Below are 56,643 nucleotides of genomic sequence, written 5' to 3' on the forward strand. Positions count from 1 at the left end.
CCCGGCCCACCGCCTTTTCTGCCTGTCTCGGGGGCTCGCAGAGGTGTATAAGACACTGGACGATGACGGCCGTCGCCACCGGACGCCGGCCGGCCGCCGAGCCAGACGACCGGCCCGCCGGCCCGGACCCGCTGGGCGCCTCGCCGACCGCGCTGTATGAGGCGGCGCTGCGCTCGACCGACGGACGGTTGTGGGTACGCCACCCCGACGGCCAGCGCGACCCGCTACCGGTGCTCGCCTGGCGCGGCGGGCTGGCGCCCGGCGATGCCTCCCTGCTGCGGCGCTGCGCGGGGCCGACTCTCGACATCGGATGCGGCCCGGGCCGGCTGACCGCAGCGCTCGCCGCCCGTGGCGTCCCCACGCTCGGCATCGACGTCGCACCGTTCGCGGTACAGCTGGCCCGCCGGGCCGGCGGGCCCGCGCTGTGCCGCGACGTGTTCGACCGGCTGCCGGGACAGGGACGCTGGGCGAGGCTGCTGCTGGCCGACGGCAACCTCGGTATCGGCGGCGACCCGGGCCGGCTGCTCGCCCGTGCCGCCGAGCTCCTCGGCCCAGCCGGTCAGGTGCTCGTCGAGCTGCACCCGCCCACGGTGACGGCCGGTCGACGGCTCGTCCGCCTGGAAAGGCCCGATGGGCGGGTGTCGCGATCCTTCCCCTGGGCATTCGTCGGTGCCGGGGAGATCCGCTACCACGCCTCGGCCGCCGGGCTGCGCGTCGTGGAGACCTGGTGCCGCGAGGACCGGTACTTCGCTGCCCTGGGCCGGCCGTGAACGTGCCGGGTGTCCTGACCAGCGCCGGAAGCCGGCGCACGGCCACGCCGGCGACCGGGCGGACGGGCCGGCCGAGCGGCCGGCGCCTGGGGGCGCTGATCGGGGCCGGCATCGGGCTCGGCGGTGTGATCACCATCCAGGTGGCGGTGCTCGACCAGCCGGGCTACCTGGTCAGCCGTCCCGCCCTGCTTTACCTGACCATGGCGTGGTGGGCGCTCGGCCTGACGACGGCCGGCCTGCTCGTTCTGGCCGCTCCCCGCCGGCTGGCCCTCGCGCTGCTGCTCGGGGCCACGGTCGCCGTCCAGGCCCTGGCTCTCAGCCATGGCCCTCGGCTGTCCGACGATCTCTACCGCTACGCCTGGGACGGCCGGGTGCAGGCCGCCGGCATCGACCCCTACCGTTATGGCCCGCTCGCCCCCGAGCTGCGCGGGGAGCGCGACACCTGGCTGTTCCCCGACTCGGCCGGCTGCACCGGCGACCATCCGCGCCCGCACTGCACCCGGCTGAACTATCCGCTGGCACACACCATCTACCCGCCGGTGGCCCAGGCCTACTTCACGGCTGTGCACCTCCTGCCAGGACCGCCTCGTGAGCACAAGCTGCAGCTCTACGCGTCGATCGGCTCGCTGGGCCTGGTCGCGCTGCTCATGCGCATGCTGGCCAGGCGCGGCCGGGATCCACGCCTCGCCGCGTTCTACGCGCTGACTCCGCTCGCCGGTATCGACGCCGGTTCCGACGCCCACGTGGACGTTCTCGGCGTGCTGCTCGCGCTCGGCGCCATCGCCGTGCTGGCGCCCGCTGTTCCCGCGCCCGCTGTTACGGCGGCCGGCGGCCTGAGAGCCGGCGAGCGACCGACGGGGACCGACGGCCCGTCCCGCGGCAGGATGTGGCTGGTCGGCGCGCTGCTCGGGGGCGCGGTGGCGGTCAAGCTCTACCCGGTGCTGCTCATCCCGGCGATCGCCGGTCGGGGACGCCGCTCCCGACCCCTCAGCGTGCTGGGCGGGGCCGCCACCGTGATCGGCCTGTCCTACCTGCCGCATCTGCTGGCGGTGGGCACCGGCGTTCTCGGCTTCCTCCCGCAGTACCTGAACGTCGAGGGCTACGACCAGGGCAGCAGGTTCCTGCTGCTCGCCGGCCTCGGCCTGCGCGGAACCGTCGCCAAGGCCGTCGCCGTCGCCGTGCTCGCGACGGTCACGGTCGCCGTGCTGCGCTCCGATCCCGATCGGGTGCCCCCCGAACGAGCCGCGCTGTGGCTCGTCGGCGCCGCGTTCCTGACGGCCACTCCCGCCCAGCCCTGGTACGGCATCCTGCTGGCGGCGCTCGCGATACTCGCCGGCAGGCTGGAATGGCTCGCCGTGACCGCGGCCGCGTACCCGCTGTACATCTCACTGTTCGTCAACTTGCCCGGCGACGCCTGGACGCTGCGCGTCAGCTCCTACGCCGTCGCCGCCACCGTCGTGCTCGCCGCCTCCCTCGTCCGTTCCGCCCGCTGCCGGAACCAGCCCGGCCGAGTTCCCGGTCTAGTCGAGGGTTCGAGGCAGGCCGAAGTAGGGGGCGATCGCGCTCTCGAAGCGGGCGACCTCCCGGACCTGGTCGCCGGCGGTGTCGATCACGAGGATCCCCGCGAGGTGCAGCCGGCCGGTGACCGGGTCGCGCAGGTACTCGCCCCACGCGGGCTGGCCGTTGGCGCGCACGGGCACCAGGCGGTCGATCCGCCGGCGCCGGGCCCGGATGGCGCTGAAGAACTCGTGGATCGCCGGGCGGCCGCGGTACTCGAACGGCAGTGGAGGCATCCGCACCCACGCGTCGTCGGTCATGAGCGCTACGAGCGCGTCGACGTCCAGGTCGGTGAAGGCCGCGACGAAACGGTCGAGTAGCGCGCGTTCCTCGGGACTCCGGGGCGGGTGCGGCGGCGGCCCGGGTGAGCGGGCCGTGTCCATCGTCGCCCGGGCTCGCCGCAGGGCGCTGGTCACCGCGTCCTCGGTGAGCCCGAGCATGTCAGCGGTCTCGCTCGCCCGGTAGCCGAGCACGTCCCGCAGGATCAGGACGGCCCGCTGGTTCGGCGGCAGCAGCTGGACTGCGGTGACGAACGCGAGCGAGATCGCCTCCCGGGACTCATACCGAGCCTCTGGCCCCGGCGCCTCGTCGGGCAGGCCTTCGAGAAGGTCGTCCGGGTACGGCTGCAGCCACGGCACCTCGCCGAGGTGCGTCGGCTCCGGCGGCGGCGCGGGCAACGGCGCCGTCGTCACCGGGCGCCGCGCGGACGAACGCAACAGGTTGAGGCACCGGTTGGTGGCGATCCGGTACAGCCAGGTCCGCACCGACGAGCGTCCCTCGAAGCCCGCGAGCCCCAGCCACGCGGACAGCATCGTCTCCTGCACCGCGTCCTGCGCGTCCTGCAGCGAGCCGAGCATCCGGTAGCAGTGCAGCGTCAGTTCACCGCGGCAGGGCTCGACGAGTCCCGCGAACGCGTCGCGGTCGCCGTCACGGGCGCGCTGGAGCAGTTCCGCCGACATCTGCCACCTCCACCTGGTCGTCTCTGCTCGTACTGACACCAGGCGTGCGCGGAACTGGTCGCCATCAGACCGCCCAGTTTCCGCCGGGCGGCGGTTCCTTTCCTTCGAACGCATCCGTACAGGCCAGGCCCGCTACGAGGCCTCGCGGCCTGCGCGCGACGACGCGTCCACGCCCGCTAGGGCGCAACTGAGGGGAAGACGACGCGACATGTCCGTGTCACCAACGACAACCCCGACCGGTGCCGCACCGGCCACGGATCCCGCCTGGAGTGACCCGGCCCCGACCACCCAGGCTGCCGGGCCTGGCGCCGAACCGCCCCGACGAGCCTGGACGCTGGTCCTCGCCTCGCTCGGGGTGTTCATGACCGCGCTCGACACGCTGGTCGTGGCCAACGCCCTGCCCGCGCTGCGGGCGAGCCTGCACGCCGACCTCGGCGATCTCGAATGGACGGTGAACGCCTACAACCTGGCGTTCGCCGTCGCGCTCCTGACCGGGGCCGCGCTCGGCGACCGGTTCGGACGCAAGCGGATCTACTGGATCGGCCTGCTCGGGTTCACGGTCGCCTCCGCCGCGGCGGCGCTCTCACCCAGCGTCGGCGTGCTCATCGCGGCCCGCGGCGTGCAGGGCATGGCGGCGGCTGCCGTCATGCCGATGACGCTGACCCTGATCAGCGAGGCCTTCCCGGCCGACCGGCGGGGCGCCGCGATCGGTCTGTGGGGCGGCATCACCGGGCTGGCGGTCGCGCTCGGGCCGGTCGTCGGCGGTGCCATCGTCGGTGGGATCAGCTGGCACTGGATCTTCTGGCTGAACGTCCCCGTCGGCCTGGCCCTGGTACCGCTGTCCATCGCCCGTCTCCGCGAGAGTTTCGGCGCCCGGTCTCAACTCGACATCGTCGGGCTGCTGCTGGCCGCCGCCGGCTTCTTCGGCATCACCTGGGGTCTGATCCGCACCAACCGGGTTGGCTGGGCCAGCGGGCAGACCATCGGCGCGCTGGCGGTAGGCATCGCCCTGGTCGGGGCTTTCCTGGTGTGGGAGCGACGCACCGCGACGCCGATGCTGTCGGTCGAGATGTTCCGATCGCGGGCCTTCAACGCCGCCAACGGGGTCAGCTTCTTCATGTACGCGTCGCTGTTCGGCGTGCTGTTCCTGATGATGCAGTTCCTGCAGACCGGGCTCGGCTACTCGCCCCTCGCGGCCGGCCTCCGGACCCTGCCGTGGACGGGCGCCCCGATGGTGGTCGCTCCCATCGCCGGAGCCCTGGCCGACCGGTTCGGCAACCGTCCCTTCCTGATCACCGGCCTGGCCCTGCAGGCTGTCGGGCTAGGCTGGATCGCCGCGATCGCCGAGCCGGGGATGAGCTACCGGTGGCTGGCGGTGGCGCTCGCCGTCGCCGGGGTCGGGATCTCGCTGTGCTTCCCGACCGTCGCCAACGCGGTCGTCGGTTCGGTCCCACCCACCGAGATGGGCATCGCGTCGGGCACCAACAGCGCGGTGCGCGAGATCGGTGGCGTGTTCGGCGTCGCGATCCTGGCCTCTGTCTTCGCGGGCTCCGGCGTCTACACCTCCACCCGGACGTTCGTCGACCACTTCGCCACGGCCCTGTGGATCGGGGCGGCGTTCTCCGCTGTCGGGATCCTCGCCGCCGCGGCCGTCCCCGGTCGCCACGGCCACACCACGACCAAGCCCGCCTCGACCGGAGGACAGCTCGGATGACAACACCACCACCTGCAGCCCAGCCCGACCCGGCGAACGCGAGAGGAACCACCCCGATGAATGACCGGACCGCCCTCATAGTCGGCGCGAGTCGTGGGCTCGGGCGCGGGATCGCCGAGGCCTTCGCGGGGGCCGGCACGCCTGTCGTGGCCGTCGCCCGTAACGAGGCGGCGCTCGCGCAGCTCGCCGCCACCGACCCGCGCCTGCGCACGGAGGTCGCCGACGCGACCGACGCCGCCACGGCCGGACGGCTCTTCGACCGGTACGAACCATCGATCGTCGTCCTGGTCGCCGGCGCCAGCCCGCTGATGCGTCCGCTGCACCACCAGACCTGGGAGACGTTCTCGGCCAACTGGCACACCGACGTCCGGATCGCGTTTCACTGGCTGCGGGAGGCTCTATTGCGGCCGTTGCGGCCCGGCGCTTTGGTGATCGTGGTCAGCAGCGGCGCGGCCCTGGCCGGGTCCCCGCTCAGCGGCGGCTATGCCGGCGCCAAGGCCACCCAACGCCTGATCAGCGGCTACGCCCGCGACGAGGCCGAACGCGCCGGCCTGGGCATCACCTTCACCACGGTGCTTCCCCGGCTGACCCCGCTGACAGCTCTCGGCGCGCCCGCGGTCCGGGCGTACGCGGCGCGTAGCGGCCAGACCGAGGAGGCCTACCTGCGTCAGCTCGGCGAGCCCCTCACGCCAGAGCTCGCCGGAACGGCGCTGGTCGACCTGGCCCGAACCGACCCGACCAGCATCCCGCCTGGCTACCTGCTGACCAGCGCCGGACTGCAGGAGCTACCGCAGTAGTGCCGCATCTGGCCAGATTCGCCTCGTCCCGGGGCCAGCAAGATCGCTGTTTTCGCCCTCGCGTGGCTGTAACCGTGGCGTTTTTATGACCATGCGAGGGCCGAAACGGCGATCAAGCCAGCGGGAGGACCTCGCCGGACACGGCACTAGGTCACGTGTAGTAGAGGACAAAGCCGGCGGCAAGAACGACGGCTGGACCGATCAGCACGCGTGGACCCGGGACGAACAGGCCGCGCTCGACCCGGGCCTCGGCGGGCTCACGTCCCCGCCCGGCCTCCCGCAGCTCGTCCAGCTCCCCAGCGGAGCGGTCGTTCGCCGTCCGCTTCCTCAGTAGGCTGATATTGGCGATCTCCGTGCCATAGGACACGTAAGGGCGGTCCGCGGTCACGACTTCCAGGTATCTCCCCCGGCTGTCGAACCTGAGCACCGCCGCCCAGGGAATCTTCGTCTGGACCAGGGGATTCCGAATGATGATGTGCCGTTCCGTCGCCACGAGCTCCGGCGGGATGAAAAAGAGCCAGAACACGCCAATGCCCTACCAGGCCGCCTCAAATCGTAGCCAGCGGGCCCTCTGACGTCCAGCGCGACCCAGGTCTTGTTAATCTTCCCATTGGTTTTGTTGTCGCCGACAGACCGGCCGCGATCAGCCCGACGCCGGCGCAGGCACCCGAGGATGCGACGACGTAGACCCCGAACGAGGCGATGCCCGCCGCCAACGCCACCCTCTTCCAGATAATGTGCTTACGCCACTTCCACTGGCCGCCGTGGCGACGACGCCGCCGTGCAGGTGGCGAGTTGCAGGGTGACGGCGCCGCCGCTGTCCTGACTGGCCACCAGGCTGCCGTCGATGCCAACGATGCTTCGGGTCCAGGCAGTACCGGTCACGATCGAGGCAGGACTGTCTCCAGACGAGGACGTGAAGTGGTTGATCGAGGTCGAGCTGCCATCGGTCCACGACCGGATTCGCCGGGCGGGGTCGAGCGCAATAAGTGCTCCGCAGCAGAGAGCCTGACCGGCCAGCGAGGTCATGAACTCTTTCCGCTAATTTTCACCAGGCCCTCAAACACCGACCAGGCCGCTACCGACGAGCAGCAGTCCGCCGGCTAGGAAGAGGCTGTCAGCGAAGCGCATGAAAGCTGGCTTCGTTCGCCCCTCATAGGCCTCATATCTGCCCGAGAGGCCCGCGTTTCGCAGCCACTCTGGGCCTACAGTGGCGTTCCATCGAGCACATTTCGCAGGGAAGATAACGATTGCAGTTCCAGCGATAGTCAGAGGCAGTCCCACTGCTCTCGCAATTAGATCCGACCAATCCATCGGCAGCACCTTTTCCAAGCGATGCGGGGTCGCTATTTACGCAGCATTGCCGCAGCCCTGCCCCACTGGCAGTCACGAAAGCTGGCGGCCAGCCGTCGAGACCCACCCAGCGCCTCCCACGCCCGCTACGAACCGTGAGAATCGCTCCGCCGGTGCCGACTCACCCCGCCAGGACCGGCCACAGCCTCAGGCCCTCCGCACACCACCGCCTACCTGCGTGAACAGACTTTGCGGGCCGCCCTGCCTCCATCCGCCGCGACAGGCGTGCATCGAACTCCGAACCACCGTCCTCCGAACCTCGCGATTCATGCGATAGCTGCTACGACGGAATACACAAAAACCACCAGCGCAATCACCGGGAGAATGATGACCCACCGCCGCAAGCGCGCGTCCCAAGCGGGCGTGGATCCGATGCGCTGCTTCGTCCGCTTCACGTAGACGGCGATGGCCGTGAACAGCGTCAATATGTAGAAGCTTACGATCACGTCCATTGAGCGTCTCCAGCCGACGGCGTCACCACAGTCGCCACGAATGCGTCGATTGGGCAGAGACCCCGTACGCGAAGCCGAAACCGGCGTCGCCAGTCACCGTCAATGTCGGGTGGCGTTTACCCGTTCCTCGGGTTCCTATGGCAGTTGTCCGTGTCGACGCCAGGATCGACGGTCCTCATCGTTAATAGGTCGAATCCCCACTGCACAGTGATAGCACAGACACACGTTATCATCGTGGTTGTACCACTCGTGCTCGCCACAATCCTTCGGGCCTTTAGGAAACATCCATCCGAGCCAAGAGGGCAGAAGAGCTCGCATTCTGGTTCGCAGCCCATATTTCGGCCTAATCGCGATCAGACTCCAAGAGGACATCACGCTCCACCGTGTGCGGTGGCCCACTCGAGGGCACGTCAGGAGGGCGAATTCGACACTCTCCGGTCCCGCCAGCGAGTGATCGCGTCTGGAGCAGCGATCTCGGACCAGCCATTTCGTCATCAACTCCCTCCAGATTCGTCGTCGCCCTTAGGAGGCCAAAAAGACCCCGACGAGGGCAACCGCGAGACCCAGAATGGCCAGGTGCCATCTTACCGGCCGGATCGAGCCATCAGGACGAACTGTCTTATTACCTAGGACCATAAGCGAAATGCCAGCGGCAGTAACCAGTACTCCCGCTAAGAGCCTCACGATCGGCATCCTATCCTCCAACTTAGGTCGAGTTCATTGGCTCCCACCCGATCCTACGTCGGTCATTCCGTAACTACAGGAGCAGGTCCAACTCGGCCAGAAATAGGCCCGGGGAATTTGGACGAAACCCTACGACTCGTAGAGGAATGTCGCCGCACACAGGGGCCGGCTAACGCGATTACCGGCGACCAGCCGGCGACCTTGGGCCGGCGACTGTCGACAACGGCCAAGCCGAGGGAGGCCAGCCAGACCCCGAGAACACTGACAGGCGGACTGAGCAGTCCTGGCACATCGCTATGAGCTGCCATCGCGATGATTGCGAAGACGAGGCCAATTAATGGTGTCGAAGCGATGGCCCAGGCAACCGCCGAGCGTGCCGGAACATGTGCCGGCAGCACCTGGCCGGAATTTCCGCGCGCGTGATTTCCCAGCGACGGCGGGCCGCGGTCGGCCACCCGCGCTCCTTGGACCGCGCCCCAAGCCCTGCCGTCCCACCAGCGGTTCGCGGCGGGGTTGCGTGAGTCCGCGTACCAGCCGGCCGGCGGGGTGGATTCCGATTTATCACGACGGTTTCCGCCCGGGACGACTAGTTCGAACCTCCGGCCGCGAAGTCCCACGGGTTCGACTCGAACAGGCCAGCCATCCTCTACGAGGGCGTCAATAACTCGCCTGGGTCGCAGCGCGACGAATGCGAGACCGAGCCTGTTTCCATATCTGTCAAGAAAGGTCACCGTCTTCCGCTTACCGAGGATCAGGTTACGTCTCTCGCAGAGAACCATGGCGACGCCGGTACGATCGATTTTCGTGGTTCCAAGAAATGCGCGCTCCTGCTCACAGGATTCTGGAGCCACCCTCAGCCGACACCAGTAGGCTGGCGTTCTCTCGAACCAGAGGCGGACATAGGCACCTCGGAAACTGGTAGCGCTCATCTTGCGCAACACTTTCCTAGTGGGACGATGGGACTGAGCCCGCACAGAACGGCGACCAAGATCCTCTGCCCGCTACGGGTCCAACTGCCGGACCGCCACGATCGGCCCGGTTCGCGGGCGCACACCAGAAGATCAGTGCAGATTGTACGCGACTATTCCTGTCACTACTACCACCGTCGGTGCAATGAGCGCTCGGGGCCCGGGCAGAAAAAACCTTCGGACGACTGTCGTGCCACCGGCATTTCCCGCTGCCCGCCGATCATTCAGCATCTTGGTCAGGGCGACCTCGGCGCGGTCATTCGCGGTGCGAGCTCTCCCGAGCAGCCTGAAATTGGCGACCTCGGTGGCCGAACTCAGATACTCGGCTCCATATACCGTCTGAATTCGCAGATACTTGCCACTCCCATCAAACCCCCGTACCGCGCCCCAGGGAATATCGGTCTGGAAGAGCGGGTTTCGCACTGTGATCCCGGACTCCGTCGCCACGAGCTCCGGACGGACAAAAATCACCCAGAAGCCAAGCGCGATCGGGGAGAACACAAAGAACGGCAGCACCAAGCCCGCCGAGTCCTGCTTTGCCGGAAAGAAGGCAAACACAAGAAACATGGCCCCGGAGCCGACCATTATCAGGTATCCCCAGAACCGGTTGGATCTGTTGTACCAGACCTGTCTCATCGCGACCTCAGCTCAGCTCAGCCTCCACGGCGGAGAAGCGGCCTAACACCAGCTTTCTACCAGAGTGTCCCCGACAGTGGCCAGCCAGGCCTTCCGACGTCCAGCGTTGCTGCGCGACAGTTCGGTCAAGTGAGGTCCCAGTCGACAGCGGTGCCCGAGGCGCCGCGATCCGCAAATCAATCGAGAAGCCACCTCTGCACGTATCGCGCTTCCAAGAACTCACTACGGCACGGCTGCCGGCCGCCCGAGGACGGCCGGCAGCTCAGACAGTGCCTTCCGTTTGCCGCGACGGGCCGGACGTGGGACGTGCCTAGTGCAGCGCCTCAGTAATTCCTTCGACACCGCCGCCCTCGTCCACCCCACCGACTATCAGAAGTAATGATCAACCCGGGCACCCACAGCAAGAAACTACTGAGGCGCTGCATTAGAGGGTGCCCAGCGTCGGGGTCCACGGGGTCAACCGTCGTGCCGCCTCCGAGTCCAGCGCTCCGTCTTCCAGCCACACCGAGGACAGGGCCTGACGGAACAGCGGGCACCGTCGCGCCAGCTCGTCGATCCGGAGCGAGATTTCGTTCCCGTGCTCGGCGATGAGGTCTTCCAGAGGGCCTGCCCCCACCGTCACGGCCCCGGCCTCGTCCGGCATCGACCGCAACAGAGCCACGACAAGCTCCAACGCGTTCTCACCGCCCCGATCTATGAGCTCCCGAGCCGCCTGCCAGCCTCTCTCCACTTCGGGCGGTTCTCCCAGGCTCCAGAGCTTTCGCTCCTCTCGGGTGCCGTTCGCCAACCGCTGGCCCTCCCACCAACCGCGGGCCAGCCTGTCGACATTCTCAATCACGGCCGTGATCTTACTTGTCAGAATGCCCAGTAGAGGGCGGGTGGCGCGCTGCCTCAGCCGAGGACGCGACGTGCGGCGTCAGCATGGCCGCCGTCAATCAGGGTCTGACGTAGCTTTTCCCGCTGCGGCTTGCCCAACAGGGCAACCGCGTCGATGATCTTCCGCGATGTCCACGGTCGGCGGGCGGCGATGATCTGCCAGTAGAGCGCGACTTCCGGGATCAGGAATCTGACCGGGTCCGCGCCGGGCTGGCCCAGATCGGCGAGGCGGATGGACGACTGGGCGTCCCAACGAGGCTTCCAAGCATCCTCGTCGACGTCGGCGAGCAGGACGCGCAGTCGCCACGGCTGCCGGTCGGCCTGCCGGACCCACAGCTCGTCAGTCCCTGTACGGCTGAGGTCGTCGGTTGGCCGGTACCGGCGCGGCCAGCTGCCATAGGACCAGATCTCCCAGCCTGGCAGTAGTGTCTGTAACGTCCCTGCCTTGGGCACGGTCACGGCGATGGTCATGTCCTGCCCGGCAGCGGCGCGGGCAAGTCCGCGGTCGACAGCGCGGTCACCCGCGATCCACCACGGTCCCGGCCACCTTGTGAACAGCTCCGTGGCTTCGGCGAGGGACATCGGGCTCCAGCCGGGGAACCGCCGGCGCCGTCGCGCGAACGTCCCGACGAAGAAGGCCCCGATCCCGAGCGCGGCAGCACCGGTTGCCGCGGGCCCAATGTAGTAAGGAACGTTGTTCCCGCCGTGCGCCGAATAGGGGTTGCCTCGGTTGTACACGATCCGTAGCCGACCGCCGACCGGAACGTTCGTCGGCGCATCGAGCTCCGTCACGATCACTCGACCGTCATCCGTCGTGAAACGAACAGTGCTCGGACCACGCCCCACGCCGGGTTTGACGACCTCAGCGATCGCCGAAACGCCTCTGTGCGCGAAGACGTAGTCGGATCGCAGCCACCCCAGCGCCAGCCCAAGACCTCCCACGGCCACGAGCACCCCGAGCAGGAGGCGCCTGCCATCGGACAGGTTCGTGGCGCGAACAGGCGAATTGATCACCGACCCCCTCCGATCACGGTCGCACAAAACGGGGAGCAGCGGCTGGGGTATCAATTGGCATTTAGGAGATCCTCGTCGCGACGGCTGTAATTGGGGTTTGCTGGACTAAATCTTCTTCATGCATCGCAGGAACCCTTGGTCACCAATACGGATTCCACGAGGCACGGCTTCCACTGACGTAGGTCGCCGTTATATTGGCCGATGAGACGCCCGCCACGTACTTCGGATACGACCACGGCCTGCCCTTGGTCCGCCGGTAGGTAGCCACCGCAAACCTTTCTACACGACTGAGCCTGGGAGCTCGGACGCTCCGAGGTCGAACTACCCGACGCGCGAGGACAGCCATTCCATATCGATCGATGGCCGCGCCGACCCCCGCTCCAACCGCCATTCCCAATCCGATGCCAGCAGCGTTCCTAAACTGACCGTTAAGTGAATAGCCGATGACCTGCGTCAATCCGCACGCCATGCCAAGCTGCCCTGGGGCAAAGTTCGTGCAGAGCGTGATCAGCTTATTGTTCGCAAGATTCAGGCCGGCCTTTTGAAGCTTCTTCCACATCTTCCGAAGGTGGGGCCATTGTCCGTCTACGTCGGTGCAGTTAATGGGGTCGGCGTTGCAGTAGTCGTAGGCGCTCGCCGAGCCGCCAGGGACCGGGTCGGTCTGGAGGAAGCGGCCGAGGTCGGGGTCGTAGAGGCGGACGCCCATGAGGGTGAGGCCGGAGAGGGTGTTGCGGGAGCGCTGTTTGCCGCCGAGCCAGCCGTAGGTGGGGTAGGCCGCGGAGGTGAAGTACGGCAGCCCGAACTCGGTGTTGTCCGAATAGCTGGCCAGTGATGTCGCGCTGGTCGAGTCGGCCACCGTGGCGACGATGTCGCCGTGCAGGTTGGCGAGCTGCAGGGTGACTGTGCCGGCGTTGTCCTGGATGGCGGCCAGGCTGCTGTCGATGCCGACGATGTTGCGGGTCCAGGCGGTACCGGTCCCGATCCAGGCGGGATCGTCTCCGGACGCGGATGTGTAGTGATTGATCGAGGTCGTGCTGCCGTCGGTCCAGGAGCGGATGCGCCGGGCTGGGTCGAGCGCGTACGTGCGGGTCGTGGAGCCCACGGTCTCGGACGCGACCAGGTCGTCGACGTAGTACCCGATCGCGGCCGACGTGCCGTTGGGTGGGTAGGGGTCGGTGGTGGTCCGTCCGAACAGGTCGTAGGTGTAGCCGCTATTGGTGAGGCGATCGGCCTGGTCGTAGCCGAAGCCGAAACCGGTGGGTGACGTGCTGGTCGAGCAGGTGCCGGTGTCACTGCCGCCCGCGTCGGGGTAGCTCGTCAGCGAGGCGCGGTTGGAGTCGGCGTCGTAGGCATAGACACGGGTGTTACACAGGGCCGTCCCGCTGCCGAAGCTGGCGGTATCCGCGACCGAGGTCAGCCGTCCAGACAGGTCATAGCCAAGAGTTCTGCCACCCTGTGGCGTGCTGTCGAGCCGAACCTGGCCGTAGATCGAGTTGGCCTGCGCGAACGTCATCCAAGGAGTGGTGCCCATGGTGTAGGTCAGTGCGTTGGCATCGCCGGAGTTGTCGTACCGGGTCTTCGCGACCAGACCGCTTGGATAGGTCTCCGTCGTCATGCTTCCGTCGCCGTTGTAGGTGGCGGAGAAGGTGGACGGGGCGGAGCCGGCGCCGACGTTGAGGGAGGTGACCAGGCCGCGGTGTTCTCCCGCGACTCCGTCATACGTGTAAGTGTAGGTACCCTTCCCGTCGGACGAGGTCGCCACCCGACCGTCGATGTCATAGCTACTCGAGGCCGAGTTGCCATCGGCATCCGTCTGCGACGTGACCCGACCCCAGGAGTCATAGCCCGTGGTCAGCGTGATTCCGCTGGTGGTGGTGGTCGTTGCCAGGCCAGTCGCGGGGTCGAAGCCAAAGGTGGCGGTCGGAAGGGCCGTACCGCCGTTGGCCGCGGGGCTCGCGGCGATCGCCTCGGAAGTCTTTCGGCCGGCGCTGTCGTAGGTGTCGGTCGTCGTCCGAGTGGTCGTCGTGCCGGAGACGGTCACGCTGTCGGTCGACGTCAGGGGCTCGGCGAGGTCGTTGTAGGTGTCGGTGGTGACAGGCAACGGGTTGCCGGTGCTGGGCTGGGCGGCGGGGCCGGAGGTGCAGGCCAGGCCGGTCCAGGAGGCGTTGACGCAGCTACCTGTCCCTGTCGCGGTGTAGTACGTGGTGAGGGTGGTGTAGGCGTCGGTGCCGGTGCTGTTCGCCTTGGGCTGGCGACTCTCGACGACGTTGCCGGCGGCGTTGTAGTAGGTCGTCCTCACGATGTCGGGGGTGGTGCCGCCACCCATCCAGGTCGTGACCGTCGTGGGCTTGCGCAGGTTCCAGCCGGAGGTCGACGGGTCGGCGCCGGTCTTGGCCTCGTAGCCGTTCACCGTCTTGCGGGGGTCGACGTCAGTTCCGGAGAGCGTGCGGGCTGTCGTCGTGACCGTGGTGGGCAGGCGGTAGGGGTCGGGTGCGGACGGGGCGCCCTGGTCGTAGTCGGTGTGGACGTGTTCGCGGGCGGAGTACCGGCCACCGCTGTTGTCGATGATCGGGTGCGTCGGGCCGTAGGTGTCGGTGACGAGGACGCCGTCCGACGAGTAGACGGTCTGGTCGTCCAGCAGCTGCGAGCGGGCAGCCGAGGTCGTCAGCGCCGCGACCGACGGGTCGGTGTCGGCGGTCGGCGTCAGCGCCTGGTTGCGGTTCTCCGCGGACAGTGAGCGGACGACGTTGCCGTTGGCGTCGTGCTCCGTCGTGCTGATCTGCCAGGCGTTGTTGCCATAGCTCGCCGCGTTGACCGCTCGGCCGTCCGTGTCCAGGTAGGTCAGGGACGCGTACGGCCAGTCTGTGGCGGTGGGCGGCGAGGCTGGCACGTGGTCGGCCGCGAAGACGCCCGCGCCGTAGATCGGCAGGTCGGTCTGGGCCCAGTTCGCGGCCTGGCCGGAGGACAGGTCGATGGGCGCGCCGGTGCCGGTGATGGGGATGTCGTAGGCGACGGTCTGGGTCGCGGTCGCCCCGGCCGGGGTCGGCCGGGCGGCGGTCAGCAACCGGCCGCTGCCGTCGTAGGCCATGGTCCAGGTCGCCTGGCCGGGCGGTGTGACCGTCGTCAGGCGGTTCAGGCTGTCGTAGCCGTACGTGGTGGCGAGCCCGGTACGCGGGTCCTTGGCGGAGCGAAGCAGGCCGTTCGAGTCATAGGCGTACTGGGCGACCGTGACCGCCGGGTTGCCGTTGAGCGACATCGCTATCGCCGTCAGCCGGCCGAGGTAGTCGCCCCAGGTCGCCGGGGTGGTGCCGGTCGCGGTCGTCGAGGACGCGTAGGTCAGCGTCAGCGCGCGGCACCCGGCGACCAGGGTGGTGCACGTGATGCCGGCCGGGATCGGCGCGAGGATGCGGGTGGTCCGGCCGGAGGAGTCCGTGGTGAAGGACGAGGTGGTACCCGACCCGGGCTCGATCACGCTGGCGACCGGCCAGGTGGTGGCGCCGTTGACGGTCACCGCCTGGTAGACCGTCTGGGTGCCGTCGTCGTCGGTCGCGGTGAACTGGGTCGCCGAGTTCTTGACCAGCTTCGACCCGTCCGTCCCGGAGTCACCGACACCGGTGTAGGCGTACGGGTAGGCGCCGGTGCCGGAGCGGACGTAGACGTCCTGGACCCCGGTCTCGTCGGTCAGGGTGACGTAGCCCTGGGAGTCGGTGAAGTCGGCGAGTGTCTCGTCGGCGCGGCCGGCGTCCGGGCCCGGCATGGACGCCGTCCAGCCGGGGCCGAACACCCCGGTCGCGCCGGGCGTGGTCGTGGCGACGGCGGGCCGGACCTCGAACATGACCCACGAGTTGGTCGCCGTCGTCGGCGCCGTGGTGGAGATCGTCATCGTCTGGCCGAACGTCGTCGACGGGGCCGTGCGGTACAGGGCCGCGCCGGTCGCGTCGAACTGGGAGTAGCTACCGGCCAGCGTGACTCCGGTGCCAGGTGTCGGGGTGCCGGCGGCGTTCCAGTCGGCCACGGCCGCGAACGCCATGGACCCGGCCGTCGTCGACGTGACGGACTGGTTGAGCACACCCTCCGCCGTCGTCGCGGGGCCGATGTTCGTCGCGGCGATCGGGTTGATCAGGTTGGCCCCGGTCAGCACGATGACCTTGAGCGACTTCGTGCACACGTTGTTCGACGCGTGCAGCGTCACCGTGCGCGCGGAGGACCCGGTCGTCTTCGCCCACCAGGCGACGGCCTCGTCCTTGGACGCGCTCGCGCCGGAGCTGCCGATCTGGGTCCAGGTCAGGGCGCCGGAGTCCGAGATCGACGGGCCGTTGCTCGTGCCCGAGGAGTTGGACGCGGTGTCACCGAACGCGAGCAGCAGCGCGTTCGCCGGTGCGGTGAACGACGCCGTGACCGCGTTGCCGGCCGCAGTGCAGCCGTTGCCGGCCCAGCCGACCGCCGCCGGCGACGACGGGTCGACGACCAGCCCGCCGGCGCTCGACAGGGTCGTGTCGGTACGGCCCACGGTCAGGCTGCCGGTGTAGGTGGGCATGGACACGTCGGTGGCGGAGACCGCGAAGTCACCGGTCAGCAACGCCACCGTCCCGGGGCCGGCCGGTGAGGTCGCGTCCGCGTCGGCGAAGGCACGGCGGGAGTACTGCACCGTGCGGGCCGGGGTGCAGGACACCGTCGACGACGAGTCCGTGAAGCAGGCGCGGATCTGGTCCGCGCCGTCCGGGACCGAGTAGTTCGCCATCGTGGTGCCGAGGTCCCACGTCAGCTTGTCGAACAGGGCCGAGCCGTTGCGGGCCACCGGCCAGGCCGTGGGGTGCGTCGAGGTCCCCGCGATGACGACGTCGGAGGTCGGGACGTCGACCCAGGTCGTCGCGGTGTTGGAGCCCCAGTGGTACTGGTAGCGCACCGACACCTGGCTCGACGGCGCCTGGCCCTCGAGCGTGGTGTACCGCTGGATCCGCGCGCCTTCGTCCGGCTGGGCCAGCGCTCCGGTGCCCACGCCGAAGCTGTACGAGACGACCGACGACAGGTTGCCGGAGGTGTCCTTGGTGCGCACGTAGAACTTGTGCAGACCGGGTGTCGGTCCGAGGGTGGGCGTCGTGGTCGCGGTCGTCTCGGTGGCCGGCGACGGCTGGTCCAGGCCATACAGGAACGACTTGGTGTCGCCGCCGGGTGAGGTCCACGTGAAGGTGCCGGACGTCGCCGAGCCCCAGCCGCCGGACGGCCAGACCGTCGAGCTCACGGCCGACGGCGCGGCCGGGGCGGTCGTGTCGACGGCGAACGGGATCCACGTCGACCAGGCCTTCGAGTAGTCCGTCCCGTCGAACCCGCGGGCCCGCCACTCATACGACCCGCCGTTGGCCAGCAGGCCCGACGGCACCGTCCACGCGCCGGTGCTGTTCGCCGCGATGTTGGAGACGGATCCGTTCGCGAGCTCGGTGGTGGCGTTCGAGTTCCAGACCTCGAAGTCCACCCGGACCGCCGTGCCGTCCGGGTCGTACGAGCCGCCGTAGAGCGTCGGCGTCGTCGTGTTCGTCAGCACCGGTGACGGGCTGGCGGCGCACGGTGCCAGACACGGCGCCGTCGACCGGCCCGAAACGGTCGCCGGGTAGGAGTTGTACGTGACCGAGATGTGCGGCGCGAGAATCGTGTCGCCCGAGTAGAACCACTTGAACTGGTTGGTGTCCGACTCGTTCGAGGCCCGCATCGTCAGCGCCTCCGGCGAGGCGAAGCCGTTGCTCGACCACGCCGACACCAGCCCGGTGATGTCGATGTTCGTCCCGCCCGAGCCGGTGCACGAACCGCCGTTGTTGAACGTCCCCGAGCCCCAGAAGACGCCGTCGGCGGTCGGCTGGGTGTTCCAGGTCGTCCCCGCGCCCACCCCGCCGGAGCCCTCGACCACCATCGGCTCGACCGTGCACGTCTGCGAACCGCCCTGCCACAGGTTCAGCACCGCCGAGGTGACGTGCTTGCCCTTGATCGCCGAGTCGTCGAAACGCAGGAACGAGCGGTTCACCGAGTTGCCGTTGAGGTTGCCCAGGCGCAGCTCGGAATACGTGTCGTAGTTCGTCGTCGGGTTGGCGCTGTTCACGTCCGTGTCGAGGTTGTCCGCGAGCGTCGCCGCCGGGTCGATGGTCACCGGGTACTGCCGCGCCTTGTCCGTGAGCCACGTCTTGTCGGGCTTCAGCGTCAGCGTCGGCGCGTCCGCCTTGGCGGTGTCCAGGGTCGCGTCCACCGTCCTGGTCGCGGTCGGCTGCTTGCTCGCCGGGTCGACGTGCGCGTCCCACATCAGCGGCGCCGGCGACCGGGCCGTCACCTTCCCGCCCGCGGACAGCTGGGTCTCCCCGCCCGCCGTCCGCGAAGCCGTGACCCCGTGCAGCCGCATCGGCACCCGCAACGCGGCCTCGGCGGCGGCGGGCGTGTAGGCGACGATCTGCAGGTCGTAACCGGTCGCGGTCACCGTCACGACCAGGTCCGTGCCCGCGGCGACGCTCTTGTAGGTGGCGGTGTTGTCCTTCAGCACCGGCGCCGGCAGCGCCGACGGCCAGCCGAAGGCGACGGTCCGGTCTCCGTCGATCAGCGTCGCGACGTCACCGGCGGACTGGCTGCCGGCCGACAGGACGATCCCCGCCTTGGTCACCTTCGGGGTCACCTTGCCGTCGGCGACCACCAGCGTCGTGTCGACGTCGGCCCAGCCGTCCGTGGTGCGCACGCGCCGGATGCCCGAGTAGGAGTCGACGGTCATCGTCCCGTCGGGGTTCACGTACGCCGTCGTCGACTCGGTCCGCAGGCCGGTCACCTCGATGCGGCGTTTCTGTGCTCGCGCCGTCAGCTGCGCCGAGACCAGGTCCGGCCGCTCCGCCGGCCCCTGGTCAGCGGCCGGCGGCGGCGTGGCCGCCCGCGCCGACGACCGCAGCGCCGGCGCGAACGCCACCGCCGTCGCCACCAGAGCGGTTGCCAGCAGCACCACCAGAACGCGCACGGACCACACCCGACGCACCAACAGGGTCGCCAACACACCGACTCCGATCCCGAAACCAGCAAGAAGGGCACAGGACAAAGCCAGCGCGGAAACACCAGGCGCCAGCTCCGGTAACCGCGATGGGACCACCGAAAATGAAGCACCAACAGCCGTCAGCGCAAGGACGAACCCCACCAGTTGATCAACTCGTCCGCCACGGAAAGTAGAAACCGAACGGTGGCCGGCAACCCAACCACCGCCAACCCCGGAACCAAACGCGCAGGTTCTCGACCGCTCTGTGCGCCACTAGAACTGGACTCTGCCGCGACGTGAGGGCCCCCTACGGTCACTATCCGTAGATAATGTGATCCACATCACACAAATTCTGTTAACCTGGCCGTCACATGGCAGCTCGGCGGCGCGCGCCCCGCCCCATCTACTGCCGAGTAGATAGACATCATTCGCGACGAACCACCTAGCGCGGAGCAGAGAAGGCGTGGTACTGCTATCGCCCGCGAACAATTTTCCTAACCACCGACACCGCCAGCGGAGGAAGCCGCCGGCTGGCGACCCAGTAGAAACGGGGTCAAGCGGGGGGGCGCGGTACCAGCAACGAAAGTGAGCGCGCGACAGTTACTCTCCTGGAGACCCAACAATGAGTCCCTCGATCCGTCACCCGCCGTCATTTCGGGCCGCCGCCGTCGCGCGCGTCCTCCGTTTACGTCCCAGTCATGCCTCCGAATCGGCCGCAGTCCGGGCCGTCGCGGCCGGGCTGGGGATCAACGCCGAGACGCTTCGGGGCTGGGTCCGCCAGGCCGAGATCGACAGCGGTCGCAGGGAGGGCGTCACCACCGCGGCGCGGCAGGAAATCTTCCGGCTGCGCGTCGAGCTCGCGAACGCCCGCCGCGCGCTCGAGAAGGCCACCGCGGCGACGACACAGCTCGCCGCCGCGCTCCCGCAGGACGGAACCCAGGGTGCCGACGGCGCGTACAGCTGAGCCACCCACCGCTGATCAGATGTCCGACGACGCCGCCCACCCGGCCGCAAGGACCCGGGAAGAGGCGTCGTCCACTCGTGGGCGCGGCGGGGGCCGGCATCGCCGGCCGCCGTCGCGCGCGGGCCGCCTGGCGCGGACCCTCGGCCCGCCGACCGTCGGCCTGCCACTCGTCCTGCTCATGCTGATCTTCTGCCAGTCGCCCCCACCCGGACACGACGCGACCGCGAGCAGCCAGACAGCCACCACGCGATCGACCGACTACCCCATGCCGTCCGCTCTCGCCGTCTCCCCCGGCATTTCCAGCGGCGTCTCGGGTGACCGTGTACCGACCGGCGCACTCGCCACCGCGGCAGCCGCGAGCCCGAGTCCCGCCAGCACGGCGGGCGGTCTGGTCGGCCTGGCCGGCGGCGAACGACGGATCCCGCTACCCGTCCTGACCGCCTACCAGCAGGCCGCCGCCACCCTCGCCGGCGAGCAGCCGGCCTGCCACCTGCGCTGGCAACTACTCGCCGGCATCGGCAAGGTCGAGTCCGGCAACGCCACCGGACGCCAGATCAGCCCCGACGGCACAGTCACCCCGACGATCCTCGGCCCGCGGCTCACCGGCCACGGTGGCTTCGCCCGCATCACCGACACCGACCACGGCGCCCTCGACCACGACACCACCTACGACCGCGCCGTCGGCCCCCTCCAGTTCCTCCCCTCTACCTGGGCTTCCGCCGGCCGCGACGGCAACGCCGACCACCGCAGGGACCCCAACAACATCCACGACGCCGCCCTCACCGCCGGCGGCTACCTGTGCGCCCACCACCGCGACCTGGCCAACCCCACCCAGCTCGCCGCCGCGATCCGCGCCTACAACCCCTCCGACGCCTACGTCCGCGCCGTCCTCGCCTGGACCACCGGCTACACCACCAGCACCCCCACACCGGTGGCCGTCACGACGAACGCCGGCGCCACCAGCCCGGCCGACCGCGAGCAGACCGCCGACCCCTACCCGGTCTTCGCCCTCACCCCCGTACAGACCACCCCCGCCGCCCCGTCCGGCTCCCCCGCCTCGGCCGACTGCGCCCCCATCGCGATCACGACCGGTAGCCTGACCGCCGTCCTCACCACGAGCACCCTCGACCTGACCGGTCGCTACACCGCCGCCGCCACCAACCCCAACCCCAACCCCAACGGAACGATCGACGTCCACACCATCGCCCGCGACCCCACCGGTCGGGTCCTCGCCACCACCGACCGACAGCTGCCCCTCAAGCCCGACGACCTCCCCGCCGTGCTCACCCAGCTGCCTCTTGACCACCTCACCGACCCCGGCCGCACGACGACCGTCACCATGGTCCTCACCGTCGCCCCGCCCGGCTGTCCGAACCGAACCCTCACCGCCCTCACCATCACCAACATCACCCGGCCGGCCAGCACCCCCAGCCCGACCGCGACCCCCAGCTCGACCGCAAGCCCGAGCGCACGTCCCACCCCCAGCCCCAGCCCCACCCCCGCCAGCACGCCCAGAACCCCGTGACCCCGAGACCCCCGGGAAGGAGCCCACTCCGGTGAGTCGGCACCGCCGGTCCGCTCCTCCACCGTCGGCGCCCGGCAGGGCCGCTCGCCCGGCAGGCCTGGCGACCACCAGGCAGCTACCCACCGTCCCGGCGCCGGCCACGCCCAGGCGCCGACCCGCGGCGGCTGCCACGGCCAGGCCGAGACCCGCCGGGCCCCGCAAGGGCGCTCATCGCAGGCCTCAGCCCACCAGCAGCCGGGGCCTGGGACCGGTCCAGCTGCTCGCGATCCCCCTGATCGGCCTGCTCCTGCTCCTCGGCGACGAGCAGCACCCGGCCGCGGAGAACGGGACCAGCACGCTCACCACGCCGAGCAGCAGCCGGCCCGCGACAGCCGCCGGCTACCCGACGCCATCGCAGTTCCCCCAGACCGACACCACCCTGGCCGCCACCCCGTCCGCCCTGGACGCCACGACCCCGAGCGACCCGTCAACACCCACCGCGACCATCAGCTATCCGACCAGCGCCCCGCCCGTCCCGTCAGCCACCGCGGCACCCGGCCCGACGACGCCGGCTCAGCACCCTGCACTCGCCGCCCCGGCCAGCTCCCCGCCGCTCGTCCTCATCCCCCTCGCTGCGGCGACCACGACCGTCAGCCCGACACCCACGCCGGCAGCCACCACCCCGCCCAGCATCACGATCACCGCCAGCGCCCTCCCTGCCGAAGAGACCGCCAGCCCCAGCCCCAGCCCGAGCACCACGGCCAGCCTGACCATGACCCCGATCCCGATCATCACCCTGACGCCCAGCGCCGCCTGCGACGCGATCACCCTCACGCCGGCCAGCCTCGCCGCGACGGTCGACCAGACCGACGGCCACCCAACCCTCACCCTCACGGGCAGCTACGCAGCGCCCGCGAGCGCCGCGCCTGACGACCAGACCACCGTCCACACCGACGTCCGGGGCAGCGCGACCGACGACACCCCACTACTCCAGGCCGACATCACCGTCCCGGCCCAGCCCAGCGACGCCCCAGCCGTCCTGGCCACCATCGACCTCGGCCAACTCCCGACACCCGCGCCGAGCACCCTCACACTGACCCTCACGACCACCCCGGCCAGCTGCGCACCCGTCACCCTCGCCACCGTCGTGATCATCGACGTCGCCGGCCGTCCTGAGGCTCCGGCAGGAACGTGACCAGCACCAGCGAGAGCAGCGGGACGAAGCACAGGACGGTGAAGGCCGCGGCGATGCCGTGGGCGTCCGCGACGGCACCCCAGACCGGGGCGCACAGGCCCCCGGCGCTGACCGCCAGCCCGAGCGTGACGCCGGACGCGGTGCCCGGCCGGGTCGGCAGGTAGTCCTGGCCCAGCTTCACCAGGACGGCGAACGGGATGTTGAGGGCGAGGCCCGTCGCCACCGCGGCGACCAGACCGGTGCCCGAGGAGGGCGCCAGCCGCAGCAGGACAAGCATCGGCACCACCAGCACGGTGCCCGCCTGGACGGCGCGCACCGCGCCGATGGCGTCGGCGACCCGCCCGCCGGTCAGCGTGCCGGCGACGCCGCCCACCATGAAGCAGGCCAGCGCCGCCCCGGCCGCGGTGTGGCCGGCGTGCAGGTGGCGAATCCAGTAGAGCTCGATGAACGTGCTCACCCCGAACAGCACCACCGACCGGATCACCTCGACGCCGGTGAGCACGAGAAACGGGTGCCAACGGTCGGTGCCGGCGACGGCCACCGGCCCCGCCGGGACGGCGGCCTGCCGCTGGTGGGCGCGCAGCAGGACGTAGCCGATGAGAACCGCCGGCGGGATGAACACGGCCGTCGCCGCCAGGCCCCAGGCCGCGAGCAGCGGCGTGGCGAGCACCGGCGCGAGGAAGAACCCGACGCTGCCGCCGGCGGCGAAGACGCTCATCGCCGCCGCCTGGTCGCCCGCGGCGAGCCGCGCCGCCTTCCCCGCGGCCGGGTGGAACATCGACACGCCGACGCCGGACAGCAGCAGCGCGAGCCAGCTCAGCGCGTAGGTCGGCAGCACGCCGGCCAGCCCCGCGCCGATGCCGGCGAGGCTCACCCCGGCCGCCGCCATCCAGCCGACCCGACGCCGATCGACCAGCACGCCGACCAGCGGCTGGGGCAGCGACCCACCCAGCGTCGCAGCCAGGGTGAGCCCCGACGCCGCGACGTAGCCGTAGTGCCGGTCGAGCACGAAGTACGGCACGCTGGCGGGCACCAGGCCCTGGTACAGGTCGTCGATCGCGTGCGCGGCGGCCCACACCCGCATCCGCCGCCACGCCGAAGCCGCAGAGGGCGCCTCGATCTCGGCCGTGGCCGCGGCGCCGACCGGCGCCAGCGGTGCCTCGGCCAGCGCCGCGACCCCGCCGGGCTGGCCGGTCTCGAACTCTGTTCTCACCTGTTGCTCCTTGGACAGCTCCTCCGGACGGTGCGTCCGCCCGCGCCGGCCCCGGGGCCGCACCGGCGAACGATCGTCAGCATGCTGCCCGGACGCGGCGGCGGGCTGCCGCCAACCCGTAAAGTTCTGTCGATGGACCGCCTCCACCTCGCCGGTCCGACGCGGCTGCGCCTGGCGGCCCAGGAGCGGGTCGACTGGCACGACCACGCCGAGCACCAGCTCGCCTATCCGGGCAGCGGAGTCCTGCGCGTCACGACCGCCCTCGGCTCCTGGGTGGTGCCGCCGCTGCGGGCCGTGTGGCTGCCCGCCGAGCTGCCGCACGCGCACCGCGCCTACGGGCCCACCCAGATGCACTCGCTCTGGTTCGGCGCCGACGACGACCCGTTCGGCGCGCGGACCCCGACCGTCGTCGCGGTCTCCGACCTGCTGCGCGAGATCATCCGCGCGCTCACCGACCCCGCAGTGCAGGACGCCGACCGCGCCGACCTGACCAGGGTGCTGCTGCGCGGACTGCGCCCGGTGGCCGCGCCGCGCCTGCACCTGCCGCAGCCGAGCGACGACCGGCTCGCCGGCATCGCCGAGGCGCTGCGGCGCGACCCGGCCGACCCGCGCACGCTCGCTGAGCTCGGCGCCACCGTGGGCGCCAGCGAGCGCACGCTGAGCCGGCTGTTCCGGGCCGAGACGGGGATGACGTTCCCGCAGTGGCGGGCCCAGCTGCGGCTGCATCACGGCATGGCGCTGCTGGCGACCGGCGAGCAGGTCACCACGGTCGCCCTGACCTGTGGCTACAGCACCCCGAGCTCCTTCACCGCGGCGTTCCACGCGGCGTTCGGCGTCACCCCGACCCGCTACGCCCAGGACTCGCGGCCCTCCTGACGGACGGCCCGGGTCGCCAGGTCCGCGCCGGCTGGCAGTTGTTGCGGCCGGGCGGCCGACGGGATGAGGCTGGAACGGCGGCAGCTGGCCTGCCCGCAACGTGCCAGAGCGACCGGAGGTCGACCATGCCGCGCTTCCACCACGCCAACCTCGGGGTGCCGCCGGGCCTTGACGAGCGTGAGGGAGCCTTCCTCGTCGGCGTCCTCGGCTACCGGAAGCTGGTCCCGCCGGCCGAGCTGGTCGGCAGGGCGCAGTGGTACCAGGCGGACGACGGGAGCCAGATCCACCTCAGCGTCGATCCCGACCACCGGCCGGCGGCCCGCGCCCACACGGCGATCGAAGTCGACGAGGGGGTCGAGGGCCGGCTCGACGCCGCCGGCGTCCCGTACCGCTCCGGCAGCTTCGGCGACCTCGTGGTGATCTTCTGCGCCGACCCGGCCGGCAACCACTGGGAGCTGCGCCGCCCGCTCGCCCGGTAGCCGTCACCACCGGTCGGCCCGAGGGTGCCACCGCACCCATCGCGCGCCCGAGGACCTGGCGGCCCGAACTGGACGTGGATCAGGGCGCGGCATGGTGACGCTGCGACTCCGCGCCTGGAAACCATCGTTACGGTCCGGTTTCGCCATGGATTCTGCGGTCCAAAGGGGGTAGTTTCTGCGCGGTTCGCAGCAACGGTCGGCCGGAGGTATCGCCCATGTCCGCAGTCGCCCCGACGGTCGCCGTTCGCACACCGCCCGAGAAAGGGCTGAAAACCGGGGCGCTCGGGCTCGCGTCCTCCGTGGTGATCGGTGTGGCCTCGACCGCGCCGGCCTACAGCCTCGCCGCCACGCTCGGGCTGGTCGTGTCGTTCGTGGGCATCCACACGCCCATCGTCGTCATCCTGGCGTTCGTCCCGATCCTGTTCACCTCGATCGGCTACGCCGAGCTCAACCGGGTCGACCCCGACTGCGGCACGACGTTCACCTGGGCCGGGCGGGCGTTCGGGCCGAGCGCCGGCTGGTGGGGCGGCTGGGCGATCATCGCGGCCGACGTGCTGGTCATGGCGAGCCTGGCCCAGGTCGCCGGCCAGTACCTGTTCCTGCTGTTCAACGCGGACGGGATCGGCTCCGACCCGGCCAGCGCCTGGGTGCTCCTGGTCGGCATCCTGTGGATCATCCTGATGAGCTACATCTGCTATCGCGGCATCGAGATCTCGGCCAACATCCAGAAGGCGCTGCTCGCGGTCGAGGTCGTCGTGCTGCTCGTCTTCTCGATCGTCGCCCTGGTCAAGGTCGGCGCCGGGACCGCGCCGGTCGGGTCGCTCGGCGTGAGCTGGTCCTGGTTCAACCCGTTCGGCGGCGACTTCGCCAGCTTCTTCAACGGCATCACGCTGATGCTGTTCATCTACTGGGGCTGGGACTCCGCCGTCGCCGTCAACGAGGAGACCGACAACCCGACCGAGACGCCGGGGCGCGCGGCCATCCTGTCGACGGTGCTGCTGCTGGTGACGTACATCCTCGTGACGATGGCGGCCCAGTCGTTCGCCGGTGTCGGCGACAGCGGGATCGGCCTCGCCAACCCGGACCACTCCGGCGACGTCCTGTCGATCCTCGGCAAGGCTGTCTTCGGCGGATCGGGCTTCGGGTCCGTCCTGTCCCACCTGCTGATCCTCATGGTGCTGACCTCGGCCGCGGCCTGCACGCAGACGACGATCCTGCCGACCGCCCGGACCACCCTGTCGATGGCGGTCCACAAGGCGATCCCGGCCTCGTTCGCCCGCATGCACCCGAAGTACCTGACGCCCACCGTGTCGACCGTCGTCATGGGCGGGATCTCGGTGGTGCTGTACGTCGCGATGAACTACATGTCGTCCGGCCAGGTGATCAGCGACGCGGTCACCGCGATCGGCCTGTTCATCGCGATCTACTACGGCCTCACCGGCTTCACCTGCACCTGGGCGTTCCGTAAGACGCTGCTGCACAGCATGCGGTCGTTCTGGCTGCGGGGCGTCCTGCCGACGCTGGGCGGCCTGATCCTGTGGTTCGCCGGGGCGTGGACGGTGTGGAGCGGCTGGGACGTGGCGACCGACGACAGCTACACGACCTGGCTGATGCCGTTCGCCCCGCACTGGCGGATCGGCGGGGTCTTCCTGGTCGCGTTCGCCTCGGTGCTCGTCGGGCTGGTCGCGTTCGTCGCCTGGCGGATCGTCAAGCCGTCGTACTTCACCGGCGAGACGCTGCGACAGGACCTCGCTGTCACCGAGACCGGCGAGATCGTGCACATCGACCCAGGGCCGGCCGGCGCCTGAGACCAGAAAGCTAGACCTCCCGTGGGCGCCCGCCCGTGGACGCTGCCGCATGAAATCGAGCTTTTCAGCCATGGAACGTCTCCCGGCTGTCGAGTTCACTGCGGAATGTGAGCAGAACAGCGGCTCACGCGCGGACACCCACGGGAGGAACCGGCATGTACACCCAGGCAGGCGGATCACAGCCCCTCGACGTCACCGGCCCGCCGGTCCTCACGAACCTCGTGCTCGTCGGCGCGACCGTGCTCACCGGCCTGGCCGCCGGGGTGCTCGCCCTCTACGCCCACACCGTCATGCCCGGCCTGAAGCGGACCGACGACCGCACCTTCGTCGCCGCGTTCCAGTCGATCGACCGGGCGATCATCAACCCGTGGTTCATGTTCACCTTCTTCGGGGCGCTGATCCTGACGGGCGTGGCAGGGGTGCTGCACCTCGGCTCCGACCGGCGTTCCGTACTGCCCTGGCTCGTCGGCGCCTTCGTCCTCTACCTGATCACCGTGGTCATCACGGTCGCGATCCACGTGCCCCTCAATGACGCCATCAAGGGCGCCGGCGACCCGAACCACATCGATGTGGCCCGGGTCCGGGCGGCCTTCGACGAGTCGAGATGGGCGGCCTGGAACCTCGTCCGGACGATCACGACGACCGGCGCCTTCGTCATCCTCGTCGGCGTCGTGGCGGCCAGGCACCGCTGAGGATCGACGCCCTGTTCCTTCGTCTACCGTGAGGCGCCATGGACGTCGTCGCCGGCCTCCTCAACGGGCCGCGCGCCCACGGGGCGTTCCTGCTGCGTTCGTCGCTGACGCCGCCCTGGTCGCTGCGCATCCAGGACGAGGCGCCGCTCACCCTGGTGGCGGTCGTGCAGGGCGACGCGTGGGTGGTCCCCGACGGGAGCCAACCTGTGCGGCTGCACCAGGGAGACGTTGCCGTCCTGCGGGGCCCTGACCCATACACGTTCGCCGACGACCCGACCACGCCGCCGCAGGTCGTCATTCACCCCGGCCAGCGGTGCACGACGCCCGACGGCGAGCAGCTGGTCGCGATGAAGGAGCTGGGCGTGCGTACCTGGGGCAACAGCCCGCAGGGCGCGACGGTGCTGGTCACCGGCACATACCAGGTGCTCAGCGAGATCTGCCGGCCGTTGCTGGACGCGCTGCCCGCACTCGTGGTCCTGCCGGGCGAGTCCTGGGACACGCCCCTCATCCCCCTGCTGTCGAGCGAGGTCGGCAGGGACGAGCCGGGCCAGGAGGCCGTGCTCGACCGGCTTCTCGACCTGCTGCTGATCGCCGTGCTGCGCACCTGGTTCGCCCGCCCCGACGTCGACACCCCGACCTGGTACCAGGCCCACAGCGACCCGGTCGTGGGCGGCGCCCTACGGCTGCTCCACGACGACCCGGCCCGCCCCTGGACCGTCGCCGAGCTGGCCGCCGCGACCCACGTCTCGCGGGCGGCCCTGGCTCGCCGGTTCACCGACACCGTCGGCCAACCGCCGATGGCCTACCTCACCGCCTGGCGCCTGGCCCTGGCCGCCGACCTGCTGCGGCCCGGCACCTCCATCAGCGAGGTGGCGACGCAGGTCGGCTACGGCAGCTCGTTCGCGCTCTGCACCGCCTTCAAACGCGTCCGCGGGATCAGCCCGCGCGAACACCGGGCCCAGGCTGGCCACTCCCAGGCTCAGGTCGCCGCGACCAGGCCCTGGCCGCGTCAGCCCGCCTGAGCCGGCAGGACCGGCAGGACGATCGACGAGACATGCGCCGCGTCGTGGTGCACGCGCTGGGTCGCGGTGAGCAGCGTCGTCGCGGTCGCGAGCGGCTCGCCGGTGCCAAGGTTGCGGTTGTAGCGAGGATGCGCCCCGCAGGAGATCTGCACGCGGATCCGATGGCCGGTCTGGAAGTGGTGGGCGGCCGGCCACAGCTCCAGGCGCGCGGTGCGCACGGTCCCGGGCGGAGCCTGGGGGTCGGGCGCGAGCCGGACCAGCCGGTCACAGACGTTGGTCGAGACGCCGGCCGCGGACACGTCGCACAGCCGCACGAAGATGTCGAAGGTCTCGCGGTCCGAGCTGACCTCGATCGACGCGGTCACCGTGCCGGCGAACTGCACGGGCGCGGCCAGCGCCGGGCCGGTGTAGGTCAGCACGTCGTCGCGGGCCTCCAGCTCCCGGTTGTCCTGGGCACCGGCGTCACGTCCCAGTCTCGGGCCACCCACCGACGGCGTCGGGTCCGCCGGGTCGTAGCGGATGACGTCAGGCTCCGCGTCGGCCGGCGGCTCGTCGCTCGACAGCCCGCCGCTTGGCTGGAGGTGGTAGCTCGTCGCGACGATGCCCGGCGGCGGCCAGTGCGGGTACTCGCGCCACCCACCGCCCTCGCCCGTGACGTAGGCCCGGACGATCGGCTCCGGCGCGGCGCCGACGCCCTTCACCTGCGCGTCGAGGAAGGTGAGCGTCTCGGTCACGGTCGGGGCGGCGGCGCCCCGGGAGACGTGGAACCAGGGGCCGACGACGAGACGGGGCGTGTTGCCCGCCGCGTGCAGGGCCTGGTAGCTCTCGATCTGCCAGGGCAGGAAGATGTCGTACCAGCCGGTGACCATGAGGACCGGCGCGGTGACGTTCGCGACGGTCGGCCGGTGGTCCTGGCGGGTCCAGTACTCGTCGTCCAGGCCGTGGGTGAGCCAGTCCTGGTAGAAGTCCACGTGGCGGCCGACGGCGACCTTGTCCGACTCGGACAGCGGCAGGGTCGCCAGCCCGCGCCGCAGCGCCGGTGAGCCGCCGCGCAGCTGGGCGAGCGCCACCCGGGCCATCCCTCGGCCACCGGCCTGCATGTTCGCCATCATCGACGACCATTCCAGGCAGTTGGCCAGTGAGAAGGAGCCCCCGTCGTAGGTCGGCAGCCCGAAGTGCGGCATCGTGATCGTCGGAACGATCGCGGCGAGCTGCGCCTCCTTCTCGCCGGCGACGGCCCACTGGGTATAGCCGAGATAGCTGGGGCCCATCGTCGCGATCGTCCCGCCGTACCAGGGCTGTTGGCGAATCCACTCCAGCGCGGCCAGTCCGTCGGCCTTCTCGTTCACCTGTGGCACGAATGGCCCACCCGAGCCGAACGTGCCGCGACAGCTTTGGATGACCACCTGATAGCCGCGCTCGGCGAAAAGAAGACCCTGAGTGGCACCAAAAAGGGCCCGTCGGCCGTAGGGAGACCGAACGAACAAGATCGGCGGGGGCGTGCGCTGACCGGCTTCATCCGGGTCGTCGGCCGGATAATAGCGGTCAGCAAGGAGAATGTGCCCGTCCGCGCCGGGAATCCGAAGGTTCTTCGCCACCTTCACCCGGGCCGTCGCCGCCGGTAGACCATACCGCTTGCCGATCAGCCGGCTCGCGAAAGACATAGGCTCATACCCCACAACACTCAGAGCAACGATGACCTGGCCCGCCTAGGCCGTACCCGACGACGGCGAGCGTAGCGGCGAGATCGGCGCCCCGAACGCCAAGGGTTCCACTGAGCGGAAGAATCCCCGGCTCCCCCGAGCGTCGGACCCTCCGTCGGCCCGCTGCCCCCGCCCGCCCGGAGCGCTGAGCGCGTGGCAGCGTGACCTTCCGTCACCGTGACGACTGGTGCTCTCCGGCTCAGGCCAGGATTCGCGACTTCTCCCGCTCGAACTCCGCCTGGGTGATCTCCCCCTGCTTGCGGAGCTCGGCAAGCTTCGCCACCTCGTCGGCGACCGCGCGGGACTGTACGGCGGAAGAACTGAATCCCTGGTAATGGGTCGCGCGCTGCTTTCTGTCCTCGGCCGACCGCTCACTCATTCCGTCACCCCGGAGAACCATGTAACAGAGGACACCCACCAGCGGAAAGACGATCGTCCCGACCACCCAGCCGGCCTTGCCCCACCCCGACAGGTCGTGGCTGCGAAAGACGTCGGACACCACGACGAAGAGCAGCCCCATCCACACCGCGAACAGACAGAACCAGAGCAATGTCACGAAAGCACCCAGAAAGGGATAGTTCATCGATTGTCGCACCCCCCGTTGCAGCTTTGGACGGCCACCGGCGACGTCCCTCGCCGTCGTTACCCAGAAACAGGCCAGTTGACCGCGGTGTCACCGCGCCGGCCCCTGCCGGTCAGGCGGCCTCCCCATGAGCCCGATTTCCCCGCGCGAGTGGCTGGTGGTGGCGCACGGCGGGCATAGCGCCTGGGTGGAGCTGGTGCGGCGGGGGGCACCCGTGTCGGGCCGGGTGTCGCTGCGGGGTGCTTTCACGGTGCGCCGGCCGCCACCCGGGCGAGGGCGCCTCGCGCTCGTCAGCGCGCTGGCGACGGGGATCCCGCTGATCGTCGGGGAGCTGACGGGCCAACTCGCCCTGGGGCTGACGGCTACCCTCGGGGCGGTCACCGCGATCTACTACCCGAGGTCGAGCTGGCGGTACCGGGCACGGGCGCTCCCCGTGGTCGCGGTGGGATCGGCCGCCGCGGGCACCGTCGGGGCCCTGTCCGGGGGCAACCCGTGGCGAACGGCGATCGCGGTGGCCGCCGTGGCGTTCGTCGCCACCGTCCTGTTCGCGGCCCTGCTCGCGCCCCAACCCGGCGCCGTGCCGATCGTGGTCGCCTGCGCCGTCGCCACCCAGCTTCCGCCCGGCATCGCGAACATCGGGACCCGGGCCGGGCTCACCCTCGCCGGCGCGGCCTTCGCCTACCTGCTCACGATGATCGGTGCCCGCGGCGACCAGACCGGGCCGAGCAGACGCGCCGTGGCCGAGGCCCTGAAAGCACTCGCGACCATGTCCGACACCGTGGGCACGAAACAGACCGAGGTCACCCGGCACGACGCCGAACGGGAGATCCGCCGCGCCGAGGTCATCGTCGCCCGGGACCGCCCCGGCGGCGCGCTCGCCGCCATCGCCGCCCGCCTGCGCCGCGTCTTCACCCGGATCGTCGACTACGCGGCCCTCACCGGACGGCCCCCTCCGGACAGCGTGGCCCGGCGGCTGCTGGACTATGCCGCCGACGTCGCCAGCGGCCGCTATGACCCGGGCCGAGGCACCGGCGCACGGCGATGGCGCCCACCGCCGCGGCCCCGGGCGGCCGCCGCCGGTGACACGGCGCTGGCCACCGCCTGGACCGGGGCCTCCGCCCGCGCGAGCAGTCTGGTCCACCGCGCCGCCGCGCCAGGCCGCCGTCCGCAACGGACCCGAAGCTCGTCGCGAACGGCGGCAGCCGAGCGAGGCACCCGCACCGGCCGAGCGGCGGCGCGGCGCGGACACGACCACACGTCCTGGGCCTGGCACCGACTCGCCGTGACGGTCGCCGACCTGGCGCACCCGACCGGCGTGCGGCCGCTGGCGCCGATCATCGCGCCGACCCGTGACCTGCTCGCGGACGGGCTGCGGCCCCGCTCCCCGGCCTGGCCCTGGGCGACGCGGTGCTGCCTCGCGACCGCCGTCGCCGCGCTGCTCGCGATCGCCGCCGGTGTCGACCGCCCCTACTGGGCTCCCGTCGCCGCCGCCTCCGTCCTGGAGGTCCGGACGGCCCGGGTCGCCGGGCAGCACACCGTGCAGCACATGCTCGGAACGACCCTGGGCGCACTCGCCGCCTTCGCGCTGCTGACCGTCCCGTTGCCGGTGTGGTCCCTGATCGCCAGCGTCATGGCCCTCCAGGCCGCGATCGAGCTGCTCAACCCCGCCAACGGAGGGTTCGGGGCGCTGCTGGTCATGCCGTTGACCATGCTCGTCGCCCAGGTCTCCGGGCCAGGGCAGTCGGCCGAGTCGCTGCTGGTCTCCCGGCTCGTCGACACGTTGCTCGGGCTCGCCGTCGGCCTGGCCGCCTCGCTGCTCCTCTGGCCTCGGGTCGCCGGCCACCGGCTGCCGTACGCGCTGTCCGACTGCGTGGGCGCCATCGGTGCCCTCCTGGCGAACCTGCTGGCCGAGGCGCCAGGCGCTCCCCCTGGCCCACGCTCAGCGCCACGGCCAAACGAGCGTGTGGGGCGGGAGGCGCGGCGCACCCAGCGGGATCGGCGGCGGGGAGCGGCCCGCCACCACGTCGAGGCGACCCTCGAATGGCTCTCTGAGATGCACGTCGAAGCCAACAACGAGCCCGGAGAAGCGGCGCGGGCTACCTGGCCGACGGTGGTCGCCGCCCGACGGCTCGGCTACCTCGTCCTGCTCGAACCACCAGGGCTGCGCGACGCGCTGCCCGCGACCGCCGGGACCCCCGAAGGCATTCGGCTCCTGTTCGGCCAGCTCGCCGCCGGCATGCGTGGCGACGCCCCACCGCCGCTACGCCAGCCAGTCCAACTACCCCCGTTCCCGCCCCTGCTGCGCGAGTTCGCCGCCCTCGTCGACTCCGCCCCACAACGCTGAGCCGGCCGTATGTGCACTGTCCATGTGACAACCGGAGAAAATAGAGTGCGGACGTGATGAAGATCGGAATCACCTATCCGCAGAACGAACTCGGGGGTGATCCTCAGGCGCTGCGCCGGTTCGCCGTCACCGCCGAGGAACTCGGATACGACCACCTTCTCCTCTACGACCACGTCGTCGGCGCGGTCGCAGGGGTCGAGCGCCAGCGGCCGGCACCGGCCCGCGCCTACCACGAGAAGGACCCGTTCCACGATCCGCTGGTCGCCTTCGGCTACCTCGCCGCAATCACCCAGCGAATCGAACTCGTAACTGGCATCCTGATCCTGCCGCAGCGTCAGACGGTCCTGGTCGCCAAGCAGGCAGCCGACGTCGCCCTGCTGTCGGGTGGCCGGCTGCGGCTCGGCGTCGGCGTCGGCTATAACCCGGTCGAGTACCACGCGCTCGGAGCCGAGTGGACGACCAGAGGCCGCCGGCTCGACGAGCAGATTCCCTACCTGCGCCTGCTCTGGGCCGGAGAACCGGTCACCTTCAGCGGCGAGTTCGACCAGATCGACCGCGCTGCTGTCTACCCGCCACCGCCCCGGCCCATTCCGATCTGGCTCGGCGGCTCGTCCGAGGCCGCTTTCCGCCGGGCAGCGCGGCTGGGCGACGGCTTCGTGTTCGGCTACGGAATGCGCGAGGAGGCCCTGCTCGCCTGGTCACGGGTCCGCGAGTTGCTGACGAAGGAAGGCCGCTCGCACAAGGACTTCCGCGCACTGTTCAATCTGCTGCCGGACGCGCCCGGAACCTGGGCTGCAGAGACCATCGAGGCGCTCCCCCGGCTGCGGGACGCGGGCGCGACCGACGTCGCGCTCACCAGCGCCCGCAACGGCCTACGCACCCTCGACGAACATCTCGAATTCATCTCCGACCTGAAGCAACGCGCCGACGCCAGCCTCGGCTAATGCCGCGACCACCAAAGTCCGCCAGCCGTGTTGATCGCCGTTTTCGCCCTCTGGTGGCTTTAAACAGACCCCGGTAACGACCACCCGAGGGCCGAAACGGCGATCATGACCTTCTCTCTCCGGTCCGCGCCGAGGCCGGCGGCTGATTCTCCCCAGAGATCGCCGCGAAAACCCGTTCGACGGTGTCCTCTTTCTCCCCCGTGGGCGCGACGTAGTCGATCGCGGCCCGGGCGGCCGGCTCTCCGAGCGTGCGGGCGATGACCCAGGCCGCGAGGTACTGCGACGCGAGGCAGCCACCCGCGGTGGCGACGTTGCCGACAGCGTGGAACGGCTTGTCCAGGACCGGCACCCCGCACGCCTCGACGAACGGGCGGCTGGTGGCGTCCGTGCACGCCGGGACGCCCGCGAGCAGCCCGAGCCGGGCCAGGACCAGCGCACCCGAGCACTGCGAGCCGATCAGCTGCCGGGCCGGGTCGAGCGACAGCGACGCGATCAGGCTCTCGTCGCGGACGATGTCGCGCGTTCGGACACCGCTCCCGACCAGCACGACGTCGGCCTGCGCGGCGAAGGCCAGCGGGCGCTGGCCGGTCACCTCGACGCCGTTCATCGACGTGACCACGGGCATGGGCGTGGTGAGATAGGCCGTCAGACCGTCACGGCGGCACCGGTTGATGATCGCCGCGGCGATGAAGCTGTCCAGCTCGTTGAAGCCATCGAACGTCAGGACGGCAACCGTGAACGCTGGTCGAGGCGAAAGCGATGAGGCACCGTTACCGATAGCGCTGTTCTCAGCAGTCACGGAAAACGATAACACTGGCGGGCAAGGCGGTGAGGGGCGATGAAGGGGCTGTTGTTGCGGCTGTCGGCGCTCGACGCCGACGCCGAGAGCGCGGTTCGGGTGATCGCCTACTTCGACGCGCTGGTGGCCGCCCGCGCGGACGCGGCCGCGCTGGTCCGGGCGACCGCGACGCTCGCGGAGTGCGGCGCGGGCCTGGAGACGCCGCGGGCAGGGCGGGTCCGGTATCGCGCGGACGGTTCGCCCGCGCCCGCCGATGCGGCCGGCGAACCCGGTCCCGCCGAGCCCGACCGGGTGTCCGGCTGGACGAGCGTCGGCGCGGACGGCCGGGTGTGGCTGGAGCGATCAGGGCCGGCGCGGGCGCTGGACGAGATCGTGCTGGAGCGGATGGCGATCGCGGCGCAGGTCGTCGACGCGCGGGCCCGTCCGTCTCTGCACATCGCCGACCCTGCCCTGGTGGAGCTCGCGCTCTCGGAGCGGGAGTCGGACGAGGACCGAGCCCGGGCGCTGCGCCTGTTGGGCCTGCTGCCCGACGTCGCCATCCGGGCGGTCGGGATCTGCGTGCCGGCCGGCGTCGACGTCGGCGTGCAGGCGGTCGCGCTGGTGGCCCGTGGGCGGCTGGGGTCACGGACGGTGCGGGTGGCGGTGCTGGGTCGCACGGCGGCGGTCCTGCTGCAGGACCGGGCCGCGACGGCCAGTCCGGCCGGGGAGCTGCGCCGGGCGCTCGCCGAGCGCGCGGCGAGCGGGACGGGCCGAAGCGCGGACGATCAGGGGCACCCGGGGGCCGCTACTGGGCGTGACGACGGAGCCCACCAGGCGCGGGTGGGCGTCGGTGGGCCCGTGGAGGGGCTGGAGGCGCGGGCCTCGTGGCGGCAGGCCCGGCTGGCGCTGCGGTTCGCGGCGCCCGGGGCGGCGGACACGGCGGTCGTCGACTACGCCGAGCTCGGGTCACTGGCGTTGCTCGCCGACCTGCCGGTGGACCGGCTGCGCCACGACCCTGACGTGCGGGCGCTCGAGAACCTGGCCGCCTCGCCGGCGGGCGCCGCGGACGTCGCCGTCCTGGAGGCGTTCTGCCGGGCGGGTTCGCTGCGGCAGGCGGCCTCGGGCCTGCACCTTCATCACAGCTCGGTCGCGGCTCGGGTGGCGCACCTCGAGGACGTCCTCGGCTGGCGGCTCGACGAGCCCGAGGGCCGGTTCCGCGCCCATCTCGCGCTGCTGGCCCGCCGCCTCGCCACCACTGCGTAGCGCGGGGCGGTCGGCGCGGCGGCTGGCGCGCGCCGACGAGTGGCGGGCACTCACGCCTCTATACCCGACGCCTGTCGGGTGACCCGAGCCACACCAGTCGGGCAGAGTGCCAGCAACCACCGCCGAGGGGACCTGCCCGATGACTTACCGATTCGACCCGGAACTGGCCGCCATCGTCCCGATGCTGCCCTCCGTCGACTTCACCGACCCGCCGACGGTGCGGGCGCAGATCGAGGAGCTCACGCGCGCCTTCCAGACCGACACCGAGGGCGTCGACGTCCAGGACCTGCTGGTCCCCGGGCCCTCGGGCGACGTCCCAGTCCGGGTCTACCGGCCGGCCGGCGCGACCGGGACGACCGCCGGCGTGCTCAACATCCACGGCGGCGGCTTCGTCATCGGCAACGTCGGCATCGACGACGGGTCCTGCCTGGGCCTGGTCCGCGCGCTCGGCGTGGTCATCGTCTCCGTCGACTACCGGCTGGCGCCGGAGCATCCGTTCCCCGCCGGGCTCGAGGACTGCTACGCCGCGCTGGAGTGGACCGCGAAGAACGCCGCCGAGCTAGGCCTCGACCCCACCCGCCTCGCGGTGCACGGGTCGAGCGCGGGCGGCGGTCTGGCGGCCGCGCTGGCACTGCTCACCCGCGACCGCGGCGGGCCCCCGCTGTGCTTCCAGTTCCTGGGATTCCCCGAGCTGGACGACCGGCTCGACACCCCGAGCATGCGCGCCTTCGTCGACACCCCGATGTGGAACCGGCCCAACGCGATCATCAGCTGGGACGCGTACCTGGGCGCGGGCGTCCCGGGTAGCCCGGAGGTGTCCGCCTACGCCGCCCCGGCCCGCGCGGCCGACCTGACCGGCCTGCCACCTGCCTACGTCTCGGTCATGGAGTTCGACCCGCTTCGCGACGAGGGCATCGCCTACGCCCAGGCGCTGCTCGCCGCCGGCGTCCCGACCGAGCTGCACCTGTTCCCCGGCACCTTCCACGGCTCCGGAATCGTCGGCCAGGCCGCCGTCAGCCAGCGCGAGAGCGCCGAGGCCAAGGCCGTCCTCGCCGCAGCCCTCGGCCTGCCCCTGCGCCCGTGAGCCCCGCCGCCAGCTGACCATCCGGGGCGGCGGCCTGCCTCCGCTCGCGCACCGGAGACTCGCGCACCAGAAAGAGGGGCACCATGTTCCGCCGTCGAAGGACCGCGTTCGCCGCGGGATTATCCGCCGCCGCGGTGCTGCTGGCCGCAGGCTGCGGCTCGTCGTCAGCCGGCGGCGCGGCCGGAGGCGGGACCACCGGCCCGGCGACCCAGAAGATCACCATCGGGATCATCGCCGACCTGACCGGGGCCGCGGCCTCCCCCAACAAGTCGGTCGTCGCGGGCGTCAAGGCCGGCACGTACTACGCGGCCCGCAACGGCTACACCATCAAGTACGTCGTCGGCGACACCGCGACCAACCCGGCGAGCACCCTCGCCCTCGCGCAGAAGTTCGTCACCCAGGACCACGTGTTCGCCGTCATCGCCAACTCCGCGCTGCTGTTCACCGCCGCGAGCTACCTCACCGCGCACAACGTGCCGGTGATCGGCGCCAGCGCGGACGGCCCCGAATGGATCACGTCGAAGAACATGTTCTCGATCTGGGGCCCGCTGCAGACCACCAAGGTCGCCACGACCCAGGGCAAGTTCCTCAAGCTGATGGGCGTCACCAACCTCGCCGACGTCGCCTACTCGCTCCCGATCGCCTCGGAGGCTGGAGAGGGCACCGCGGTCTCCGCGCAGGTCGCCGGGGTCAAGGTCGGCTACCTCAACACCAAGGTCACCCTCGGCTCCGACGTCGCGCCCCTCGTGCTCGCGATGAAGGACGCCGGAGTCGACGGTCTTGTCGCCCAGATGAGCCCGGACGCGGCCTTCGCGATCGTTAAGGGCCTGCGCGACCAGGGCGTCAACCTCAAGGTCGCGCTGCTGCCGACCGGCTATGGCGGTGACCTGCTGCAGGCCGGGCCGGGCGCGCTCCAGTCGGCCCAGAACGTCTACTTCCTCTCCGGCTACGAGCTGATGGAGATGCAGACGCCGGCGACCAAGCAGTTCGCCGCCGATCTCAAGAGCGCCGGCACCACGACCGCGCCCACGTACGCCATGTACAACGGCTACGTCTCGGTCGGCCTGCTCGTCGCCGGTCTCAAGGCCGCGGGCGCGAACCCGACTCCCGCCTCGCTGATCACGGGGCTGGGCACCATCCACAAGTGGAACGCCCTCGGCCTCTACGGCAGCCACACCGTCGACATCAACGACCGCGAGAACGTCGTCTCCGGCGCCGACAACTGCCAGTGGATCGCGAAGCTGCAGGGCAGCGTCTTCAAGGCCGTCCCGAACGCCACCCCGATCTGCGGTGACGTCGTCCCTGGGCGCACGGTCGCGCCGTCCTCCTGAGCCGGGCGGCGTTCCGGCCCTCGGCCCTGTGGCCCGACGCATCCGCGGTATCGGCCTCCACGGCCGTATCGCCCAGAAGCGGACGCAGCCATTGGGCCGAGGGGTCGGCGTCGATGAGCAGGGCCTTGACCAGCAGCGTCATCGGAACCGCCAGCAGCGCCCCGAGCGGACCGAGGACGAAGGCCCAGAACACCAGCGACAAGAAGGTCAACGTGGCCGACAGCCGCACCACGTTGCCGACGACCTTCGGCTGGATGAACGACTGGACGACCATGTTGACCGCTGAATAGACCACCACGACCCAGATCATGCGGGCCACACCGCCCTCGAGCAGGCCGAGCAGCGCGGGTGGAATCAGGCCGACGACGAACCCGATGTTGGGAATGTAGTTGGTGATGAACGACAACAGCCCCCACAACAGCGGAAGCGGCACTGCCAGCCATTGCAGCGCAAGCACGTCGAGAGCGGCCACGATCAGCCCGAAGAGCGTCGAGACGGCCAGATAGCGGCGGGTGTTGCGAGCGAAATCCCGCAATGCTCCCACCAGGAGTGGCCGTGACCCGGCGACCACGTCAAGCCGCCGCGTGAAGGACTCGCAGTCGATTGCCAGGAAGAACACCAGCGTGACGAGGAAGACCAGGCTGGAACCCGCCGAGGTCAGCCCGGAGAGAATCCTCTGCAACACGCCGGACAGCTTGGACAGGTCCAGCCGGCTCACCGCCGTGCTGGCCTGTTCCGGCTGGACGCCGAGATCCTCCAACCACCGGGTGCCCTGGTGTAGCAGGTTCTCGAACTGCGGGCGGTAGTCCGGCAGCAACGTCACCAGCCGGGCGACCGACACGACCAGCGCGGCCAGCAGACCGGCCAGGATCGCGTAGATCGCCACCATGACGACGACGATGCCGATCCACCCGGGCACCCCGCGCCGCCGCAGCCGGGCCTGCAGCGGGTGCACCGTGACGACGAGGACCAAGGCCAGGAAGGCCGGGCCGAGTGTGTCCCGGAAAGCCCGGACTCCGGCCGTGGCGACGACCAGAGACGCCATTCCGAGCAGAATTACCAGCGGGCGGGTCAGCGGTCCGGGTGAGGTACCGGTCGACGACATCCGCATCTTTTTTTCCGGCCCTTCCGCCGAACCCGGCAAAGAGCCGTCAGACGCCGGTGAGAAGCGTGACGACGCCGCTGGCGAGGAAGTATAGCCCGCTCGCCGCCGCGAGCAGGAGGACGACATCCCATCCGTGCCGGTTCATCCAGCCGTTGTAGGCGGCCAGAATCTGACCGGTCCGACGGGGCGCCAGGAGTCTGAGTAAAATCGGCAGCTCCACCATGAGCAGTACGAGACACGCACACACGAACAGCGAGACAATGGTGACGCCCCAGCCCTGGTCAGCGTCGGCGAGATTCTTCAGGGCAGCGACATAAAGCGCCGAAGGCAGATAGGTCATCATTCCGACGAGAAAGACCGCACGGACCCCGCCGGTCCCCGTGCGGCCGACGGGCTCCTTCGGCGCCGGGCCGGGCCGCTGAGCCGGCCCATCAGCTGGGCGCGAGGGGATCGTGACGGGCTGGGCCGGCCGGCGGATCGTGGTCGGACGGTGTCGGACGACCCAGAGCGCCAGGAGGAGCAGTGCCACCCCAAGAAACGTCTGCAGGCCGGCACCGAGGGCCCGTTCCTCCCCCTGAGGCAGCTGCGCGGCGCGAAGGATCACGAGAATGGCGGCTCCGGCGCCGACGGTGACGGCCGCCGCCCCGCCGAGGTAGGCGAAGGCGTGCCGGAGCGAGGGGGGATCGCCCAGGTAACGCACCACGATCGCCAGTCCGAGCGGATAGATGCCGGCGGCGATGGCCAGCGGCAGCGCGCCGGTCATCATCGTGACTCCAGTCGGCCGCCGGCCTCGGCGCCGAAGGCCGCTCGGTGCGTGGTCATCCAACGCCGGCGACCGGTCGCCGGGCGCCGCGCCGCCCCCCCGGGGGGGGGGGGGGCGCCCCCCCCCCCCCCGCGCCCCCGCCCCCCGCCCCCGGCGCCGCCTCACGGATCTCGGGGCTGTGCGCCACCGCGCCCGCGTACCAGCGGCCATAGCGGCGAGCACCCGACGGTGCGGTGATGCCATGCAGGACCACGCTCATGCCGACCGTCAACATCACGACGGGGACGATCTGGCCCTGTTCGGGCAGCCCGCTGGTGGCGACCAGGCCCGCGAAGACGATGGAAGCGAGCCCGCGTGGCCCGAACCAGCCGACGTAGGCCACGGTCTGGGGAGCCAGCCTTGACCGGGACAACGCCAGGGCGACCGGGACCATCCGGATCACGGTCAGGCTGAGCAGCCCATAAGCCACCGCTGTCCAGGTCGCGGATTCGAGAGCTGGCGCGAGGAACAGCGCGCCGAACAGCATGAAGCTCACGGAGACGCCCAGGTTGGCGGCTTCCTCGGGCAGCCGCAGCGCGGCGGACAGGCTCTCCCGTGCCACCAGGCCGGCAGCCAGACCGGCGACCCACGCGGCGATGAAGCCACTTCCGTCGATCAGGTCCGCCAACACGTACGCCAGCACGGCCAGGGCCAGCAGCGCCGCCGACTGCCAGCGCCGCCCCGACCATCCGCTGTTTTTCGACCACCGCAGCGCGACCGCGCCGACGGCGCCCAGCGCCAGGCCGACCGCGGCGGAGGCGACCAGCGCCCGCAGCAGCACCGTTACGGCATACCCGGAACCCGCCGCGTTCTCCTCCTCCTGCGCCAGTGCCAGGAAGATGGTCACGAACGGTAGGACCAGACCGTCGTTCAGGCCGCCCTCGACGTTGAGCGCATGCCGGATCAGTCGGGGCACCCGCTCGTCGGTGATGACCGGCAGTCCGAGCGCGGAGTCGGTCGGTGCCAGCACGGCCGCCAGCAGTGCCGCCCCCCACGGCCCGAGGTCGTGGAACAGCGCCCAACCGAGCATCCAGCCGACCGCCATCGTCAGCGGCAGCCCGAGTCCCAGCAACCGACCAGGCAGCGGCGCCTCCGTCGCCCAGGAGCCGACGTTGGCCCCCATGGCGTCGCTGAACAGCACGACGGCGAGGGTCAGCTCCAGAAAGATCATGGCGCCGTGCCCGGCCTCGGCCGGGTTGACCAGACCCGTGACCTGCTCGCTCGCCAGTAGGCCGGCGGCGGTGAACACCATCGCGCCGCTGATCGGCGTGTGCCACAGGCGTCGTTCGACCAGTGCGTAGCCGAAGATCGCCACCGCCACCGCCGCGACCGCCGGGTCCATGCCGTGCTCCCGCCTGGAGTGACCGCGGACCTGGCGGACGGCACCCTCGCAACGGCGTCGCCGGACTCCTACCCCCGCTCAAGCACACACGGCGTCGACGGCGCGGTCATCACCCGGCCGAGGTGAGCCCGCCGTCGGACTGAGCGGTTGCCTGGGCCGGCGAGTATCGCCGAGCCGCTCGTCGTCACCGATACGCCGCACCATCTGCCGTTCCGCCCCCAGCCGCCGCCGTGACCGCGCCATCCGCAGACCTGTCCGCGACGAGCAGGCGGGCGGTCAGCCAGGCGGAGGCGGCCGCGATGAGGGCGCCGTCGAGGTAGTGGCAGGCCATCGCGCCCAGGTAGCTGGGACCGCCCCAGGCGTTCGTGGTGAAGTTCGGGTCGAAACCCGCAGTGACCTGGATACCGGCCCGGAACACGCTGTAGGCCAGCAGCGCCGCGACCAAGCCCGCGGCCACGAGCCGCGCCAGGCCGCCGGGCGAGCGCGGCGCGGCCCGCAGCGTCCGCCCGATCCGCCGCGCCGCCGGCCGGCCGAGCGGGGCCAACAGGAGCAGCTCGACGGGCGCGGCGGCCGCACGGAGCCGGGCGACAGCCAGGAGCGCGACCGCCAACAGGAACAGCCCGAGATGCGGCCACCAGGCGGCGGTGCCGGCGTGCTCGACCTCGCGGACCGGCGAGCGACGCGTGTAGATCACCCCGCCGGTCGCCATCCCGGCGGCGAACAGGACGGTTACCAGCGCGGTCAGCACCGGTGAGAGCTCGGCGAGAACCCGACGCAGGCGGCCGGGCGACGGCTGGATCGTGGCAGTTGGAGGCATAGCGCCAGCCTCGCCGGACGGACCCAGGACGTCGTCCGACCACCGGCCAGGGCTCGCCCGGCACCGTGGCCGGACCCGACGCCCGGTCTCCCCTGCAAGGATGAGCGGGTTCCTCCATCCATGGGTGGACGCCGGGGCCTCGGGCGGCGTCCACACTGGAGGCCATGTCCATGTCAGCGGCCAGCGCCACGCCGCCGGCGGGGGCGCCCTGGTTCGAGCGGGTCCGGCTCGGGCTGGGCCGGCGCTGGCCCCGCGCGGGCGCCAGTCCCCGCCAGGCGTTCGCCCTCGATCTCGCCCTGGTGGTCGGCGCGTTCGCGCTGTTCACCCTGCCCGAGCTGACGCCCGTCTCGGGCCTCGGGCGTGGCTACGGATCACCGGCCGCCGTCGCGGTCTTCGGCGCCTTGGCGGTCGTGCCGCTGGTGGCCCGGCGACGCTGGCCGACCGCCACGCTGGCGAGTGTCACCGCGGTCCTGTGTGCGGCAGCGCTGGCCGGGGTCCGCCTCACCCCGTTCGTCAGCAGCGCCGGGCCCGCGCTTGTCCTCGCCGCGGGGACCGTGGCCAGTCGCCGTCCGCGCCGGGCCTCGCTCGTCGCCTGCGCCGCGGCCGCCGTCGCGACGAGCGCCGCGGGACTGGTCGCGTTCCTTCTCCATGCGGACCAGGACCAGGACGCGGTCCAGCTCGCGCTCGTCGCCGTCGGCTGGCTGGCCGGCGACGCGCTGCGGGTCCGGCGCGAGTACCGCGACGGTCTGGAGCTGGCGCGCCGACGCGAGCGGGCCGAGCACGAGCACCGGGTCAGGGCCGAGGAGCGGCTGCGGCTGTCCCGCGATGTGCACGACATCGTCTCGCACACGCTCAGCATGATCGCGGTTCGCGCCGGGGTGGCCCGTCACCTGCTGGCCGACGGGGCGGAAGGGCCCGCACGTCCCGACACCGCCGTCGAGGCGCTGGCCGTCATCGAGACGGCCAGCCGGTCGGCGCTCGACGAGCTGCGCCGGGTGCTGCGGCAGTCCCGAGTGCCCGGAACGGACGACCTGGCGGCCATGCCCACCCTCGCCGACGTCCCGGCGCTCGTCGACACGGTCCGCCGCCACGGCCTGGCCGTGACCTTCAGCGCGGCCGAGAGCCCGGAGGCGGGCACGCCTTCCTTCCCGCTCGTGCTGGAGACGTCGGCCTACCGCGTCGTCCAGGAGGCCCTGACGAACGTGACCCGGCACGCGGCGGCGACGCGGGCCTGGGTCGAGATCGAGCACCGTCACGGCGAGCTGGTCGTCACCGTCCGCGACGACGGTGGTGGCCAAGCCGCCGGCAGCGGACCCGGACTCGGTCTGACCGGCATGCGCGAGCGGGCCGAACTCCTGGGCGGCACCCTGGCCGCCGGATCCCGACCTGATGGTGGCTTCGAGGTCGTCGCGGTCTTCCCGGTGGTCTCCGATGAGCGCTGAGCGGTCGATCCACGCCGGCCGTCCTGGCCCGGCGGACGACGATGGTGACCCGCCGCCCCCGCCCATCCGCGTGCTGATCGCGGACGACGAGGGGCTGGTCCGGGCCGGGTTCCGCGCGCTCGTCGAGGCGACGCCCGACCTGACCGTCGTCGCGGAGGCGGCCGACGGCGTCGCGGCCGTCCGCGAGTGCCGCCGGTCGCGGCCGGACGTGGTGCTGATGGACATCCGGATGCCGGTCATGAACGGGCTCGAGGCCACCCGGATGATCGCCGCCGACGCCGTCCGGCCCGGGCCCAGCATCCTGGTCGTGACGACGTTCGACGACGACGATTACGTCTTCGAGGCGCTGCGCGCGGGCGCGGCGGGTTTCATCCTGAAGGACACCCAGCCCGAGAACCTGCTGGCCGCGATCCGGACGGTCGCCGCCGGCGACGCGCTGCTCGCTCCGGCCGTCACCCGCCGGCTGATCGCCGCGTTTGTCCAGACGCCCGCTCCACCGTCCGGCCCCCGAGCCGGGCTTTCGTCGACGCTCACCGAACGGGAGCGGGCGGTGCTCACCCACATCGCGAACGGCTACTCCAACGCCGAGATCGCGCAGGCCCTCTACGTCAGCGTGTCCACGGTCAAGACCCACGTCGGCCACCTGCTGGCGAAGCTCGCCGCCCGCGACCGAGCCCAGCTCGTCATCGCCGCCTACGAGTCCGGCCTGGTCGTCCCCGGCGGGCCTGTTCCATGATCGCCGTTTTGGCCCTGAGATGGTCGTGACGAGGACGTTCCCACAACCACCCCAGGGCCCAAACCGCGATCATGACGGGCGGAGCGGCGCAGAATACCGGGACTGCACCGCGCGCCGGCTTCGTGAACCTCAGGGTCAGTAGACGCGCATCGCGTCGAGGACCGTGGTCGCGTAGGCGGTGTCGCCGCTGATCTCGACCCGGTCGTGGCGAGGCTCCCGGCCGGTTCCCCAGAGGATGAAGTCGGAGGCGCTCGTGCGCACGGTCGCCCGAGCCTGGTCGTCGGTTCCCGTGACGCCGACGGGGTGCTCGACGGAGGCCGCGTGGGCGAGCAGCCGGACGGTGGTGGCGCCCGGACCGGTGAGGACGAGGGTCAATGGGTCGGTGAGCAGCTCGCGGAAGCGGTCGGTGGTCATCTGCGGGATGCCGCCGATGAGCCAGCGGGTCGCCGCTGTCAGACGTCCGCCGTCGAGGTCGGGCAGGGCGCGCTGGATCGGCCCGCGGGGCGCGAGGACGTCCCAGCGGGTGTGGCAGGTGTGGTCGAAGACGATGGCGTCGGCGATGCTCCCCAGCGGGTAGCTGCCGGCGGTGCCCATGTTCACGGGCATGGCCGCGACCTCGTCGGTCAGTCCGGCGAAGGTGGCGAGCACGGCTGGCAGCGAGGACCGGATGATCTCCAGGAGCTCCGCGGTCGGGCGCGCAGCGACCTCCCGGGTGTGGGCGTCGACCGCGTCCTCGAACTCCAGGTCCTGGTCGTACGGGGTGAGCGGCAGCAGCCCCGCGAAGCCGGCCACACTGAGGGTGAGGTGCGCGAGGGTCGTGTGGACCGTCCAGCCCTCGCAGGCGGAGGGAGCGTCGAGCTCCTCGGCCGTCAGGCCGCCGAACACGTCGAGGGTCTCGGTGAGCGTCCGTTCCAGCGCCGTGTCAGAAGACGCCGTGTCAGAAGACATAGTCCTCTCCGGTGGCTCGCAGGGTGATGTCGGTGACGGCCACGCCCGGCGGCTGGTCGATGAGACGGACGATCTCCGCCGCGACCTGGACGGCGGTCAGCGACCAGTACCGGACGTTCTCCGGGTCGGACATCTCGGTGGGCAGCGTGCCGCCGGCGAACTGCTGGATGTGTTCCTGCAGGGCGGGCGCGCGGTGCGCGGCGAGGGCCGAGACGGCGTCGAAGTCGATGATCTCGGTGAACAGGTTCGTGCCCAGGACGCCGCTGGGGCGCACGATCGTCACCTTGATACGGCCCTGGCTCTCGACGCGCAGCGCGTTCGAGACGGTCGCGACCGCCGCCTTCGTCGCGCCGTAGACCGCGGCTCCGGCGACTCCGGCGTTTCCGTAGACCGACGAGAGGTTGAGGATGTGCCCGCCGCCCTGGCGGATCATGTGGTCGTGGACGGCGTAGATGCCGTGCAGCACGCCCTTGAGGTTGATGTCGATGCAGCGGTCCCAGGCGTCCGCGGCCCGCTTGTGGTCGGCGAGGTGGGCCAGCGGCATGATGCCGGCGTTGTTGACCAGCACGTCGACGCGCCCGAGGTCCGCCACGGCCTGGTCGACGATGTCGACGAACGCCTGCCGGTCCCGCACGTCCAGGCCCACCCCCCGCGCGGTGTGACCCTCGGCCGTGAGAGAGGCAGCCAGCTCCTCGGCCCCCGCCGCGTTGAGGTCGAGCGCGACGGGGTGCGCGCCACCTCGGGCGAGCTGGGTGGTGATCTCGCGGCCGAATCCGCTCGCGCCGCCGGTGACCAACACGATCTTGCCGTTCAGAGAGCTCATGCGCACCTGGTTCTCGTCATCGTCGGGAGGGCCGGGTCTCGTGCCGTTCGGGCCAGGCGGGCGTGGGTCAGCGCGCGGTCCAGACCGGTGGCCGGCGTTCGAAGAAGGCGTCGATGCCCTCGCGGAGGTCGGCGGTCTTCAGTAGCTCGGCATGGGCGTCGTCGCTGTGTTCCCAGCTGGCGGACTCGTCGGGGGCGACCTCGCGGTGGGCGGTGCCCAGCGCGGCGCGCACCGCGAGGGGCGCGTTGGCGTTGACGCGGGCGGCGAGGGCCAGCGCGCCGCCGAGCGCGCCGCCGGGCTCGGTGACGAGGTTGACGAAGCCGAGGCGTTCGGCGCGTTCCGCGGTCAGGTTGTCGCCGGTGGCCAGCAGCTCGTAGGCGATGTTGCGCGGCAGCACGCGGGTGATCCGGAAGGCACCGCCGAAGTCGGGCATGAGGCCGCGTTTGACCTCGGGTAGGCCGAAGGAGGCGGTCCGGGCGGCGACGACCATGTCGCAGCACAGGACGAGCTCGACGCCGCCGCCGAGGGCGAGGCCTTCGACCGCCGCGATCAGTGGCTTGGTGCGCCGCCGGTTGATGAGGCCGACCAGTCCGCCGCGTTCGGTGGGCTCGCCGGGACCGGTCTTCAGGTCGGCGCCGGCGGAGAAGATCCGGGTGCCCCCGGTGAGGATTCCGCACCACAGCTCGGGGTCGTCCTCAAGGGTGTTCATCGCCTGGTCGAGACCGGCGGTGACGGCCGGGTTGAGGGCGTTGCGCTTGTCTTCCCGGTCGATGCGCATGATGAGGGTCCGGCCCTGCCGGCTGGTCGTCACCGTCATGGCGGCGTCATCGCCTCTCCCAACGCCCGCCACGGTTGGAATCCGTCGCCCGAGCCGCGCCGAGTTGTGTCGAATATTCGATACGGTGCTTTCGTTCTTTCGACACCGTAGGGTGGCATTCGAGGAGGGTCAAGCTGTGCCGAATGCCGCATCCCCGCCGACGGCGCGGGTCCTCGACGTGCTCGAACTCCTGGCCCGGTCCGACGGGGAGCCACCACGCCTGCGCGACCTCGTCCGCGACCTCGGCCTGACCCAGGCGACCGCCCACGCGATCATGGCGACGCTCTGCGACCGCGGCTGGGCCGTCCGAGACCCGGCCAGCCGCGCCTTCACCCCGGGCCCCGCGCTCACCGCGCTCGCGGCCCGCGCCGGCGCGCGGCACTCCCGCCGGCGGACGGCCCGCGAGGTCGTCCGCCAGCTCGCGCACGACCTCGGCCACCCTTCCGTGGTGACCGAACGTGTCGGTGACGAGCTGGTCATCACCACCCTCGACCTCGGCCCGTGCCAGGTCGCCGACCTCGCGGCCGGGGAGCGGCTCCCGTTCGCGGCGCCCTTCGGCGTCGCCTTCGCCGCCTGGGAGGACGACGACGGCCGGCGCGCCTGGATGCGGCGCGGCGCGATCACCGACCCCGCGCTGACCGGCCGCCTCGACGACCTGCTCACCGCCACCCACGAACGCGGGTTCAGCATCGAGCGGATGGACCCGGCCATGACCCGGGCGACCAGGGCCATGACCGCGCTACGCGACGACCCGCAGGCCCGGCCCGTGCGACGAGCCGTCGACGGGCTCCTGTCCGAGATCGCCAACCTCGGCTTCCGCGACGTCGATGCGGAAGCCGACGACCGACGGCCCGTCACGGCCATCTCCGCGCCGGTCTTCGACCCGCGCACCGGCCAGGTCACGGCGAGCGTCGGAGTCCACCCGCTGCGCGCACTCTCGGCCCAGCGGGCCGGCGAGATCGGACGGCACGTGACCCAGGCGACCGCCACCCTCGACGCGACGACCCCTGACGCGACGACCCCCGATGCGGGACCCGAGCAGACCGGGTGAGGCCGTCACGGTGACCGGTCGACGGCCTGCCGGCGGGGTGATCTTGGCAATCGGCGCCGCGCTGGACGGCTATTTGACGCGGACGTAGACGGCGCCGGATCTGCCGGGGCCTCGTTGCTGGACCTCGAACAGGTCGGTCGCGACTATCAGGTCCTTCAGCCGTGAGTATCCGTAAGGCTTCAGGATGACGGCGGGGCGCTTGCGGATGGCCTGCCCGATCGCCGACAGCGAAGTCCAGCCGTCCGTGCCGTGGTTGGTCGCGACGGCGTCCCGCAGCCGGCTGACCAGCGCGGCATCCGCCTGCAGCTCCGCGGTCGTCGCCCGGGTGGGAGGCGCCGCCGAGACGGCCTTCGTCTTCTTCTTTCGCTTCTTCTCCGACCCGACGCCCGCGGTCGGCGCGCCCTCGGCCTCCAGTCCGGGAACGGCGGCCTCGGCCACGGAGGGCGTCCTGGACGGGGTCGGCCGCGCGGGCGGAGTGGATGCCGTGGACTCGACCGCGGAGGCCAGTCCCGCGGAAAGGGCCGGCGTGGCGATCCGCGGCGGGAGCGCGGCGGGCAGGGATCGTCCGTCGATGAGGGTCTCGACGAAGATGAAGGTGTCGCAGGCCGCGACGAGACCCGGGTTCGTCTTCTTCTCCTCGCCGAACCCGTACACCGTCAGGCCGGCCTCGCGGATCCGTTCGGCCAGCCGGGTGAAGTCGCTGTCCGAGGAGACCAGGCAGAACCCGTCGAACGCGCCGGAATGCAGCAGGTCCATCGCCTCGATCACCAGTGCCATATCCGAGGCGTTCTTCCCCCGGACTGCGGCGAACACCTGCACCGGTCGAATCGACAGGTCGAGCAGGGTCTTCTTCCAGGACTTCAGCGAGGCCACGGTCCAGTCGCCATACGCCCGCTTCACCTGCGCTCTGCCGAAGCGACCGATCTGGGCGAGCAACGGCTCGACCGCCGCGAGCGGTGCGTTCTCCGCGTCGATGAGTACCGCGAGACGCGCGGACGAGACCTCGACCACCACGTTGGTTCCTCCCGCCTCGCGGCACCCGGCGTCGACCGCCGGGTGGCGGCAACCCCGCGCGAACTCGACCTGCGTCCAGGCGTCGCAACGGCCAGCCTACGGATCGCCGAGCGGCCGCCGCCCCGGCGGCGGACAAGACGGCACGTTCTAGGTGCCGAGCGGGGATCCGAACCGGAGGACATTCCCGTCGGGGTCGACAAGCGCGCCCTCGCGTTGTCCCCACTCCGTGTCCTGCGGGGGATGGACCTCGATGCCGGCCGAGCGCCACTCGCCGGCGAGCTCGTCGGCGTCGTCGACGAACAGGTATGCGCTGCTCCGCAGCTCCGGCCGGTGATCGGCGACGACACCAAGATGGAGCTCGACGCCGTCGCGGCTCGCGAATCCGTAGCCACCACCTTCGTACTGCCGGGTGGTGAAGCCGAGCCGCTGGTAATACGCCAACGCGGCAACCAGGTCACGGACAGGAAAGATCGGCGCCACACGCTTGAGGCCGGCCATAGGGCCAAGGTAGCCAACGGTCACCGCGCCACCGAGTCCGACCCCACTTCGGGCCGAGGGGTCCAGCCGTGTCTTATTCGGGCGAGGTTGGGCAAAAGAGCCCCATGGAACGACGCGACTCGGCTGTACTCGACCGCCGGCCGGCCAACCGGCTGCGCCCGGCTCGTCAGCCGCGCTCCCCCGAAGTCTCCCCGACCACCGGCACCGCTCGTCGGCGACCTCAGCTACCGGCCGCGGGCCGCCCGCGGTTCGTCTCAGTGCCCGGGCGGCAGGCCACCGCGAGGCGCGGACCGGCGAGGGCAGCCAGGAAGCCTTCGCTGATCGACCGCCTGAGCAGCGAGACGCTCGTCCTGATCGTCGTGTGCCTGGCCCTGGCCACGATCATTCTGGTGCTCTCGGCGCTGGTCGGAGCCCTGGACATCACGGCCTTCGGTGCGGTCCTCGGCGTGTGGGCGCTGTGCGGGACGACCTGGCTCCTCCTGGGCCGGCCCGGTACGGACTGGAAGGTGCCGGGCCTGGACCGGATCGCCGAGGTCACCCGGCGCCGCCGGTAGGGCAGTCGTCGCCGAGATCAGACGTGGTCGCGCTGGCCTGGGCGGCGAGCTGCCTACCGTAGGAACGCGTCAGGTCACGCAGCTCGTCTGGTTGGTCGATGACGAAGGGGCGACCGAGACCGGCGATCAGCGGTGGGATCCAGTCCAGCCGCTCGGCCCGGATTCGGACTCTGACCCACTGGTCGGTCGACGGTCCCGGCGCCTCGTCGCCGTCGAGCGGGCCGACGGTCGCGACGCCCGTCGGAAGCCGAGCGCGTACGTCGTCGGCCGTCCCCCGCACGCGCAGCGAGACCTCGTGTCGACGCGGCGCCCCGGCGATGCCGGCCAGGACCTGGTCGGCGGGGTCGAATCCGGCCGGAACGTCGAACGAGCCGGGCAGTACCCGGGGCAGGCTGATCCGATCCAGCCGGAAGGTGCGGACCTCTCCGCTCACGGAGTCGTCTCCGGTGACATACCAGCGGCCGGAATGGGCCACGATCCCGTACGGGTAGACCGTGCGCGCACTATGCCGCCCGTCTGAGGCCGTATAGCTGATCGAGACCGGCCTGCGTTCCCGCGCGGCCTCGGCCATCAGCAACAGGACGTCCGTCTCCGTCGTGGTAACCGTACGGCGGGCCGGAGCGGTGAACTCGATGGTCTCCAGCAGGGCGGCCAGCCGCCGGCCCAGCGCCTCTGGAAGGACGCGGCGCAGTTTCGCGGCGGCGCTCTCGGCCGCCGGGTCGGCCGTGGTCACCAGGCCGGCCCGTTGGCCCGCGACCAGGCCCAGCAGGACGGCGAGCGCCTCGGACTCGGTGAGCATCAGGGGCGGCAGCCGATACCCCGGGGCCAGCCGGTAGCCGCCGTGTCGGCCGCGCACGGAACGTACCGGGACGTCGAGGTCACGCAACTGGTCGACGTAACGGCGCACCGTGCGCTCGTCCACCTCAAGCCGGGCCGCCAGCGCGGCGACGGGGTGGGTTCCTCCGGACTGGAGCGTCTCGAGCAGGGCGAGGACGCGCGCGGTCGGCCGGGCCATGTTCGGAAGTCTTTCAAATACCGGGCCGAATCTGTCCGGTATCGCTCCTAGCGTTGCCGTCGTCCGCCAACGAAGGAGAGCTCATGCGGTTCGTCTCGATCCGGATCATCACCGACGACGTCCCTCGGCTCGTCGCGTTCTACGAGCAGGTCACCGGGACGACGGCCACCTGGTCGGCCGACGTCTTCGCCGAGCTGGTCACGCCGTCGTTCACGCTGGCTATCGCCAGCTCGCGCACCGTGGCGCTGTTCGGACCGGGCTCGGCCCAGGCCGGCGCCAACCGCACGGTGATCACCGAATTCCTCGTCGACGACGTCGACGCCGAGTACGAACGGATCAAGGCCGTGACCACCGACTTCGTCAACGCGCCGACCACGATGCCCTGGGGCAACCGCGCGCTGCTGTTCCGCGACCCCGACGGCAACCTCGTCAACCTCTTCACTCCGGTCACCCCGGAGGCCATCGCCAAGTTCGGCCACCCCGCGCGCGGCGCCCGGTAGGCGGGCTCAGCGCCGCTGGGTCAGGTCCTGGCCCAGCGGGCGCAGGCGAAGCCGTAGAGGCCGAAGGCGATGAGGCCGGCCGCGAAGGCGCCGAGGATCCAGGGCCCGTAGGCGCGGTCCGCGAGGGTTCGCAGCGCCCCGTCCAGGCCGGTCGACCGGTTGGGGTTGACGGTGACCGCGGCGTCGACGACGAGGCCGCCCGCTATCGCGAAGACCGCGCCTCGGGCGATCGTTCCGACCATCCCGAGCCTGACGACGGCGGCGCGGGTCGCCCCGCGCAGCTCGCGCATCCGCAGGTGCTTGGTGAACTTCCGGGTGACGCCCTCGACGATCAGCGCGACGCCGACCGCGACGACGGCGAGACCCACGATGGCGACCAGCCATTGCCCGCCGGTGTGCCGCAACAGGCGCGCGGTGAACGTGGCCTGCTGCTGGGACTGGCCCTGGCCCGGTCGGCCCGCGATGAAGCTGAACGTGGTCACGCACAACACCGCGTAGGCGATTCCCCGGAACAGGGACTGCAGTCGAGGCCCGACCTTGCGCCCTTCACCCGTGACGCCGAAAGCGGCCTCACTCAGGCGCCAGATCGAGTAGGCGGCGAAGCCCAGGCCGAGCAGCCACAGCAGGGTCAGCCCGTAGGAATGCCGGGCGAGATCCGCGAGCGCGCCCTTCTGGTTCGCCTGTTCATGGCCGTGCCCGCGGGCGATCTCGACCGCGAGCCACCCGATGACCAGGTAGGAGAACCCGCGGGCCGCCAGCCCGAACCGGGCGAACCCGGCCATGACATTGCTGTTCGCGGCCCGGCGGGCCGGCGCGGCGACCTGCGTCATGAAGTCCCACCTTCGCTGGGAGAACCAGCGGCCCTAGGCGTCGGACCGCCCGCCCAGGCCGACCAATGCCCGGGCGTGAAGGCCAGATACCCCGCCGGGTCCGCGCAAACCGGACGTCAGGTCACAGGTCAGGCCAGCTCCGCGAGGCGACGCGCGAGGAACTGCCGCTCGGGGTCGGTCTCGGCGAGCGCGACGGCGCGGGCATACGCCGTCCGGGCTGCATGCCCAGGGGGACGATGCGGCGGCGCGGGTCCTGAAGGAGGACGCGCTGGTCCGGTCGCGGCGGGTGTTGGGTGAGGATCATCCGGACACGATCCGCGCCGGCGGCGCCCTAGTCGATCTTGATTCTAACTGAGGGTTGCCCCGGGCCCACCCAATCTGGGCAGTGGATCGACGATTGTCGGCGCACTAGCGCTCTCTGGTGACGAGTCGAGCAACAGAACGACGACGGCCGAAGGCTGAGCTTGACCTGGAGCGCACCGCGGGTCGGAGACTGGGTTCATGCCCGTGGGGAAGTCTGGCGGGCGTGGTGTTGGCGGTTCTGGCCGCCAGAGAGGATTGCGCTGATGCAGTTCACCCAGCTCGGCCGTACCGGTCTGTCCGTGGCCCGCCTGTGCCTGGGCACGATGAACTTCGGTCCGCTGACCAGCGAGATCGACTCCCACGCGATCATGGACGCGGCGCACGAGTACGGCATCAACTTCTTTGACACCGCCAACGCGTACGGCCTGCGCTCGGCCGGCGTCTCCGGACTCGGCGAGGGCCGGGGCGCCACCGAGTCGATCATCGGCCGTTGGTTCGCCCAGGGTGGTGGGCGTCGCGAGCGCACCGTGCTGGCCACCAAGGTGTACAGCCCGATGGGCGACTGGCCCAACGAGGGCAGGCTGTCGGCGCTGAACATCCGCCGCGCGCTCGACGCGAGCCTGACCCGGCTGCAGACCGACTACATCGACCTTTATCAGTTCCACCACGTCGACCGGGCGACTCCGTGGGACGAGATCTGGCAGGCCATCGACGTCGCCATCACCGCCGGCAAGATCCTCTATGTCGGCAGCAGCAACTTCGCCGGCTGGCACATCGCGCAGGCGCAGGCCGCGGCGGCCCAGCACCGACTGGTCGGGCTGGTCAGCGAGCAGCCGATCTACAACCTGATCACTCGCGAGGTCGAGCTGGAGGTTCTTCCGGCCGCGCAGCACTACGGCCTCGGGCTGCTGCCCTGGTCGCCGTTGCAGAGCGGGCTGCTGGGCGGCGTGCTGCGCAAGGAGCGTGACGGCCTGCGCCGGCTGGAAGGCCGGGCCGCGCAGACCCTGAACGCCAAGCGCGCCCAGATCGAGGCCTACGAGGACTTCGCCGCCGAGCTCGGCCATGAGCCCGGCGACGTCGCGCTCGCCTGGCTGCTCCACCAGTCCGCCGTGACCGCCCCGATCGTCGGCCCGCGCACCCGCCAGCAGCTCGACGACGCCGTGCGGGCGCTCGACGTGCGCCTCGACGAGAAGACGCTGGCCAGGCTGGACGAGATCTTCCCGGGCTACCGGACCGCGCCCGAGCACTTCGCCTGGTAGCGGCACCCGACCCGCGCTCGGTCGGCCCGCATCCTGTCGGCCCGCATCCTGGCGGCCCGCATCGACGGCTACGCCACGCTCCGCCCGTTGACTACCTAGCGCATCTATATAACCACTCTACGTATAGAGTCGCAGGCGTTCGTCCGCACCAGCCCAGGCCACGGGCCGCGGACGAACGCCTGAGGCTCTGGACGAAGGGATGGCCAGCGCGCGTGGAAGCCGCCGGTAAGCCGACGCCACCTATCTCGAAAAGCCGGCCGCGGTCACGACGACCCGCCACCGGCTGGACCGGCCTGGCTGTACTGGCCGCCGCGCTGCTGGTCGAGGCGGTCGTCACCCCGAACGCCGTCATCGCCGCCGTCGCTGGACCGGGCGCGAGCCCGCCTCCGGTCACGGGCAACCCGTCCGGGCAGCCCTGGCTGTCCGGCGTGAACGGCGACCCGCAGATGACCCCGGCCGCCGTTGACCAGTTCTGCTTTCTGCGCGGCGACCCCTGCGACGTGGCCCAGGTCTACGTCTCACGCAAGACCTGGCCGTCGATCGTCGAGCCGTCCTACGCCGAGACCAACTTCGCCGGCTGGCCGGGCAAGCTGGTCATCACCGTTCCGCCGTTTCCGGAGGACGGAAAGTCCAACCTGCAGACCTGCGCCACCGGGGCCTACAACGGCCACTGGCAGGAGTTCGGCCGCACGCTGAACGCCACCGGACGCCAGAGCTCGATCATCCGGCTGGCCTGGGAAGGCAATGGCCGCTGGTACCCGTGGTCCGGCACGGACCCGGCGGCGTACATCAGCTGCTTTCGCCAGGTCGTCAACTCGATCCGCTCGACGGTGAGCGCGCGCCCGCGGTTCGACTGGTCGATCAACGCGCACATCTCGCAGAACCCGCCGAGTGGCGTCCCGACGGACCTCTACCCCGGCGACCAGTGGGTCGACGTCGTGTCGATCGACGCGTTCGACCACTACCCGGCGTCGCCCACCCTCGCCCAGTTCAACAACCAGGCCCAGGCCATGGGCGGCATCACCTGGCTGTACAACTTCGCCCGGGCCCACGGCAAGCTGTTCGGCATTCCCGAATGGGGCGTGGCCTCCGGGTCGGGCGACGAAGGCGGCGGCGACAACGCCAGCTACATCCAGTTCATGCGCGACTGGATGGTGGCCCGGGCCGGGCAGGGCCTCTATTACGAGACCTACTACAACGCCTGCGACACGCCCAGCGTCGGCTCGAACCTCGACCGGCCGCTCGGAGCCCGCTGCGCCTACGCGAACCCGGCGTCGGCAGTCCGCTACACCCAGCTCTGGCGAGCGCACTACTGATCTCGATACCCGGCGTTGGCGCGGGCGGGCGGACCGGGCGCGACCTGCGTCTGCGAGGCTAACGTCCGGAGCCGGATGGCTCCGTCTTTGTCCCGAGTCCTGCCCTGCGCCCCAGATGATTCGCGGGCCAGTAGCGGGACGCAGACCGCCAGGAGGATCGATGCGCACGGTTGACGTCGAGTACACGTACGACGATCTGCTGTTGATCGGCGAGCTGTCGGTCGACGACGACCGGCCCGGCCCACGCCCGGCCGTGCTGGTCTGCCACGAGGGTGACGGGATGAGCGAGCACTCCCGGAACAAGGCCAGGCGGCTGGCCGAGCTGGGCTACGTGGCCTTCGCGCTGGACTACCACGGCGGCGGTCGCAAGCTGGCCGGCGACGAGGCCGGGAAGGCCTTCGCCAGGCTGTCCGCCGATCCCGACCGGGTGCGGGCCCTCGGCCAGGCCGGCCTGGACATCCTGCTCGCCCACGAGCAGACCGACCCGGCCCGGGTCGCGGCGATCGGCTTCTGCTTCGGCGGCACGATGGCGCTGGAGCTGGCCCGGGGCGGGGCCGACCTCAAGGCCGTCGTCGGCTTCCACTCCGGGCTCTCGACGAGCCGGCCGCAGGACGCCACGAACATCACCGGCCGGATCCTGGTCTGCATCGGGACCGAGGACCCGATCATCCCGCCCGAGCAGCGCCTCGCGTTCGAGCAGGAGATGCGTGACGGCGGGGTCGACTGGCGGATGAACCTCTACGGCGGCGCCGCGCACAGCTTCACCAACCCCGCCGCAGACGGCTCCCGGATGCCGGCGATCAAGTACGACCAGCGGGCCGACGAACGCTCCTGGCGGGCCATGACCGACCTGTTCGACGAGGTGTTCTAGCCGGACCGGTCAGTGCTGGGCGAGCTTGACCAGTCCGAGGTAG

General features: G+C 71.0%; 49 protein-coding genes and 1 pseudogene (1 of these 50 running past the window's edge). 26 read left to right on the forward strand and 24 right to left on the reverse strand.

What is annotated here, in order from left to right:
• The first annotated feature begins 62 nt into the window (after positions 1 to 62).
• Complete coding sequence (locus I6A60_RS01225; protein WP_203020151.1) at positions 63 to 770, forward strand: bifunctional 2-polyprenyl-6-hydroxyphenol methylase/3-demethylubiquinol 3-O-methyltransferase UbiG; 708 nt, start codon at positions 63 to 65, stop codon at positions 768 to 770.
• Positions 771 to 772: 2 nt separating this feature from the next.
• Positions 773 to 2,275 (forward strand): annotated as a pseudogene (locus tag I6A60_RS43870) (hypothetical protein); the annotation flags it as partial.
• 15 nt (positions 2,276 to 2,290) lie between these two features.
• Here the strand turns inward: I6A60_RS43870 and I6A60_RS01235 are convergent.
• Positions 2,291 to 3,286: a sigma-70 family RNA polymerase sigma factor gene (locus I6A60_RS01235; RefSeq protein ID WP_203020153.1), complete on the reverse strand. Its 996-nt coding sequence runs from the start codon at positions 3,284 to 3,286 to the stop codon at positions 2,291 to 2,293.
• Between the two features lie 208 nt (positions 3,287 to 3,494).
• Here I6A60_RS01235 and I6A60_RS01240 point away from each other — a divergent pair, with 208 nt between their 5' ends.
• Together I6A60_RS01240 and I6A60_RS01245 are read left to right on the forward strand one after the other, a co-directional pair.
• The gene (locus I6A60_RS01240; RefSeq protein WP_203020155.1) at positions 3,495 to 5,000 is read left to right on the forward strand and encodes a DHA2 family efflux MFS transporter permease subunit; all 1,506 of its coding nucleotides are present in this window, start codon (positions 3,495 to 3,497) and stop codon (positions 4,998 to 5,000) included.
• A gap of 56 nt (positions 5,001 to 5,056) precedes the next feature.
• Positions 5,057 to 5,797, forward strand: coding sequence for an SDR family oxidoreductase (locus tag I6A60_RS01245; protein WP_203020157.1), 741 nt, complete (start codon positions 5,057 to 5,059; stop codon positions 5,795 to 5,797).
• 151 nt (positions 5,798 to 5,948) lie between these two features.
• Here the strand turns inward: I6A60_RS01245 and I6A60_RS01250 are convergent, their stop codons facing one another.
• The 7 genes from I6A60_RS01250 to I6A60_RS01285 all read right to left on the reverse strand — a co-directional run bounded on the left by I6A60_RS01250 (position 5,949) and on the right by I6A60_RS01285 (position 18,762).
• The gene (locus I6A60_RS01250) at positions 5,949 to 6,323 is read right to left on the reverse strand and encodes a PH domain-containing protein (RefSeq protein ID WP_203020159.1); all 375 of its coding nucleotides are present in this window, start codon (positions 6,321 to 6,323) and stop codon (positions 5,949 to 5,951) included.
• Between the two features lie 215 nt (positions 6,324 to 6,538).
• On the reverse strand, positions 6,539 to 6,826 hold the full coding sequence (locus I6A60_RS01255; protein WP_203020161.1) for a hypothetical protein: 288 nt from the start codon (positions 6,824 to 6,826) through the stop codon (positions 6,539 to 6,541).
• Between the two features lie 590 nt (positions 6,827 to 7,416).
• Positions 7,417 to 7,602, reverse strand: a complete 186-nt coding sequence (locus tag I6A60_RS01260) for a hypothetical protein (protein WP_203020163.1) — start codon at positions 7,600 to 7,602, stop codon at positions 7,417 to 7,419.
• Between the two features lie 1,745 nt (positions 7,603 to 9,347).
• On the reverse strand, positions 9,348 to 9,890 hold the full coding sequence (locus I6A60_RS01270; protein ID WP_203020167.1) for a PH domain-containing protein: 543 nt from the start codon (positions 9,888 to 9,890) through the stop codon (positions 9,348 to 9,350).
• Between the two features lie 424 nt (positions 9,891 to 10,314).
• Entirely contained in the window at positions 10,315 to 10,728 is a 414-nt protein-coding gene (locus I6A60_RS01275) for a DUF6869 domain-containing protein (RefSeq protein WP_203020169.1), read from the reverse strand.
• A gap of 53 nt (positions 10,729 to 10,781) precedes the next feature.
• Positions 10,782 to 11,558 carry a hypothetical protein gene (locus I6A60_RS01280; protein ID WP_203020171.1) on the reverse strand — a complete coding sequence of 259 codons (777 nt, stop codon included), beginning with the start codon at positions 11,556 to 11,558 and terminating at the stop codon, positions 10,782 to 10,784.
• Between the two features lie 361 nt (positions 11,559 to 11,919).
• Positions 11,920 to 18,762 carry a DNRLRE domain-containing protein gene (locus tag I6A60_RS01285; protein ID WP_307838648.1) on the reverse strand — a complete coding sequence of 2,281 codons (6,843 nt, stop codon included), beginning with the start codon at positions 18,760 to 18,762 and terminating at the stop codon, positions 11,920 to 11,922.
• Positions 18,763 to 19,396: 634 nt separating this feature from the next.
• Here I6A60_RS01285 and I6A60_RS01290 point away from each other — a divergent pair.
• From I6A60_RS01290 to I6A60_RS01300, 3 genes are read left to right on the forward strand one after another with little or no spacing between them, the layout of a single operon-like run.
• Entirely contained in the window at positions 19,397 to 19,738 is a 342-nt protein-coding gene (locus I6A60_RS01290; protein WP_203020175.1) for a transposase, read from the forward strand.
• 19 nt (positions 19,739 to 19,757) lie between these two features.
• Complete coding sequence (locus I6A60_RS01295) at positions 19,758 to 21,263, forward strand: lytic transglycosylase domain-containing protein (protein WP_203055536.1); 1,506 nt, start codon at positions 19,758 to 19,760, stop codon at positions 21,261 to 21,263.
• A 31-nt stretch (positions 21,264 to 21,294) separates the two neighbouring features.
• Positions 21,295 to 22,437 carry a hypothetical protein gene (locus I6A60_RS01300; protein WP_203016295.1) on the forward strand — a complete coding sequence of 381 codons (1,143 nt, stop codon included), beginning with the start codon at positions 21,295 to 21,297 and terminating at the stop codon, positions 22,435 to 22,437.
• Here the strand turns inward: I6A60_RS01300 and I6A60_RS01305 are convergent.
• Positions 22,394 to 23,650, reverse strand: coding sequence for an MFS transporter (locus I6A60_RS01305; RefSeq protein WP_203016294.1), 1,257 nt, complete (start codon positions 23,648 to 23,650; stop codon positions 22,394 to 22,396). The two genes, I6A60_RS01300 and I6A60_RS01305, sit on opposite strands and share 44 nt — an antisense overlap.
• 132 nt (positions 23,651 to 23,782) lie before the next feature.
• On the opposite strand from I6A60_RS01305, the gene I6A60_RS01310 reads away from it, so the two are divergent.
• From I6A60_RS01310 to I6A60_RS01330, 5 genes are all read left to right on the forward strand, one after another.
• Positions 23,783 to 24,526 carry a helix-turn-helix transcriptional regulator gene (locus I6A60_RS01310; RefSeq protein WP_203016292.1) on the forward strand — a complete coding sequence of 248 codons (744 nt, stop codon included), beginning with the start codon at positions 23,783 to 23,785 and terminating at the stop codon, positions 24,524 to 24,526.
• A gap of 125 nt (positions 24,527 to 24,651) precedes the next feature.
• Positions 24,652 to 25,005, forward strand: a complete 354-nt coding sequence (locus I6A60_RS01315) for a glyoxalase (RefSeq protein WP_203016290.1) — start codon at positions 24,652 to 24,654, stop codon at positions 25,003 to 25,005.
• Between the two features lie 215 nt (positions 25,006 to 25,220).
• A complete protein-coding gene (locus tag I6A60_RS01320) occupies positions 25,221 to 26,813 on the forward strand; it encodes an APC family permease (RefSeq protein WP_203016289.1) in 1,593 nt (530 codons plus the stop codon).
• 155 nt (positions 26,814 to 26,968) lie between these two features.
• Complete coding sequence (locus I6A60_RS01325) at positions 26,969 to 27,505, forward strand: DUF1772 domain-containing protein (RefSeq protein ID WP_203016288.1); 537 nt, start codon at positions 26,969 to 26,971, stop codon at positions 27,503 to 27,505.
• Between the two features lie 38 nt (positions 27,506 to 27,543).
• Positions 27,544 to 28,527 carry an AraC family transcriptional regulator gene (locus I6A60_RS01330; RefSeq protein ID WP_203016287.1) on the forward strand — a complete coding sequence of 328 codons (984 nt, stop codon included), beginning with the start codon at positions 27,544 to 27,546 and terminating at the stop codon, positions 28,525 to 28,527.
• Here the strand turns inward: I6A60_RS01330 and I6A60_RS01335 are convergent.
• Positions 28,515 to 30,191 (reverse strand): CocE/NonD family hydrolase, encoded by a 1,677-nt coding sequence (locus I6A60_RS01335; RefSeq protein ID WP_203016286.1) that lies wholly within the window; start codon positions 30,189 to 30,191, stop codon positions 28,515 to 28,517. The genes I6A60_RS01330 and I6A60_RS01335 overlap by 13 nt on opposite strands.
• Positions 30,192 to 30,429: 238 nt before the next feature.
• Positions 30,430 to 30,813 carry an SHOCT domain-containing protein gene (locus tag I6A60_RS01340; RefSeq protein ID WP_203016284.1) on the reverse strand — a complete coding sequence of 128 codons (384 nt, stop codon included), beginning with the start codon at positions 30,811 to 30,813 and terminating at the stop codon, positions 30,430 to 30,432.
• A 127-nt stretch (positions 30,814 to 30,940) separates the two neighbouring features.
• Between I6A60_RS01340 and I6A60_RS01345 the strand changes: the two genes are divergently transcribed.
• Positions 30,941 to 33,157: an FUSC family protein gene (locus tag I6A60_RS01345; RefSeq protein WP_203042496.1), complete on the forward strand. Its 2,217-nt coding sequence runs from the start codon at positions 30,941 to 30,943 to the stop codon at positions 33,155 to 33,157.
• Positions 33,158 to 33,213: 56 nt separating this feature from the next.
• Positions 33,214 to 34,101: an LLM class F420-dependent oxidoreductase gene (locus I6A60_RS01350; RefSeq protein WP_203016317.1), complete on the forward strand. Its 888-nt coding sequence runs from the start codon at positions 33,214 to 33,216 to the stop codon at positions 34,099 to 34,101.
• A 103-nt stretch (positions 34,102 to 34,204) separates the two neighbouring features.
• Here the strand turns inward: I6A60_RS01350 and I6A60_RS01355 are convergent, their stop codons facing one another.
• Positions 34,205 to 34,879: a DJ-1/PfpI family protein gene (locus tag I6A60_RS01355; RefSeq protein WP_203016316.1), complete on the reverse strand. Its 675-nt coding sequence runs from the start codon at positions 34,877 to 34,879 to the stop codon at positions 34,205 to 34,207.
• Positions 34,880 to 34,939: 60 nt separating this feature from the next.
• Here I6A60_RS01355 and I6A60_RS01360 point away from each other — a divergent pair, with 60 nt between their 5' ends.
• The 3 genes from I6A60_RS01360 (at position 34,940) to I6A60_RS01370 (ending at position 38,557) form a co-directional block, all read left to right on the forward strand.
• A complete protein-coding gene (locus I6A60_RS01360; protein WP_203016281.1) occupies positions 34,940 to 36,142 on the forward strand; it encodes a helix-turn-helix domain-containing protein in 1,203 nt (400 codons plus the stop codon).
• Positions 36,143 to 36,281: 139 nt separating this feature from the next.
• Positions 36,282 to 37,226 carry an alpha/beta hydrolase gene (locus tag I6A60_RS01365; protein ID WP_203016280.1) on the forward strand — a complete coding sequence of 315 codons (945 nt, stop codon included), beginning with the start codon at positions 36,282 to 36,284 and terminating at the stop codon, positions 37,224 to 37,226.
• Between the two features lie 83 nt (positions 37,227 to 37,309).
• Positions 37,310 to 38,557 carry an ABC transporter substrate-binding protein gene (locus I6A60_RS01370; RefSeq protein WP_203016279.1) on the forward strand — a complete coding sequence of 416 codons (1,248 nt, stop codon included), beginning with the start codon at positions 37,310 to 37,312 and terminating at the stop codon, positions 38,555 to 38,557.
• Here the strand turns inward: I6A60_RS01370 and I6A60_RS01375 are convergent.
• The 4 genes from I6A60_RS01375 to I6A60_RS01390 form a co-directional block, all read right to left on the reverse strand.
• Complete coding sequence (locus tag I6A60_RS01375) at positions 38,484 to 39,668, reverse strand: AI-2E family transporter (protein WP_238434539.1); 1,185 nt, start codon at positions 39,666 to 39,668, stop codon at positions 38,484 to 38,486. The two genes, I6A60_RS01370 and I6A60_RS01375, sit on opposite strands and share 74 nt — an antisense overlap.
• A gap of 40 nt (positions 39,669 to 39,708) precedes the next feature.
• On the reverse strand, positions 39,709 to 40,425 hold the full coding sequence (locus I6A60_RS01380) for a GAP family protein (RefSeq protein ID WP_203016278.1): 717 nt from the start codon (positions 40,423 to 40,425) through the stop codon (positions 39,709 to 39,711).
• Between the two features lie 55 nt (positions 40,426 to 40,480).
• Positions 40,481 to 41,806, reverse strand: coding sequence for a cation:proton antiporter (locus tag I6A60_RS01385; RefSeq protein WP_203055537.1), 1,326 nt, complete (start codon positions 41,804 to 41,806; stop codon positions 40,481 to 40,483).
• Between the two features lie 184 nt (positions 41,807 to 41,990).
• Positions 41,991 to 42,623: a hypothetical protein gene (locus I6A60_RS01390; RefSeq protein ID WP_203016277.1), complete on the reverse strand. Its 633-nt coding sequence runs from the start codon at positions 42,621 to 42,623 to the stop codon at positions 41,991 to 41,993.
• Between the two features lie 164 nt (positions 42,624 to 42,787).
• On the opposite strand from I6A60_RS01390, the gene I6A60_RS01395 reads away from it, so the two are divergent.
• Positions 42,788 to 44,065, forward strand: a complete 1,278-nt coding sequence (locus tag I6A60_RS01395; protein ID WP_203016276.1) for a sensor histidine kinase — start codon at positions 42,788 to 42,790, stop codon at positions 44,063 to 44,065.
• On the forward strand, positions 44,055 to 44,801 hold the full coding sequence (locus I6A60_RS01400) for a response regulator transcription factor (protein WP_238434540.1): 747 nt from the start codon (positions 44,055 to 44,057) through the stop codon (positions 44,799 to 44,801). Before I6A60_RS01395 ends, I6A60_RS01400 begins: the two co-directional genes overlap by 11 nt.
• A gap of 135 nt (positions 44,802 to 44,936) precedes the next feature.
• Here I6A60_RS01400 and I6A60_RS01405 read toward each other — a convergent pair whose 3' ends face one another.
• From I6A60_RS01405 to I6A60_RS01415, 3 genes are all read right to left on the reverse strand, one after another.
• The gene (locus I6A60_RS01405; RefSeq protein WP_203016273.1) at positions 44,937 to 45,749 is read right to left on the reverse strand and encodes a maleylpyruvate isomerase N-terminal domain-containing protein; all 813 of its coding nucleotides are present in this window, start codon (positions 45,747 to 45,749) and stop codon (positions 44,937 to 44,939) included.
• Entirely contained in the window at positions 45,739 to 46,572 is an 834-nt protein-coding gene (locus I6A60_RS01410) for an SDR family oxidoreductase (protein ID WP_203016271.1), read from the reverse strand. The genes I6A60_RS01405 and I6A60_RS01410 overlap by 11 nt, the downstream gene beginning before the upstream one ends.
• 67 nt (positions 46,573 to 46,639) lie before the next feature.
• Positions 46,640 to 47,389: an enoyl-CoA hydratase-related protein gene (locus I6A60_RS01415; RefSeq protein ID WP_203016269.1), complete on the reverse strand. Its 750-nt coding sequence runs from the start codon at positions 47,387 to 47,389 to the stop codon at positions 46,640 to 46,642.
• Positions 47,390 to 47,525: 136 nt separating this feature from the next.
• Between I6A60_RS01415 and I6A60_RS01420 the strand changes: the two genes are divergently transcribed.
• A complete protein-coding gene (locus I6A60_RS01420) occupies positions 47,526 to 48,440 on the forward strand; it encodes a helix-turn-helix domain-containing protein (protein ID WP_203016266.1) in 915 nt (304 codons plus the stop codon).
• 69 nt (positions 48,441 to 48,509) lie between these two features.
• On the opposite strand, the gene I6A60_RS43265 is transcribed toward I6A60_RS01420, so the two are convergent.
• Positions 48,510 to 49,454 carry an NYN domain-containing protein gene (locus tag I6A60_RS43265; protein ID WP_203016264.1) on the reverse strand — a complete coding sequence of 315 codons (945 nt, stop codon included), beginning with the start codon at positions 49,452 to 49,454 and terminating at the stop codon, positions 48,510 to 48,512.
• Between the two features lie 147 nt (positions 49,455 to 49,601).
• A complete protein-coding gene (locus tag I6A60_RS01430; protein WP_203016262.1) occupies positions 49,602 to 49,952 on the reverse strand; it encodes a VOC family protein in 351 nt (116 codons plus the stop codon).
• Positions 49,953 to 50,056: 104 nt separating this feature from the next.
• Between I6A60_RS01430 and I6A60_RS01435 the strand changes: the two genes are divergently transcribed.
• Positions 50,057 to 50,506 (forward strand): hypothetical protein, encoded by a 450-nt coding sequence (locus I6A60_RS01435; RefSeq protein WP_203016260.1) that lies wholly within the window; start codon positions 50,057 to 50,059, stop codon positions 50,504 to 50,506.
• Here the strand turns inward: I6A60_RS01435 and I6A60_RS01440 are convergent.
• Positions 50,487 to 51,521, reverse strand: a complete 1,035-nt coding sequence (locus I6A60_RS01440) for a YafY family protein (protein ID WP_203016258.1) — start codon at positions 51,519 to 51,521, stop codon at positions 50,487 to 50,489. The genes I6A60_RS01435 and I6A60_RS01440 overlap by 20 nt on opposite strands.
• An 83-nt stretch (positions 51,522 to 51,604) precedes the next feature.
• Between I6A60_RS01440 and I6A60_RS01445 the strand changes: the two genes are divergently transcribed.
• Positions 51,605 to 52,021: a VOC family protein gene (locus I6A60_RS01445; protein ID WP_203016257.1), complete on the forward strand. Its 417-nt coding sequence runs from the start codon at positions 51,605 to 51,607 to the stop codon at positions 52,019 to 52,021.
• Between the two features lie 20 nt (positions 52,022 to 52,041).
• Here the strand turns inward: I6A60_RS01445 and I6A60_RS01450 are convergent, their stop codons facing one another.
• Positions 52,042 to 52,851 carry a DUF1206 domain-containing protein gene (locus I6A60_RS01450; protein ID WP_203016256.1) on the reverse strand — a complete coding sequence of 270 codons (810 nt, stop codon included), beginning with the start codon at positions 52,849 to 52,851 and terminating at the stop codon, positions 52,042 to 52,044.
• A gap of 217 nt (positions 52,852 to 53,068) precedes the next feature.
• On the opposite strand from I6A60_RS01450, the gene I6A60_RS43875 reads away from it, so the two are divergent.
• From I6A60_RS43875 to I6A60_RS01465, 4 genes are all read left to right on the forward strand, one after another.
• On the forward strand, positions 53,069 to 53,206 hold the full coding sequence (locus tag I6A60_RS43875; protein WP_374113502.1) for a tetratricopeptide repeat protein: 138 nt from the start codon (positions 53,069 to 53,071) through the stop codon (positions 53,204 to 53,206).
• A 211-nt stretch (positions 53,207 to 53,417) separates the two neighbouring features.
• The gene (locus I6A60_RS01455) at positions 53,418 to 54,413 is read left to right on the forward strand and encodes an aldo/keto reductase (RefSeq protein WP_203016255.1); all 996 of its coding nucleotides are present in this window, start codon (positions 53,418 to 53,420) and stop codon (positions 54,411 to 54,413) included.
• 212 nt (positions 54,414 to 54,625) lie between these two features.
• Positions 54,626 to 55,729, forward strand: a complete 1,104-nt coding sequence (locus I6A60_RS01460) for a glycosyl hydrolase (protein ID WP_307838650.1) — start codon at positions 54,626 to 54,628, stop codon at positions 55,727 to 55,729.
• 160 nt (positions 55,730 to 55,889) lie between these two features.
• Positions 55,890 to 56,600 (forward strand): dienelactone hydrolase family protein, encoded by a 711-nt coding sequence (locus I6A60_RS01465; RefSeq protein WP_203016249.1) that lies wholly within the window; start codon positions 55,890 to 55,892, stop codon positions 56,598 to 56,600.
• 9 nt (positions 56,601 to 56,609) lie between these two features.
• On the opposite strand, the gene I6A60_RS01470 is transcribed toward I6A60_RS01465, so the two are convergent.
• Positions 56,610 to 56,643: the final stretch of a response regulator gene (locus I6A60_RS01470; RefSeq protein ID WP_203016247.1), read on the reverse strand. Its footprint extends 401 nt past the window's final position; only the last 34 of its 435 coding nucleotides appear in the window; the start codon falls outside the window, past its right edge; it ends in the stop codon at positions 56,610 to 56,612.

It is taken from the genome of Frankia sp. AgB1.9, from assembly GCF_016786355.1.
Classification (GTDB): Bacteria; Actinomycetota; Actinomycetes; order Frankiales; family Frankiaceae; genus Pseudofrankia.

Excerpts from the sequence above, each read along its gene's own strand:
- I6A60_RS01440 (WP_203016258.1), bottom strand. The coding sequence starts at position 51,521 with ATGGCCCGGCCGACCGCGCGCGTCCTCGCCCTGCTCGAGACGCTCCAG.
- I6A60_RS01380 (WP_203016278.1), bottom strand. The coding sequence starts at position 40,425 with ATGACCGGCGCGCTGCCGCTGGCCATCGCCGCCGGCATCTATCCGCTC.
- I6A60_RS01260 (WP_203020163.1), bottom strand. The coding sequence starts at position 7,602 with ATGGACGTGATCGTAAGCTTCTACATATTGACGCTGTTCACGGCCATC.
- I6A60_RS01405 (WP_203016273.1), bottom strand. The coding sequence starts at position 45,749 with ATGTCTTCTGACACGGCGTCTTCTGACACGGCGCTGGAACGGACGCTC.
- I6A60_RS01240 (WP_203020155.1), top strand. The coding sequence starts at position 3,495 with ATGTCCGTGTCACCAACGACAACCCCGACCGGTGCCGCACCGGCCACG.
- I6A60_RS01465 (WP_203016249.1), top strand. The coding sequence starts at position 55,890 with ATGCGCACGGTTGACGTCGAGTACACGTACGACGATCTGCTGTTGATC.
- I6A60_RS01340 (WP_203016284.1), bottom strand. The coding sequence starts at position 30,813 with ATGAACTATCCCTTTCTGGGTGCTTTCGTGACATTGCTCTGGTTCTGT.
- I6A60_RS01325 (WP_203016288.1), top strand. The coding sequence starts at position 26,969 with ATGTACACCCAGGCAGGCGGATCACAGCCCCTCGACGTCACCGGCCCG.
- I6A60_RS01395 (WP_203016276.1), top strand. The coding sequence starts at position 42,788 with ATGTCCATGTCAGCGGCCAGCGCCACGCCGCCGGCGGGGGCGCCCTGG.
- I6A60_RS01455 (WP_203016255.1), top strand. The coding sequence starts at position 53,418 with ATGCAGTTCACCCAGCTCGGCCGTACCGGTCTGTCCGTGGCCCGCCTG.
- I6A60_RS01370 (WP_203016279.1), top strand. The coding sequence starts at position 37,310 with ATGTTCCGCCGTCGAAGGACCGCGTTCGCCGCGGGATTATCCGCCGCC.
- I6A60_RS01410 (WP_203016271.1), bottom strand. The coding sequence starts at position 46,572 with ATGAGCTCTCTGAACGGCAAGATCGTGTTGGTCACCGGCGGCGCGAGC.
- I6A60_RS01270 (WP_203020167.1), bottom strand. The coding sequence starts at position 9,890 with ATGAGACAGGTCTGGTACAACAGATCCAACCGGTTCTGGGGATACCTG.
- I6A60_RS01385 (WP_203055537.1), bottom strand. The coding sequence starts at position 41,806 with ATGGACCCGGCGGTCGCGGCGGTGGCGGTGGCGATCTTCGGCTACGCA.
- I6A60_RS01255 (WP_203020161.1), bottom strand. The coding sequence starts at position 6,826 with ATGACCTCGCTGGCCGGTCAGGCTCTCTGCTGCGGAGCACTTATTGCG.
- I6A60_RS01225 (WP_203020151.1), top strand. The coding sequence starts at position 63 with ATGACGGCCGTCGCCACCGGACGCCGGCCGGCCGCCGAGCCAGACGAC.
- I6A60_RS01235 (WP_203020153.1), bottom strand. The coding sequence starts at position 3,286 with ATGTCGGCGGAACTGCTCCAGCGCGCCCGTGACGGCGACCGCGACGCG.
- I6A60_RS01430 (WP_203016262.1), bottom strand. The coding sequence starts at position 49,952 with ATGGCCGGCCTCAAGCGTGTGGCGCCGATCTTTCCTGTCCGTGACCTG.
- I6A60_RS01245 (WP_203020157.1), top strand. The coding sequence starts at position 5,057 with ATGAATGACCGGACCGCCCTCATAGTCGGCGCGAGTCGTGGGCTCGGG.
- I6A60_RS01445 (WP_203016257.1), top strand. The coding sequence starts at position 51,605 with ATGCGGTTCGTCTCGATCCGGATCATCACCGACGACGTCCCTCGGCTC.
- I6A60_RS01450 (WP_203016256.1), bottom strand. The coding sequence starts at position 52,851 with ATGACGCAGGTCGCCGCGCCGGCCCGCCGGGCCGCGAACAGCAATGTC.
- I6A60_RS01375 (WP_238434539.1), bottom strand. The coding sequence starts at position 39,668 with ATGCGGATGTCGTCGACCGGTACCTCACCCGGACCGCTGACCCGCCCG.
- I6A60_RS01295 (WP_203055536.1), top strand. The coding sequence starts at position 19,758 with ATGTCCGACGACGCCGCCCACCCGGCCGCAAGGACCCGGGAAGAGGCG.
- I6A60_RS01415 (WP_203016269.1), bottom strand. The coding sequence starts at position 47,389 with ATGACGGTGACGACCAGCCGGCAGGGCCGGACCCTCATCATGCGCATC.
- I6A60_RS01350 (WP_203016317.1), top strand. The coding sequence starts at position 33,214 with ATGAAGATCGGAATCACCTATCCGCAGAACGAACTCGGGGGTGATCCT.
- I6A60_RS01345 (WP_203042496.1), top strand. The coding sequence starts at position 30,941 with ATGAGCCCGATTTCCCCGCGCGAGTGGCTGGTGGTGGCGCACGGCGGG.
- I6A60_RS01320 (WP_203016289.1), top strand. The coding sequence starts at position 25,221 with ATGTCCGCAGTCGCCCCGACGGTCGCCGTTCGCACACCGCCCGAGAAA.
- I6A60_RS01360 (WP_203016281.1), top strand. The coding sequence starts at position 34,940 with ATGAAGGGGCTGTTGTTGCGGCTGTCGGCGCTCGACGCCGACGCCGAG.
- I6A60_RS01315 (WP_203016290.1), top strand. The coding sequence starts at position 24,652 with ATGCCGCGCTTCCACCACGCCAACCTCGGGGTGCCGCCGGGCCTTGAC.
- I6A60_RS01335 (WP_203016286.1), bottom strand. The coding sequence starts at position 30,191 with ATGTCTTTCGCGAGCCGGCTGATCGGCAAGCGGTATGGTCTACCGGCG.
- I6A60_RS01365 (WP_203016280.1), top strand. The coding sequence starts at position 36,282 with ATGACTTACCGATTCGACCCGGAACTGGCCGCCATCGTCCCGATGCTG.
- I6A60_RS01400 (WP_238434540.1), top strand. The coding sequence starts at position 44,055 with ATGAGCGCTGAGCGGTCGATCCACGCCGGCCGTCCTGGCCCGGCGGAC.
- I6A60_RS01290 (WP_203020175.1), top strand. The coding sequence starts at position 19,397 with ATGAGTCCCTCGATCCGTCACCCGCCGTCATTTCGGGCCGCCGCCGTC.
- I6A60_RS01435 (WP_203016260.1), top strand. The coding sequence starts at position 50,057 with ATGGAACGACGCGACTCGGCTGTACTCGACCGCCGGCCGGCCAACCGG.
- I6A60_RS01310 (WP_203016292.1), top strand. The coding sequence starts at position 23,783 with ATGGACCGCCTCCACCTCGCCGGTCCGACGCGGCTGCGCCTGGCGGCC.
- I6A60_RS01330 (WP_203016287.1), top strand. The coding sequence starts at position 27,544 with ATGGACGTCGTCGCCGGCCTCCTCAACGGGCCGCGCGCCCACGGGGCG.
- I6A60_RS01390 (WP_203016277.1), bottom strand. The coding sequence starts at position 42,623 with ATGCCTCCAACTGCCACGATCCAGCCGTCGCCCGGCCGCCTGCGTCGG.